The sequence below is a fragment of the Dyella sp. 05T440 genome (assembly GCF_056395965.1).
Genome location: NZ_JBFTKN010000016.1, coordinates 1 through 57,671, shown reverse-complemented (window position 1 = coordinate 57,671; position 57,671 = coordinate 1). Strand labels below are relative to the sequence as shown.

The window sequence follows — 57,671 nt, the reverse complement described above, 5'->3', positions numbered from 1 at the left end:
GTCGTAACCCCTGGGGTCACCAGCACTCGGGCGAGCATATCGAAGGCTTGTTGCGCGCCGGCGGTCACCAGCACATCGTCGGGCTCGCAGACAACCGCACGCGACACGCCGATATGCGTCGAAACGGCTACCCGCAACGGGTAGTGCCCCTGATTGCCCTGCGGGCTCTTGAAGGCGGGAGGCTTCAATTCCATTCGCCGGAGTTGCTTGGCGCTGACCCGGCGGAATATGTCGAATGGAAACAGGCGCGGATCAACCAGCGCGGGACGAAAATCCAGAAACCTCGCGGTGCTTGTCGAGGTTCCCGGTTGACTGTCGTTCCAGAAATTCAGCGCCTGGGCCAGCTCAGGCCGCGACCACAGCGCATTCAGGCGTGGATCGGGCGCTTGCCGTGTCGAGGGCCGCTCGCGCGGCGGGCGTTTTTGCTTGGGCAGTACGTAGGTTCCCGAGCCTTGCCGGGACTGTACCCATCCTTCGAGCGCCAGTCGCGCATAAGCCCGGGCAACCGTGTTTCTTGAGACACCGAAAAAGGTCGCCGACTGACGTTCCACCGGGAGTTTGGCACCAGGGACCAAGCGACCATCCAGGATGGCGGCACGCAATTGCGTGTAGACGGCTGCCGCCGAACGGCGGCTCCCCTTGGGCGGGAGTTCGAAAGCAATTTCGAACAGGCTATTCGTATCCAGCACATCACTTGCCACGAACTGCCTCCGAACTGGCTCAAGCGCACGGGGAGGTGAACAAGCTACCTGCAGTGGAGCGGGTCCTGCGCTTCCGGCGGCTGCCAATCAACGCGGAGCAAGCGGGACCATCCTGCATCGAGGTACGACCGAGCGCCATGTTCAGGCGCTCGGTGTTGTAAGTCCATAGCCCACACGTGATCGAATCCCGCGCGCCATCACCCTTGGAACAGGCTTGGAGGCTGCGCGCTGACGGGCGATCACCTCCATGCCGAACTTCAGGAGCGTTGCGGCAAGTAGATGGGCCGCGCTGCTGCCAAGCCTTGCTTTACCTGCACGCTGCGCTCATCGGCCAGCACTTCATCCTCGCCCGCTTCGAGCCCGTCGAGCGCGCGCTTGACGATGTCCTCCGACGTCGACTTCGGGGCATCGAAGTCACGGGCAAGATCGGTATCGACAAAGCCCATATGCAGCGCCGTCACCTGCGTGTTCTGTCCTGCCAGTTCGAGGCGCAGCGCATTGGTGAGGGACCACGCGGCGGATTTGCTGGCCGAATAGGCGGCCATCGCGCCGCTCACCCACGAGACGACCGAGAGCACATTGAGCAAGGCACCGCCGCCGTTGGCCTTGAGCACCGGCGCGAAAGCCTTGCTCATGCTCAGCATGCCGTAGAAGTTGGTCTCGAAGATGCGTCGCGTGACGGCTTCGCTGTCCTCGGCAAGAAAGCCGCCGGCCTGGGCGATGCCGGCATTGTTGATCACCAGCGTCACATCCGAGGCGAGCTTGGCGGCAGCCGCCACGTCGTCCGGGTTGGTGACGTCCAGCCGCAGAGGTTGCACGCCGGCCTCGGTGATCGTGGCGGGGTCGCGTGCTGCGGCGTAGACCTTGCGGGCGCCGCGGGCGAGCAGCTCGCGGGTGAAGACCAGGCCGAGTCCGCGATTGGCACCGGTGACAAGAACAGTGGCGTCTTTGATGTTCATAGGAAACTCCAGGAGATGGGGGAAAGGGAGTGATGCCGCCTCAGGCGGTCCCGGCCGTGATGAGTTTCGTGACGAATTCCAGAGGTCCCCCGGTTGGCCGGTCGCCGTAAGGGGAGCATGTGTTTCAAGGGCTCATCGCATGGACGCAAAGGCTAGATCCTTTCAAATCCGGGCACTAGACGGTAAATTCGGAAGGCACCCTTTCATCTGGTGAGAGGCCGTGGACCGACTCGAAGCCATGACCGTGCTGCTGACGGCGGTAGACGCGGGCAGCCTTTCCGCCGCCAGCCGGCAGCTGCATATGCCGCTGGCCACCGTCAGCCGACGCGTGTCGGAATTGGAAGCGCACCTCAATGTCCGGCTGGTGTTGCGCGGTGGGCGGAAACTCGTGCTGACCGATGCAGGGCGCGATTACGTCGCCTCCTGCCGGCAGATTCTGGAAGACATCGAGCAGGTCGAACGCACCGCCGCCGGTGAATACCGCGCGCCGCAGGGTGAATTGATCATCAGCGCGCCGGTAGTGATCGGACGCAATCACGTGGTCCCGGTGCTTGTCGCGTTCCTGCGCAGCGCTCCGCAGATTCGCGCGCACATCCAGTTGAGCGATCAGGTCAGCCATCTGTTGGAGGATCATGTCGATCTTGCCGTACGACTTGGCGCCTTGCCCGACAGCACCCTGGTAGCCACGCGCATCGCACTGCTCGACCGTGTGCTGTGCGCCAGTCCTGCGTATCTGCAGGCACGTGGCGTTCCGCAGAAACCCGAAGATCTTGCTGCGCACGATTGCATCACTTACGTGGGCTACTCGGCGGCGGACATGTGGGAGTTCGGCGAGGGTCAGGCCTCGCGGGTGGTCAAGGTGTCATCGCGCCTGAGCGTCAATTCGGCCGAAGCCGCCGTGGTCGCCGCCACCGAAGATGGCGGCATCGTGCGTGTCCTGGCCGATCAAGTGGATCATCTGCTGAAAGCCGGCATGCTGGTGCGCTTGCTGCAAGACTATGAACCCGCTCCCATGCCGCTCAGCCTGGTGTATCCGGGCCAGCGGCAGATGCCCTTGAAACTGCGTGCCTTCATCGATTTCGCCACACCGCGACTGCGCGAGCGCTTCGGCTATCAACATCCCTGATACGGATGGCAACCCGCTGATCTTCGACCAGGCCGCTGGCACGCCGTGATCGAAGTGACTGCGCAACGGACGCGAATCAAATTAGACTTGCGCGCTTCGTCCCTGGTGCTGTCCCTGATTGCAATGAAACGTCGCTCGATCGTGTGGTGGGTGTTGCTTGGATGTGTGGTGAGTTCGTCGGCCGTCGCTGCGGGTGCGCCGGTGCGGCATGTGCGGCTGGGTGCTTATCGCGTCGAACGCGACGTGAAGCCGGGGCACAATAAAGTCGTGGGCACGCTGACCAACGTGGGTCGCGTGCCGGTGCATTCGGCTCGGGTGAGCTTCCGCTTGTTCGACGCCAAGGGTCATGCCATCGGGCGTGCGACGGATCAGGTGCATAACCTCGCGCCCGGGCAGACGTGGAAGTTCCATGCGGTCGCCCGGGGCAATGTGAGCCGGGTGCGCGTGCTGCGTGTCGAGGAGCGGTAACGTCCACGCCGCGGGTTGACTCGGGGGATTTGGAAAGTCCGCGCTCGCGGACGGCTCGATAATGACCGCTCCCCCTTCGAGAACAGCAAAGCATGGAAACGCGCTTTACCGCCTCCGGCGTCCGCATGCGTCTTCATTCGTTGCGGGACGGCACGCTCAATTGGTTATTGCTGCCCGGCGGTCCCGGCATTGGTTCGGAAAGCCTGCAAGAGTTGGCCGATGCCATGGTCGTACCCGGCCATATCTGGCTGATTGATCTTCCGGGCGACGGTTCGAATACGGAGCACGCAAGCGACGACCCGTTCGCGCACTGGCCGCAGGTGCTGATCGAGGCCGCGCAGGCCGTTGGCGACGCTGTTTTCGTGGGGCATTCCACCGGCGGCATGTATCTGCTGGCCACGCCGGCATTGCGCGGCGTGGTTCGCGGCCTGGCCTTGCTGGATACCGCACCTGATTGCGCCTGGCATGCCCAATACGTGGCGATGACCAGGCGCGATCCACTGCCGGCTTTCGAGCAGGCCGTCGTCGCGTACACGAAGGACCCCTCTGTCGAGAATCTCACCACCTTGGCGGTCACCTCCGCCGAGTGGAACTTCACGCCCGCAGCGCTGGAAGCGGGGCGCGCCCTCCTGGCGCGCATGCCCTATAACAGCGCGGCGGTGGAATGGTCGGACGCCCACTTCGATCACACCTATGCGGCCAGCTGGTGGCCGCTCGACATACCGGTGCTGCGCCTGTGGGGCGAATGCGACCGGATCGTGAGCCAGCGCGGATGGTCGGCCGCGCGCTACAACACGCCCAACGTGATGACGGCGGCGATCCCGGATGCCGGTCATTTTCCGTGGATCGATCAACCGGCGGCCGTCACCGCTGCCTTCAAGGCGTATGCCGAGCGAGTGCTCGCAGGCTGAGCCGGGCGCGGCGAACACATTACGATCACTCGACGAATGGACCATGAGGAAGGGCGCCGCTGTGTTGGCGCTGCCCTCGATCACTCCAGGAGTCGCCCATGAAAGTCGTCACCTCGCTGGCCCTTCTTGCCGCTTCCCTGTGCCCAGCTGTACTGCTCGCCCAGTCGGGCGGTTGCGATGCCAAGCGCCAATCGATCGAGCAGGAAATCACTTATGCCCAGGCCCACGGCAACGCCTCGCGCGTGCAAGGACTGCAGACCGCCTTGGCGCAAGTGAAAGCGCATTGCTCGGATGAATCGTTGCGCACTGATGCCGAACAAAAGGTGGCCAAGGCGCAGCAGAAGGTGGTCGCGCGGGATCAGGAGTTGCAGGAAGCCAGGGAGCAGGGCAAGAGCGCCGACAAGATGGCGGACCGCCAGCGCAAGGCGGACGAAGCCCATGCCCAACTCCAGCAGGCCATGATGGATGCCGAGGCCTTGCACTGATCCCGCGGGATCTTGCCAGCACCGGAGTGGACGCCGCTCCCGCCGAGGCGCAGTCGCATGAAGCGCGGCGCCTCATGCCTGCAAGCGAACCTTTCGTGTCACGTGGCCATTGAATGTCGGGGTTAGAATCCTCATGGTTGAGCTGCGTTCGAACCAAGGAACCCCATGAACGACTCGTCCCACCTGACCCAGCAAGCCGTTTCCATACGAGGCATCAGCAAGACCTATAAGGGCGGCTTCCAGGCGCTGAAGGCGATCGATCTGGACATACGGCGTGGCGAGATCTTTGCCTTGCTCGGTCCCAATGGTGCAGGCAAGACCACCCTGATCAGCATTATCTGCGGCATCGTCAAACCCAGCGGCGGCAACGTGACGGTGGATGGTCACGATGTGCTGCGCGACTATCGCGCGACGCGCTCGAAGATCGGCCTGGTGCCGCAGGAACTGTCCACCGATGCCTTTGAAACGGTCTGGGCGTCGGTGCGATTCAGCCGCGGCCTGTTCGGGCGCGAGCGCAACGACGCGCATATCGAGAAAGTGCTGCGTGCGCTGTCACTGTGGGAAAAGAAAGACGCCAAGATCATGACCCTGTCCGGGGGCATGAAGCGCCGCGTGCTGATCGCCAAGGCGCTGGCGCACGAACCCAGCATCCTGTTCCTGGACGAACCCACCGCCGGCGTCGACGTAGAGCTGCGCCACGACATGTGGCAGATGGTGCGCGGGCTGCGCGAAACCGGCGTCACCGTGATCCTCACCACGCACTACATCGAGGAGGCCGAGGAAATGGCCGACCGCGTGGGTGTGATCACGCGCGGTGAGCTGATCCTGGTGGAAGAAAAAGATGTACTGATGCGCAAGCTGGGCAAGAAGCAGCTTTCCATCACGCTGCAGACGCCGATGCAGGCGCTGCCCGAGGGCCTGGATGCCACCGGCCTGGAACTGGCCGACGACGGCGCCACGTTGATTTACACCTTCGACGCCCAGAGCGAAGACACCGGCATTGCCGAACTGCTGCGCAAGCTGGCCGAGCGCGGCGTGGACTTCAAGGACCTGCATACATTGGAAAGTTCGCTCGAAGATATTTTCGTCAGCCTCGTGCGGGGTGCGCCATGAATCTCCCCGCGATCCGCGCCATCTACCGTTTCGAGATGGCCCGCACCTTCCGCACCCTGACCCAGAGCATCGTGTCGCCGGTGTTGTCGACCTCGCTTTACTTCATCGTGTTCGGCACCGCGATCGGTTCGCGCATGGGCGAGATCGGGGGCACCAGCTATGGCGCCTTCATCATTCCCGGCCTGATCATGTTGTCGCTGCTCAACGAGAGCATCTCCAACGCCTCGTTCGGCATTTATCTGCCCAAGTGGTCGGGCACCATCTATGAACTGCTTTCCGCCCCGGTGTCAGCGCTGGAGGCGATCCTTGGCTATGTGGGCGCGGCCGCTTCCAAGTCGGTGATGCTCGGGCTGCTGATCCTTGTGACGGCGCGTTTCTTCGTGCCGTACAGCATCCTGCATCCGGGCTGGATGATCGTGTTCCTGCTGCTGACGGCGGTGACCTTCAGCCTGTTCGGTTTCATCATCGGCCTGTGGGCGGATGACTTCCAGAAACTGCAGGTGATCCCGTTGATGGTGGTGACGCCGCTCACCTTCCTTGGCGGCGCGTTCTATTCCATCGGCATGCTGCCGCCGTTCTGGCAGAAGGTCGCGCTGTTCAACCCGGTGGTTTATCTGATCAGCGGCTTCCGCTGGAGCTTCTACGGACACTCCGACGTCAACGTGGTGTTGAGCGCAGGCATGACCCTGGGCTTCCTGCTGCTGTGCGCCGTGGCGGTAGCCTGGATCTTCCGCACCGGATACAAGCTGCGCTCCTGAGCCCGGGGCGGGCCGCCGCCCCGAAACGCTGAACGTTCCAGCCGCCCGGGTCGTGACGTCTGGGCCATTGCCTCGTCCCGTCCGTCATGTATACAGTGTATACATGAGCCGCCTCACCACCGCCGAAAAGATCCTCAAGGCCGCGCATCGGCTATTCGATCGCGAAGGCGCCGACGCAGTAACCATGCGCCGCGTCGCCGAGGCGGTGGGTATCACCCCGATGGCGATTTATCGGCACTTCCCGACCCGCGATGCATTGCTGAAGCAGCTGTCCGATGACAGCTTCAAGGCCGTCGCGCATGAGTGGGAGGCGCATCGCGGGAAGAGCCGCGACGTGATGAAGCGGCTGATGGCGCTGGCTGGCCCTTATCTCGATTACGCGTTGGCGCACCCACACCTGTTCGATCACGCCTTCTCGGTGCGCCGCGACGACGCACGCCGTTATCCCGAGGATTTCCGCGCCGGGCTGTCGCCCACCTTCAATGTCGTGGTCGACACTGTGGCCGAAGGGATGGCCAAGGGCGTGCTCAAGCAAGACGACCCGCACGATGTCGCCATGGCCCTCTGGGCCCAGCAGCACGGTCTGGTCGCCCTTTATCGCGCCGGTCGTTTCAGTTTCGACGAGGCGGCGTTTCGCGCTTTCTATCTGCAATCGATGGAGAGGTTGATCCATGGCATCAAGGCTTGATGGTTCCGCTCTTCTGACCTGGCTGGGCGCGACAGCGCTGGCTGCCCTGTGCTGGTGGTATGGCAGCGGCGTGCAACCGCTGTGGTGGCTTACCTGGCTGGCGCCGCTGCCGGTGCTGTGGCTCGCGCCGAGGGTGCGTGCGCCCGTGGCTGCACTCGCTGCCTTCGCTGCGTTCGCGACCGGTGGCTTCAACCAGTGGGACTACCTGCACCACTACATCGGTTTGCCGCTGCCGTTCATTGCGTATGCCATCGGCATGCCGGGCGTGGCGCTCGCTTTGTGCGTGCTGCTGTTTCGTCGATTGCTGCTGCGTGGCAGCAGCTTGCTGGCGACGCTGGCGGTGCCGACCGCCTGGCTTGCCATCGAATACATCAGCAGCCTGCTTTCGCCACACGGCACCTTCGGCAGCATCGGCTACACCCAGATGGATGCCCTGCCCATCCTCCAGGTGGCCGCAGTCGCCGGACTCTGGGGTATCAGTTTCCTGGTGTTGCTGGTGCCCACCGCGATCGCCGTGCTGCTCGCACCGCGGGCTGCAAAACGAGACCGCTTGATCGTGGCGGTGTCGACCGCCGTCGTGATCGCCGTGTCGCTTGCCTATGGCGGCTGGCGGTTGCAGGCGCCAGCCGTGTCTACGATGCGCGTCGGCCTGGTGTCGCTGGAAAAGCCGATCCGTCCCGCCCTGGCGGATGCCGATGGCCAGGCCTTGCAAGCGCGCTATGTCGATGCCGTGGGTCGTCTCGCGGACCAGGGCGCGCATCTGGTGCTGATACCCGAAACCTCGTTCGCCACGCCCGATGCCAACCTTCCTGCGCTGGCGCAGCTGGCGACGCGGCGTGGCATCACCGTGGCGGCCGGCATCGACTTCAAGGGTGATCCCCGCGCCGAACGCAACATGCTGGCGGTGTTCCAACCGGCAGCCGCGTCGCCGGCAACCTACAGCAAGCAGCACCTGATACCGGGCTTCGAGCGTCAGTACACGCCGGGCAGCGGCTACACCATGCTTGGCGGCGGGCCGCGGATCGGTCTGGCGGTATGCAAGGACATGGACTTCCACGACATTGGCCGCGCCTACGCCGCGCGCCATGCGCAATTGCTGCTGGTGCCGGCATGGGATTTCAGCATCGACGGCTGGCTGCACGGACGCATGGCCATCATGCGCGGCGTGGAAAGCGGCTTTGCCGTGGCGCGTGCACCTCGTTCCGGCCGGCTCACCCTGAGCGATGATCGCGGCCGCGTGGTCGCCGAAGCGTCCAGCGAACAACACGACGCGGAACTGGTCGGTGAGCTGCCGTTGCGTGAAACACGCACGCTCTACGGCCGCTGGGGCGACTGGTTTGCCTGGCTCGATATGTTGGGCCTGGCCGCATGCCTTGCATTCGCGCTGCGGCCGTCCGTGTCGCAGCGATGAAACACTTAGCGCCGCTTCCGCACCGGAATTGATGGCACGCGGCAGACCGTCATCCGGTCCGCGCCAAATGACGTAGTCTCGAGCTGGCGCGGATCTCCCCGCCGGCGTGCATTCGCCCGTTGCCCTCGCGGCGGATATCAGCTTCGCCCCGATCAGCAGGAAATTACGTTTTAGCGCGGGAGCTGGCCTCTGCTTTCTGGCCTATGGCGGAGGTTGGCCACCCCGCGGCGCAGCTAATCCGCGACGGCGTACGCGCTCTTGTGAAGCAGAGAAGGGCAGGCGGGTGGATGCCCACCCGGGCCGCGACACACCACGATGGCTGACGCCGCGGCGTATGCCGCCCGATCAAACACGTGGTTCCTGCCATAGTCCGGCGGCGTCATGCCGAGCCGGAAGAGCATCTCGCGCATCACATGCACCTTGGCGTTCCTGCGCGTGGCGTCGGTGTTGTAGGTGAAGCTGATGGTGGTGGACGACTCGTCGCTGGTCTCCACCATGTGCGGACTGGTCAGCGGCATGTATACCCCCGTGCCGGGCCCCAGTTTGAACACGTGTGCGCGCTGGCGGAACTCCTCGCTCCACAGCGTGCGGCTCAAATCGTGGCGCATGTGAAAGCAATCGCGAGCACGGTCGCTGCATACGGCGGTGTCGTCGGCGTCCCAGACGTAGACGGTCTTGGTGCCGCGCACCTGCAACAGCAGCACGTGGCTGCGATCGATGTGGAAAGGCGTGGCTGTATTGGGCGAGGCGGAAAAGATCCAGCCCGCGCGGTAGTAAAGCCCGGGATCCTTGCGCTCGATCTGGGGCTTGATCGGATTGATCACCGCATCGACCAGCTCGCGATAGAGCGGGTCCGCCTGGATGTGCCGCAGCAGCACCCACGCCTTCGCCGCGCTGATATCGCGTAGCGAATCGACCGCCGACTTGGCGGTGGGAAACAAGCTGGCAGCGTCGTCGAAGTCGGTGCCGGCGGTGACATTGCTGTTGAACGCGTACCAGAGCTTGGTGCCGCGACAGCGCTTGCCAAGTTCCACCAGCTGTTCGGTCTGCAACAGCGGGTGGTCAGTCAGACAGTGCTTCAGCGGCTGGATGCGCCATGGATCAAACGCGTCCCAATCCATCTCGATAAACGGTTTTGTGCTTTCACTCATAGCGGACCCCCAACCCTTGCGAGCGCATGCGTCGCGTGTGATGTGTGGCCCCTGTGATCAATATTTATACGCTGAGGCATCGCCAGCGAGCAGGCGTCTAAACGCAATACGCCGTGAAAGAAACTACGTTCCGGGATGGCTGTACGTGCATCGTCGCAAGAGATTGCACTCGATCGTCTGGCGTCAGGAAAGGCGAAAATAGTTTCGCCGCGCAACGATGGCGACGCGCATGGTGCGTGCTGAAAATCGCGGTTCAACGCCTTAAAAAAGCTAGCTTGCGCGTATCTGTCGATAAGCGTTGCTGATACAACCGTGCGTCACTTGTGGCTACGCTGGTGACTGGCAATCAGCTTGCGCGCGGCTTCGCCTTGGCGCGTTTGCGGGTGCTTGGCGCACGCGCGGCATCACTCGTCGTCGGTGCGTTTGCGTTGATCTGTTCGATCCACGACAAGCTGTCCGCGTAGGAGAGGAATTGTTCGAGATAACCCGGCGACAGTTCGCGCATGAGTGCGATGGAACGATGCACCAGTGCGCCGGAGTTCAAGGGGCCCGCATTCTCCGGCACCTGTTCCAGCGACTGCCGCATCTGGCTGCTGGTACGCAGCGTGGACCAGAGCCTCTTGAACTGATCGAGCATCTCCAGCGTGGGATAGCTGGCGCCTGGCAGTGCTTCACGAGTGGCGGCGTGCTCAAGGCGCGCCGCTATGCCCGTTTCGATATGGGCGAGCAGATCATTCAGCGCACTTGGCGCACCTGTCGTCGCCTGATCGGTGTTCGCGCCGGGCGCCGCATTGCCCAGTTCGTGCGCGTACGCCTCGATCAGTTCGGCCAGGCGAGCATCGAGGATGTGCCGCGTCTTGCCTTCGTGCCTGGACGCGCGCGTTGCCAGCGCTTCCATCACGTGAAAGCGCATGGGATCGAGACGGTCGGCGCCTTGTTCACGCCACGCGGCTAACTTCGCGCGAGCGGTCGCCGCATCAGGGCTCATGGGCAGCCACGTTGGCATTCGACGGTCGCGGCATTGGCGCCATTTCCACGCGGCGATTCTTGGCGCGGCCTTCGTCGTTTGTATTCGTGCTTACCGGTTGCTCCGCGCCAAAGGCGGCGGCGAATACCGATGACGCGGGCACGCCTTCGGCGATCAAGGCGCGGGTGACGGTGAGCGCGCGCTCGGCCGACAGTTCCCAGTTGTCGGCGAACTGCTTATTGCCGTCGCGCACCTGGCGGTCGTCGGTGAAGCCGCTGACCATCAGGATTTCGTCGCGCGACTTCAAATAGCCGGCCAGTGGACCGGCAAGACTCTTCAACAGGTCGCGTCCTTCCGGCTGCAACTGATCGGAGTTCAAGGCAAACAACACGCTGCCGCGAATACCGATGCGCCCATTGACCAGCGTGACGCGTCCGGCGGCGAGCGGTCCGGCTAGGGCCTGCTCCAGCGTCTGGCGACGCTGCGCTTCGGCCTGGCGCTGTTTGACCTCTTCATCCAGTCGGCTCGACAGCTGCAACTGCATGCCGATCACGCCGACCAGGATCAGCACGAACGCGCCCAGCAACACCGACATCAGGTCGCCGAAGGCGGCCCAGATCGTGGCGCTCGATTCGGCTTCGCCTTCCAGGTCGTCGATCATGCCGTTTCGGCCTCGATCGCGGCGCGCTGGCTGGCGAGCTGCTGCATGTCTTCGATGATCTGCTTCTGCGACAGCATGCTCAGGTCGATCACTTCCCGCGCTTGGGCCACGTAGTAAGCAAGCTGCTCGTCGCTGCGCGCGACCGATTTATCCAGCGCGCCGGCGATCAGCTCCAGGCGTTCCATCAGCGCCTCGTTGGATTGACCAAACGACTGCACCGCCGCGCCGAACGCATCGCCCAGGCTCGCCACTTCGACGGCACTGCTGGTGACTTGCGCGGCCACGGCGTTGAGCTTGCCGGTCTCCGCTTCGATATGGTCGGTGAAGCGCGTGCTGACGCGCTCCAGCAGGTCGGCCGAGGTGACCACCAGTGCGTCCACGGCGGTGCGCTGCTCGGTGGAGGCGTGGTTTACCGCATCGAGCAGGGTTTCCAGCGTGGCCAGCAGGCGGCTGCGTTCTTCCAGCATGGCGGTGTCGCGCACCATGCTTTCGGACAGCTTCTGGCGCAGCTCGGCAACCACTTCGGCGGCGGCCTTGGGTGCTTCGGAGGCGGCCTCGACCAGGCGGGAGATCTCGGCGATGGTGGCGCTGGCGTGCGACTGCGTTTGTGCCGAGATGTCGGCGGCGGTGCGCGCCAGCGCATCGCAGACCGTCTGCTGCTGGCCCGCGGCGTGTTCGCTCGCCTGCGCCCACTGCGTTTCCAGCGTGGCGGTCATCGCGCCAAGGGCCTGCGACCAGGCAGCGAGTCGTTCGTGGTCGCGCGATTCCAGCGTGGCTTGCAGCTGCGCATGCGATTGCTGCATCAGCTCGACCAGCGATGCGGCGCGTTGTTCGAAACTTGCCGCGGCCGTATCCCAGGCCTGCTGATTGCGCACAGCGAGTTCGCCGTTGGCGTCCTGCTGCTGCGACAGCGCCTGCTTCCAGGCATCGGCAACGCCGTGGGTGGTGGCGTCCAGGCGTGCGGAGACGTTTTCCAGCAGGCCGGTCGTGCGCTGCTCGAATGTATCGGTGAACTGCTGCAGCGTGCCGCGCAGGTCCTGGGTCAAGGCTTCATGGGTGCCGCGATGCTCCGCCAGGGCGGTGTTCCAAAGCTCGGCGACCGTCGTGGTGGTCCTCTCCATGCCGCGGGTCAACGCCTGCAGCTGCTGCTGCACGGCCTGATTCACCTTGTCGTGCAGCGATGTCGTTTCGCGCGCGATGCCATCCATGGTGGCCGTCATGATGGGCTGCAGTGCCGATGAAGCGGCGCGGGCGCTCTCGCTCACGCTGTCCTTCAGCGAGGTTTCCACCGAAGCGGCGAGGCGGATGTAGCTCGCTTCGGTGCGCGCGTGAAACGCTTCCTGGTTCACCAGCTGGCGCTCGTTCGCAGCGACGCTCTGTTGCTCGATGGTCACCATCATCGTCTGCAGACGATCGACCAGGGACGGCATCCATTCGGTCTGTTGTTGCAGCAGCTTGAAAGCCTGCTCACGCTGATGGCTCTGCGAGTACACGCGCAGCGTGCTCGCGATCTTCGCGTCCAGCAGCTGCACGGCCTGCAGGCGCTCGCGGCGGCACAAGGCGGAGAGCAGGCCGAGCATGGCCGAGCTGGCGACGCCGGCAATCGACGTGCCGAATGCAAAGCCCAGGCCCTTGACCGGCGCTGCGAGTGAGCTGCGGATGGCCTGCAGATCGGTCGCGCTTTCCAGCGCGATGCCGGTGCCGCGCAGCGTGGCCATCATGCCCAGCAGGGTACCGAGCATGCCCAGCAGCACCAGCAAGCCGACCAGATACGGCGTGAGCGACGGCACGGGCATGGCCGCGCGCTCGCCTTCGACGCGCAGGCGCGTCGCGTTGCGCACGCTCGGATGCAGGCTGTCGAGCCAGTCAGCAAGGCTGGCCGGCGCGGCGGACAGCGCCGTCACCGCCTGCGTCAGTGTGGAGGTGGCTTGCCGATAGCGATGCAGCTCCAGCGCACCGGCGAGGTAGCACACGCCAATCAAACCCGCGACGGCGGCGCCCAGCGGATTGGAGCCGATGTAACCGGCGCCGATCCAGCACACCGCGACAAGGCCGGCAACGAACACGGCGAGATGAAGAAGATTTCTGAACATGACTACCCAATTAGCTGGTGCGAAGCGCTGCAAGCAAGCCTTCGACCGGTTGAAAACGAACGTCCAGTTCGGCGAGCAACACGCTCTGCATATCCCTGCGAAACACGTCCAGCCAGGCGCCGCGGGTGACCGCGGTGGTGTTCTCAGTGGCCTGCGCATCCTCGAGCGATTTGCCCTCGGCCTCGCGCAGGCGATCAAAATGTTTTCCCAGTACCGCAGGCACGGCGGCCAACAGCATTTGTTCGCGCGGACTCAGCGCCTGCTCCATCACCGCATCCACCGCGGCGAGTCGCGCCATGTCGTGGTTCTTCTGCGCGAGCATGTCGCGCAGCCGGCCGCGCAGATGGCCGGTGGTGGCCTGCATCTTCCGCTGCAGGGCGAAGTAGCGTTGGCGGAAGACGGCGTAATCGATCGCCTCGTCCGCCGGCTGTCGTTCGGTGAACGCCTTGTCGCCGGCAATCGTCTGCGCCAGCGACACGCGCGCACGCGCGCACTCCTCATCGTCCGCACTGCCGAAGGAGGGGGCATCGCCGCCGTCGACGGAGGGCTGGCCGTCCAGCACCGTGGACAAGGCCAGCGCATGCGTCCAGTCGAGCCAATGGCTCAGCCGGTCCGAAAGCGACTGTTTGGATTGGGCGACGTCAACGTCCGTCAGGCGTGCAAGCAAGCGAATGAACGTTGGGCCACGGACTGTCGTCCAGGGAGAGGCAGACACCATCAACTACTGGCAATAAAACCGTCATTTTACACGGTAAGCCGACCCGGGCGCCTGCCGGCATTCGCCGCCGCCCGGTTCGGACTGATCTCACTATATGCAAGCTGTAGTAGGCTTTACACATAGGTTGATTGCGTATCTCGAGGGCTGGCCCAGGATGAGCGTAGTCGCATCCGGCGACATCCATGGGGAAAACCAATGAACGCTCGACTTATCTTCGCCTCCGCGCTGCTCCTGACCGGTACGGGTTTGTCCTTCGCCCAGCCAGCACCCGCTGCCCCGATGGATGGCATGGCCATGGCACAAACCGCCGCGCCCGTGGCCACCCCCAAGCTGCAGGCCGCCATGCGCTCCCTGTGGCACGACCATGTGGTGCACACCCGCGAATACGCCCTGGCCGTGCATGCGCACGACGCCGCCAAGGCCAAGGCGGCGGAAGACGCCGTGGTGACCAATGCCAAGGCAGTCGCCAATGCCGTGGGCAGCTTCTATGGGAAGGCCGCGGGCGAGCAGATGTTCACCTTGCTGGCGGGACATTGGGCTGGCGTGAAGGCGCTCACCCAGGCCGACAGCACGCACGACAAGACCGCCGAAACGGCGGCGATGAACGCGCTGGCGACCAATGGCGGCGAGATCGCCAGGTTCCTCGCCGGCGCCAACCCGAATCTGCCGGAATCGGCAGTGTCCAGCCTGCTGGCCGGGCACGTGGCGCATCATTCGGCACAGATCGAGGAAATCATGGCGGGCGACATGACGGCCGAAGCCACTACCTGGACAGCCATGCAGCAGCATATGAACGTGATTGCCGATGCGCTGGCCGGCGCCATCGCCAAGCAGTTCCCGGCCAAGGCAGCCTGATCGTGAGCGGTCTGGACCAGCTCGGCGATACGCAGCAGCGCCTGATGCGGGCCCTGCTGGCGGAACACGCCGGGAGCACGGTCGAGACCCTCTGCGGCAAGCTGCGCATCACCCATAACGCCGTGCGCCAGCACCTGAGCGCGCTGATCGCGCACGGCTACGTGGAACGGGCCCGCTCGCGTCCCAGCGGTGGGCGACCGTTGGCGATCTTTCGCATCACCGAGACGGGCAGCGCGCTGTTCCCCCGCAACTACGCGGTGATTGCCTCGGAAATGTTCGTCGCCCTGCGCAGCCAGCTGGGCGACGAACAACTCGAAGCCTTCATGCAGCAGATGGGCCGCTCGCTGGGCCAGCGCGAGCTGCCCCTGCCGGCTACGGCCAGCCATGAAGAAGTGGTGCGCGCGCTGGCGGCCCAGCTGGATCGCCTTGGCTACGAAGCGCTGCCGGTGAAATATCGCGACGAATGGCAGATCGAAGCCTTCAATTGCGTCTTCCACGAGGTAGCCCGGCAACACAAGGAAGTGTGCAAGTTCGACCTGGCCTATATGAAGGCGGCCAGCGGGCGCGAGGTGCACCACATGGAATGCATCGTGCGCGGCGGGCAGTGCTGCCGCTTCCGTCTCGGCGTGGCGGCGACGGAACCTGACCCGCACAACCTTCCGTAACCGGCCGGGCACTCACGCAGAGCCGAAGCGATGCACGCTGCGGGCAGCGAGAGGGCGGGCGAACCACACATGCATACGGGCGAGCAGTACCACCAAATCATGCTGAGCTCGCCGCGCGACCAGCAGGTGCGCGACCGCTTTCAGAAGCTGGCGCTGGAGCTGCTGCCCGCCGGCGCCGAGGTGCTCGATTTCGGCGCCGGCACCGGCATCGATGCCAAGACCTATGCGGCCAGCGGTCACCCGACGTTCGTGTTTGAGCCGTCCGAGGCCATGCGTGGTTACCTGGCCGTGCACTGCCGCGACGATATCGAGCGCAAGGCCATCATGCCGGTGACATCGCCGCAGGCCTGCCGGGTGGACGCGGTGACCGCCAACTTCGCGGTGCTCAACCATATTCCCGATCAGGCGGCACTGTTCGAGCAGCTTTCGGGCGTGGTCCGCCCCGGCGGCTTCGTGCTGGCGAGCATGCTCAACCCGTATTTCCTCGGCGACGCGCGTTATCGATGGTGGCGGGCCAACCTGCTCAATCTCGCGCTGCGCGGCCACTATGCCATTACCAGCGAGAGCAACATCCATCGCTTTGCGCCGCGCATCGTGGCGCGTGCGGCCGCGCCGCATTTTCGGCTGGAGCGCGTGCTTCCGCGCGGGCTGGGCATGTTCACCGATCTCTACCTGTTCCTGCTGTTGCGGCGGTGCTGACATGTGGAAGGACTGGCTAAGGCCGTTCGTTCGCCCGCTGCCGCAATGGGCGACGATTGCGCTGGCGCCGCCGCAACACGCGGTGGACGCCAGCTTGCGCTGGGACGGTGGCTCGGCCGATGTCACCAACGATCACACGGTGGCGTCGCTCAAGCCGTTGACCATCGCCACGAGCATCGACGCCGGCGAGCATGCGGTGATCCAATACAGCGATCGTGCCACGGGCGACACCGTCGGCACGTTGCACTTGGCCAAAGCCACCTCTATTGCTGTCGACGATAAGACGCTCACGCTTTACCACGTGGCCAAAGGCGAACATCGCTGCCTCGGCTGGCCGCGCCGCCCGTGGAATGCATGGCTGCAAAATCGCCTGATGCGCAAACATCCTTCGGCGCAGCATGCATTGATGACGCCCGCAGCGGTGCAGCAGTTGATGATCGCCTACCTGTGCCCGCGGCCGGTCGTGCTGGTGTCGGTGGGAGCCGGGGATCATCAGAATATATTTCCGATGGACTTGATCGGTCCGCTGGAACGCAGCGGTTTCTATTCGCTGGCGTTGCGCAGCACCAATGTCTCCGCGCCCTTCATGCGCGAGCTGCGCAAGGTGGCGCTGTCCAGCGTGCCGGCCACGATGAAGTCGGCCGTCTACAAACTCAGCGAGCACCACAAGCATCCGTTGCAGGATTGGCAAGCCTTGCCGTTTCCGGTTCGCCCCTCGCAGGACTTCGGGATACCCGCGGTGGCCGAGTCGCTGCGAATCCACGAGTTGAGCATCGTGCACAGCCAGGAGATCGGTTCGCACCTGTTCTTCGTGTGTCGTGTCGCCTCAGGCGAAGAGCTGTCCGACGGTACGCAGCTGCATCACACGCCGGCGTATTACCAGGCGTATCGGCGGCATCAGGCGGAGGCGTTTGCGGAGGTCTAGTTCGCCCGAACGCCACAGCTGTTTGTGTAGGAGCGCACTTGTGCGCGACAACCTACCGAGCGATTCCCCCACGCGCCGCGGTCGCGCACAAGTGCGCTCCTACAAGGGGCACGCACGGGTTGCGAGGTGCTCTTTGTGGGAGCGCACCCTGTGCGCGACAACCTACGGAGCGTTACACCAAAGCGTGGCTGTCGCGCACAGGGTGCGCTCCCACAGACAATCGTTCGATGCTCCCGCTTACCAGCGATACCGCGCCGACACTGTGATCTCCCGCGGATACCCGTAATAGCACCAGATCGCGCTGTTGCACGCGCTGACGTAATTGCGATTGAACAGGTTCGCGGCCGTCACCTGGAAGCGCCAGCGTTCCACGTCATAGTGCGCATTCGCATCGAACAACGTATAGCCGCCCGTGCGGAACTGATTGAACGCATCGCCGTAGTGCTCGCCGATGAAGCGCACGCCACCACCAAATCCGAGGCCCGCCAGCACACCTTCGTGCACGTTGTAATCGGCCGATAGCGAGGCCTGTTGCTTCGGCACCAGGGCGACTTCCTTGCCCAGCGTGGCATCGTTCGCATGGGTGACCTTGGCGTCGGTATAGGCATACGCGGCCGTCATGCTCAGATGATCGGTCACCGCGACATTCGCTTCCAGCTCCGCACCACGCGTACGCGTCTGGCCCTGCTGCAGCGAGAAGAACAGGTGGTTGGGATCGACGGTGAGCGCGTTCTTCTGCGTGAGCTGGTAGATGGCGCCGGTGATCAGCGTGCGGCCATCCGGCGTCTGGTACTTCAGGCCGCCTTCGTACTGGTCGCCGGTGATCGGCTTGAACGCGCTGCCATCAAAGGTGGTGCCAACGGTCGTCTTGAACGAGTGCGAGTAGGCCACGTACGGCACCAGACCGATATCGGTGGTGTAGTTCACGCCCAGGCGGCCGGAGAACGCGTTGTCGTTCTGCTTCTGCTGCGTGTTGGCGATCAAGTCCTTCACGTCGTTGCTGACCCAGTCTTCGCGGCCGCTGGCGACGATGCCCCACTTGCCGATGCTGATCTGGTCCTGCACGTACGCACCCAGCTGCTCGAGCAAGCTGTTGGTGTGGAAGGTATAAGGCGCCGGCGGAATCGGCTGGCCGTAGACGGGATTGAAAATATCGATGCTGGGCGCGGAGCCGAAGCCCGACTTGTAGTCGTTGTGGCTATGCAGATAGTCCACGCCCATCAGCACGTTGTGCTGCACCCTGCCCTGGTCGAATTTCGCCTCGACCTGGTTGTCCACCGCAAACACGTTGGCGTGATCCACCAGCGGATAGTTGTAGCGGTTGAGCGTGCGCAAGTCGTCCTGCAGGCCCAGGCTGCCGATCGAGCGATGGTCGACCTTTTCGTTCTGCAGGCGCAGATCCTGGCGGAACGACCACACGTCGTTGAAGCGATGGTTGAAGGCGTAGCCGATCGATTCGTCGGTCTTCCAGTAATGGTCGTAGCCCGGCTCCCCCGGATTCACGTCGCGCGGAATCTGGCCGTTGGGATTGGGATACAGCGTGCCCTGCGACGGCAGAAAACCGCCCACGCCATCGGACAGCGAGCGCTGATAGCGCGGGAGCAGGGTGAACGAGGTGTTGTCATCCGGCTGCCAGGTGAGGCTGGGCGCGAAGTAGTAACGGTCGTCCTTGGAATGCTTGATGTTGGAATCGCCCTGGCGCGCCAACGCCACGACGCGCCACAACCAATGGCCATCATTGTCGAGTTGACCGCCGGTATCGCCAGCCAGCTGCTTCTGGCCGAAGCTGCCCACGGTGGCTTCGATCTCGTGCGGTGCATCGAGGCTCGGGCGCTTGTTGGTCATGTCGATCATGCCGCCGGGCGGCAGCTGGCCGTACATCGCCGACGACGGCCCCTTGTTCACTTCGATGCGTTCCAGGCCGTACGGCTCGATGCGCGAATCGGCGGTCCATGAGCCGCTGGGCAGCGCCAGGCCGTCGAGGAATTTCGCCGGATCATAGCCGCGGATCAGGATCCAGTCGCTGCGCGGATCGGCGCCGTAGCTGCCGCCCACCGCGCCGGCCATGTAGCGCACCGCTTCATCCAGATTCTGCATGCCGTAAAGCGACATGCGATCGGGCGTGATGGTGCTCACCGATTGCGGGATCTCGACGGTCGGCGTTTCAGTCTTGGTGGTCGAGTAGACGACATTGACCGGCGCGAGCGACACGCTCTTCTTGTCGTCCGCGCTGGTGGTCTTGGTGGCAGTGTTGCTGCTGTCGGTCTGGTCGTCGGCGTGGGCCGGGCCGAGCAGGGCAAACGAGATCGCTACCAGAAGCGCGGTTCTGGAAAAGGACGCGGACATGTTGAGGAAACCCTAGAAGAATCGTGGCCGTGACCGCGGGTGGCGGCACGGCTCGCCCGAGGCGAGTTACACAATGATAATGATTCTTATTTGTAGATCAACTTATTACGTCAAATGGCCGCGGCGCCATGTCCGGCAGGGGCGTCCACAACCCGCCCAGGCGCAGCTGCAAGCGACTGATCTGCTTGTGTAATGGCGGCGCCCAGAGGGAGGGGCGTGCGACGCCGTCCGCTTAAAGGACGGCTCGTATGGCCGCCTCGGCCAGCGGCTCCATCGCCTTATAACCCTCGAGCGTGGGATGAACGCCGTCCTCGGCCATGCCGGCCTTCATGCGGCCCTCGGGCGTCGCCATGGCGCCGTAGTAGTCGGCATAGGTGAAACCGTTACGCGCGGCATAGGCCTTGATCCAGCCGTTCAACGCCTGGATGGTGGGGACGGTTTGCAGGCCCGGGCGCCAAGGGAAGCGGGCCGCGGGCGGAACGCTGGCCAGGATGACGCGGATGCCATGCGCCTTGGCGAGCTCCGCCATGGAGGCGAGGTTGCCTTCCACTTGTTCCAGCGTCGCCGGTCCCGTGTTGCCGGCCACGTCGTTGGTGCCGGCCATGATGTGCACGGCTTGCGGATGCAGGTCGATCACGTCCTGCCGAAAGCGCAACAGCATCTGCGACGTCGTCTGGCCGCTGATGCCGCGATCGACTTTGCCGTCAGTGAAGAACGCCGCGTCCTTCTGGCCCCAGAACTCGGTGATGGAATCACCCATGAAGACCACGCGCGGTGCCACGTTGCCGGCCTTCATCAGTTCGGCATTCTGCGCGCGGTACTGACACAGTTGTGCAAAGTCGCGTGCGAAGACGGTTCCATTCTCGGATGCCTTCTCCATCGTGCATGGATCGGCAACGATACCGGCCAGGTGTTCCTTCGCGCTGGACGGTGACGTGGCGAGGCACAGCAACGAAGCGAGCGTGGAAGCAATCATCCATCGAGCAGTCATGCGCGTGTCCGTGAGGAGGGGCGTAGTCAAACAGCGCGCATGCAAAAGCGCGCAGCCACCTTAATTCACGATGCAGGACGATGGAAGTTGATGCGCGGCATCACGCCCGCGCCACACCACGCCGTTCGCGCAACAAGCTCCACAGCGCGATCGCAGCCAGCAGGTCGAGGATGCCCAGGCAGGCAAACAGCGGGTGGTAGCCCAGGCTGTCGGCCAATGCACCCACGACCAGCGAGAAGGCCAGGCCACCGATCCATGCGGCCGAACCCGCCATGCCGGTGGCCGTCGCCACGATGCGACTGTCGAACACGTCAGCCGACAAGGTCATCAGGGCACCGGACAGCATCTGGTGCGCGAAGCCGCCCACGCAGAACAGCACGATGGCCAGGGTGGTGCTGTCGGCCAGGCCGATGCACGCGGGGCCGATCATCAGCGAGGTGCCCAACGTCATGACCAGCTTGCGCGACGTGAGCAGCGATGCACCGAAGCGACGCATCAGCCATGGGGCGAGATAGCCGCCGCAAAGCGAGCCGGCATCGGCGGCAAGGAACGGAAGCCACGCAAAGGCAGCGACATGCTTCAAGTCCATGTGACGCACTTCGGACAGATACAACGGGATGAAAAAGTTGAAGGTCTGCCACGCCGGCTCGGCGAGAAAGCGCGGAATGGCGATGCTCCAGAATTCCCGCGTCGCGAGCACGGTGTGCCACGCATCCACGCCTTTGGCTGGCGGGTCCATGGCACGACCGCTCAAGATGTAGGCGCGCTCCTCGGCGCCGAGGCGAACATCATCCTCGGGCTTGCGATAGCCCCAGTACCAGAGCGCAGCCCACAGCAAGCCCAGCCCGCCGGTGACGATAAACGCCATCTGCCAGCCCCAGTGCAGGATGCAGAAGATCACCAGCGGCGGCGCGATCATGGCGCCCAGCGAGGAGCCGATGTTGAACCAGCCGGTGGCGACCGTGCGCTCCTTCGGCGGAAACCATTCGGAGACGACCTTCAGGCCGCTTGGAATCGCCGCCGCTTCGGTGGCGCCGAGCAGGCCGCGAAAGAACGCGAGCCCCATCCAGCTGCCGGCCAGCGCGTGCGCGCAATTGGAAATCGACCAGCCGATGGCGAACAGCGCAAAGCCAAGCCGCAAGCCCAGTTTATCGAGCACCCAGCCAGCGATCGGCTGCATCACCGTGTATGCACCCTGGAACGTCGCCACCACCCAGCTGTATTCGCGCGTGGACATCGCGAATACCGTCTTGAGCGTGGGCGCCGCAACGGCGAGCGACGAGCGCGCCAGGTAATTGAGGATCGTGCCGAGTGTGACGAGGCAAATGATCCACCAGCGCCGGCCGTGCGTGAACATGAGTTGACCTCGCGCGCAGTGCGCACCGGTGGATCGTGAAGAAGGGCGTGCCGCTTAGCCCGGCGTGACGGTAATGGCAGACACGATGGCCGGGCCGCCTTCGGGAATGAAGTCGAGCACGAGCCTGCCGTTCTTCACTACCACGGGGAAGCGGCGCTCGACTGCCTTGAGGGCACCGCCTGCAGCCTTGGCTGGATTGAAGTGCGAGAGCACCGCCATGCCTTCTGCTTTGACCGTAAACGTGCGCGAGGCAGCCAATGCGGCATCGGGTTCGGCGACATGGACGGTGACTTCCCAGCGGCCGTTGGGCAACGGCACGTCGTACTGGAACGCACCTTCGCGATAGGCCTCATAGAGCGCCGCTTCTTTCGCGCCGGCGATGTGCTTCACCGGAACTTCCGTGCCGGCTTCGTTGGCGCCGCGACGGAACGGGTTGAGCGTCTTGCCTTCGCCGCCGACAAAGAAATTATCCGAGCCGAAGCGCTGCGCATCGCCGGTGGTCAAGCCGGTAAGGCTGCCGGACTTGATGCGCACGCCAGCGGCGGCATCCGGCGCGGTCCAGTTGACCGTATCGCTGAGCTGCTTGCCATGGATCGAAGCATTCACCTGCACGCTGTTGCTGCCGGGCTTCAGCGCCACGTCGTGCCAGACGCAGATGTGCTCAGGACAAGCCGCTGCGCCGCGATCCTGGCCGTTGACGCTGAGCGTCGCGCGCTCGGCATTGCTGTACACGCGCACCTCGGTCACCGGATAGGCGCGGTCGACATAGCGACGGCCCGTGATGTACAGCACCGGCTCGCCCGACCACTGCGCCTTGTAGAAATAGAACACGTCCTTCTTCACCTTGCGATCGAAGGTAACCAGGCCCTTGTCGTTGAGGTAGATCGCATCGCCTTCCTCGCGCAGATCGGAAGGGAAGTCGAACATGTTCCAGATCCACACGCCGGAAAGATAAGGGCGCGCGGCGAGCGCCTTCCACGATTGCTCGTGCACCCAGCTTTCGTATTCTTCCGGATGCGGACGTCCAAACACATTGACCGGACCTCCCAGCGGATTGTCCGTGTGCTGGGTGAGGCCGCCACCGGCGCCGTACTCGCTCACGCCGATGGGCATGGCGGGATAGCGTGCGTGCATCTTGTCCAGGAAGCTGCCGAGCTCTTCCGGCTTGCCGTAATACCAGCCGAAATAGCGGTTGTAGCCGGTCAGGTCGGCCACATTGCTCAGCACCGGTTGGCCGGCGATGGCGTCTTCGCAGCAATCGGCATAGCCGGTGGCGCGCGAGGGATCTTCCTGCTTGGCGACCTCGTTGAGGACCTTGAGCATCACCAGCGATTGCGCCGGCGTCTTCAACTTCAACTGCACGGGACGGATGTCCGTCTCGTTGCCGACCGACCAGACCACAATCGAGGGATGGTTGTAGTTCTGGCGGATCAGTTCGACCAGTTGTTCCTTGCCGTTGTCGATCAGCGCCTGCTTGGGTGCGCTGTTGGTGAAGGAGGACTGGTGCACGAAGGGCACTTCGGCCCACATGATCATGCCGGTCTTGTCGGCGTCGTCGTACCACTCCTGCGCATGCTGGTAGTGCGCGCCGCGGATGGTATTGACGCCCATCTCGGCCATGATCGCCATGTCTTCGGCGTGATCCTGCGGCGAGATCGCCCAGCCCTTGCCCAGCCTGTCCTGGTGACGCGAGGCGCCGCGCAGCGGCAACGTCTCGCCGTTGAGGCTGAAGCCCTGGTTGGCGTCGAACTTGAAACTGCGTACGCCCAGCGGTTGCTCGACACGGTCGATCACCTTGCCGTGGTCGCGCAGCTCCACCGTGACCGCGTAGAGATAGGGATCCTTGAGGCCGCGCCAGAGTCGCGGCTGCTTGAGCGACAACGAGCGGCGCGCATCGAGCGTGGCCGAGCCATCGAGCTTTACAGCGCTGCTGTCGTTGGCAACTACATGGTTGGCATCGTCGCGGATGGTGGTGACGAGGGTGAGATTGCGCGACGCCGCGGAGAAATTGCGCAGCTTCGCCAGCACCGCCACCTTGGCGGCGTCCTTGTCGACTTCGGGCGTGCTTACGTAGACACCGGGGCTGCCGTGATCGAGCAGATCGATCTGCGCGCTGTCCGTGTCGATCAAGGCCACCTGGCGATAGATGCCGCCATGAATGAAGAAGTCGCCACCGAGCGGTATGACGTTCTCGGTCGATGCACCGATATCCGGCTTGGTGTTGTCGGCTTTGACCACGATGACGTTGCTGGCGCCGGGTTTGATCGCCTGGGTGACGTCAAAGCGGAAACGCGAGAACGCACCCTCATGGCGGCCGACATGCACGCCGTTGACCCACACGTCGGCGATATTGCCGACCGCGTCGAACTGCAGGAACAGTCGACGGCCTGCCAGCTTCGACGGCACATCCAGGTGCAGGCGGTACCAACCCAGGCCATGGCTGTTGTTCATGGCGGGCGACGGCGTGAGGCCGTATTCGCCCACGCGGTTCCAGGTGTGCGGAAGGCTGACCGAGGTCCAGCCGTGGTCGTCGTAGTTGCTGTCGGTGACACCCGCCGGGTCGCCGCCGAAGCGGAACTGCCAGCCGGTGTTGAGTGCTTGGGTGTTGCGGCCGTCAGCTGCCGGCGAGGTTGCGCTCAGGGCGGGCAGGGGCAGGATCGCGGCGATCGCCATCAAACTTGCCAGGCACGCGGAAGCAAGGACTCGTCGAACGCTGGGTCGATGCATCACCGGTTATCCTGTTTGCGAAATATTGGTTTGACCAATACTCCGGCAAGGCCGCGGTGGTGTCAACGAGACCAGCGGCACGGAGAGGCAGCGATGGCCCATAAAAAAGCCGCCGTGCAGGACACGGCGGCGGAGGGAAATCGTGTCGCTTACCAGTTCCACATGGTGCCGTCTTCCAGGCGCGCGACCGGGAGATAGGCGGGTTGGTACGGGTACTTCGCCGCTTCCTTCTCGTCGATCTCCACGCCATGGCCGATCGCATCGCCGGGATACAGATAGCCCTGCTCGAAGGAATAGGCGTGAGGGAACACCGCATCGGTTTCGGGCGAGTGGCGCATGTATTCCTGGATGCCGAAGTTGGGCACCCAGCTATCGAAGTGCAGCGCGGCGCCCATGGTCACCGGCGACAGGTCGGTGGCGCCGTGGCTGCCGGTGCGCACCTGGTAGAGCGCGGCCAGATCGGCGATGCGGCGCAGGTGGGTGATGCCGCCCGCGCGCACCACCGTGGTGCGGATGTAGTCGATCAGCTGGTTCTGGATCAGGTCCTTGGCGTCCCAGATCGTGTTGAAGATCTCGCCCACCGCCAGCGGCGTGGTGGTGTGCTGGCGGATCAGGCGGAACGCTTCCTGGTTTTCCGCCGGGGTGGCGTCTTCCAGCCAGAACATCGAATAAGGCTCCAGCGCCTTGCCCAGCTGGGCCGCCTCGATGGGCGTCAGGCGGTGGTGGGCGTCATGCAGCAGATGCACGTCGAAGCCGAACTTGTCGCGCAGCTTGTCGAACAGCGTCGGCACAAAGCGCAGGTATTTGGCGGTGTTCCACACCGTCTCCTGCGGCAGGCCGACGCCGGCCGGCTCGTAGTACATCTTGCCGCGGCCCACGCCGTAGGCATCCTTGACGCCGGGCACGCCGGACTGGGCGCGGATGGCTTTGTAGCCCAGGTCGATATAGCGGGCGACTTCATCCACCGTCTCGGCCAGATCGCCGCCATTGGCATGACCATAGACCATCACGCCCTCACGGCTCTTGCCGCCCAGCAGGTCGTATAGCGGCATGCCGGCCATCTTGGCCTTGATGTCCCATAGCGCCGTGTCGACCGCGGCAATCGCGGACATGGTGACCGGCCCGCGCCGCCAGTAGGCGCCGCGATAAAGGTATTGCCAGATGTCCTCGATGCGGCGGGGGTCCTTGCCGATCAGACACGGGATGACATGCTCTTCGAGGTAGGCGACGACTGCCTTCTCGCGGCCATTGAGCGTAGCATCGCCGATACCGCTGACCCCTTGATCCGTCTCGATTTTCAGGGTCACAAAGTTGCGACCTGGAGAGGTGACGATCACGCGGGCTCGTTCAATCTTCATGGAGTATCCGGCTTCCATTTCAGCGGCTGGGGGCTATACTGCAGGCATACTATTCTGCCTTGCCAATTTAGACAATATTGGTCTTACTAATTTGGAAAACACAGCGCCATGACCCCTACCAAGAAGGCCAAGAAAGCCGTCGCCGGAGATTCGGCCGAGACGCAGGCCAGTAATGGCAGGCTCTATCAGCGCGTCGCGCACCGGTTGTTCCAGGAATTGGCCAACGGCAAGTACGCGGTTGGCGACCGGCTGCCGGCCGAACGCGAACTGGCTGTCGAGCACGACGTAAGTCGCCCGGCTGTCCGCGAGGCGATGATCGCGCTGGAAGTGCAGGGTTTGATCGATGTGCGGGTGGGTTCGGGCGCTTACGTGCGCCGGCTGCCGGGCATCGACGACAGGCCGGGTTTCAATGTCACGGCGTTCGAGCTTACCGAGGCCCGCCTGTTGTTTGAGGGTGAGAGCGCGGCACTGGCGGCCACCAATATCACCGACGCCGAGCTCGACGAGCTGGAAGCCCTGGTGCGGCAGATCTCCGATGAAAACCAGCGCCGCAGCGTGAGCGAGAACGCCGATCGCGACTTCCACATGCTGATCGCCCGCTCCACCCGCAACCTCGCCATCGTCAACGCCATCGAAGAGTTGTGGCGGCTGCGTTCCACCTCGCCCGAATGCGCCCTGCTGCACGCCAAGGCGCGTGCCGCCAAGGTGCGCCCTGTGGTGGAGGAGCACAGTGTCATCGTCGAGGCCTTGCGCACGCGCGATCCCGCCAAGGCGCGCGCCGCGATGCGCGCGCATCTGGCCGCCGTGATCGATCATCTGCTGTTCGCCACCGAAGAGCAGGCGCTCGCCAAGGCGCGCGAGGCGGTTGCTTCCACGCGTCGCCGTTTCGGCAACGTTGCTTCGATCTGATTGAGTTCACGCATGGCGCATCCCCTGGTGGTCCATCCGGATCGGTTCTTTCCTGCCGATCCCGCCTGTCGCGCAATCTGCCAGCAGCTGTATGCGCTGGTGGAAAAGCTGCCCATCGTCAGTCCGCATGGGCACACGGACCCGCAGTGGTTTGCCGACAACGAGCCGTTTGCTGACGCGACCAGCCTGCTGTTGACGCCGGATCACTATGTGCTGCGCATGCTCTATAGCCAGGGTGTGCCGCTCGAGGCCCTGGGTGTGCGGCCACGCGGCGATAAGTCGGCGCCGGTCGATTCGCGCGCTGCATGGCGCCTGTTGGCCGAGCACTACCACTTGTTTCGCGGCACGCCGTCGCGCACCTGGCTGGACTGGGTGTTCGCCGAAGTGTTCGGCATGCAGCAGCGCCTGGATGGCAGCACGGCCGATGTGTATTTCGACCGCATCGCCGAGCAGCTGGCCACGCCGGCGTTTCGGCCGCGCGCCTTGTTCGAGCGCTTCAACATCGACGTGCTGGCCACCACCGAATCACCGCTCGACTCGCTGCAGCATCACGCGGCCATCCGTGCCAGCGGTTGGCAGGGGCGCGTGATCACGGCCTTCCGTCCGGATCCGGTGATCGATCCGGAATTTGAAGGTTTTCTGCCGAATCTGGACCGGCTTTCCCAGCTGACCGGCGAAGACGCCCGCAGCTGGACGGGTTATCTCGCGGCGCTGCGGCAGCGGCGTGCGTTCTTTGCATCGATGGGCGCCACGTCCACCGATCACGGGCATCCCACCGCCGCGACGGCCGATCTTTCCGATGCCGAGGCCGCCGCGTTGTTTGCGCGGGTCACGCGCGGACAGCCGACGCCAGCCGACGCGGAGTTGTTCCGCGCGCAGATGCTCACCGTCATGGCGGGCATGAGCCTCGAGGATGGCCTAGTGATGCAGATTCATCCGGGCAGCTATCGCAACCACAATCCCTCGCTGTTTGCGCGCTTCGGCCGCGACAAGGGTGCCGATATTCCGCTGCGCACCGAGTACGTGCGTGCGCTGCAGCCGCTGCTGGCGCGCTACGGCAACGAGCCGTCGCTGACCATCATCGTGTTCACCCTGGATGAGTCGACCTATGCGCGCGAGCTGGCCCCGCTGGCGGGTCACTATCCGGCGCTGCGGCTGGGCCCTGCGTGGTGGTTCCACGATAGCCCCGAAGGCATGCGCCGCTTCCGCAGGGCGACCACCGAATCGGCGGGCTTCTACAACACCGTCGGTTTCAACGACGACACGCGAGCCTTCCTGTCGATTCCTGCGCGGCATGACCTGGCGCGCCGCATCGATTGCGGCTACCTCGCCGAACTTGTCGTCGAGCATCGCCTCGAAGACTGGGAAGCGGCCGAGCTCGCGGTGGAGCTGGCGGGCCCGCTCGCCAAGCGGGCTTATCGTCTGTGAGCACGCGGCTGTCGCGGGCGACCGAGGCCCTGTTGTCGTCGCGCGTCCGTCGCCCCGACTATGCGCGTGACGCGCAAGCCTGTGGCCTGGTGCATCTGGGCATCGGCGCATTCCATCGCGCCCACCAGGCGGTCTATACCGATGATGCGATGAATGCCGGTGATCGCGACTGGGCGATCACCGGGGTCTCGCTGCGCTCGCCCGACGTGAATGCGCTATTGGCGCCGCAGGACGGTTTGTACACGCTCTCAGAGCGCGGGCCTGCCGCCAACGCGCCGCGCTTGATCGGTGCGGTGCGGCGCGTGCTGGTGGCATCGCAAGACCCCGATGCCGTGGTCAGTGCACTGGCCTCGCCGGACGTGCACATCGTGACGCTCACGGTAACCGAGAAGGGCTACGTATCCCGTGGCGATGGTTCCATCTACGACCATCTCGGCAAGGCGCTGATGCAGCGCCGCGCTGCGGGTACCGGCGGCTTGAGCCTGATCAGTTGCGACAACTTGCCGGGCAACGGTGAGCGGCTTGCTGCCGCGCTCGGCGAATATCTCGATACCACTGACGTGGAAACCGCGCGCTGGTTTCGCCGCGAATGCGCCTGCCCGTCGAGCATGGTCGATCGCATCGTGCCGCTGGTGACCGATGCGGACAAGAACGCTGTCGCCGATGACATCGGCATGCGCGACGAAGGCGCGGTGGTCACCGAACATTTTCGCCAGTGGGTGATCGAGGATCGCTTCGCCGGTCCGCGGCCGCGCTGGGAAACCGGCGGCGTGCAGTTCGTCACCGATGTGCGTGCCTACGAGGCCGCCAAGCTCAGAATGCTCAATGGCGCGCATTCCGCGCTGGCTTATCTGGGGCTGGCACGCGGCCACGAATTCGTCCATCAGGCCATTGCTGACGCTGCCATCGCGCCGCTGATCGATCGCCTCATGCGGCAGGAGGCGGCGCCCACGCTGCCTTCGGTGGCGATGGATTTGATGCGCTACGCCGATGCCTTGATCGAGCGCTTCACCAATGCCGGGCTGCCGCATCGCCTGCGCCAGATCGCCATGGACGGTTCGCAGAAGATCCCCCAGCGCTGGCTGGACACCTTGAGCTGGCACAGCCGGCAGGGCCAGACCTGTCCGGCGCTGCTGGAGGCGCTGGCCGCCTGGGTCGACTTCGTGCGTGGTGTGGGTCATGCCGTCGACGATCCGATGGCGGAGCAGCTCGCGGCGCTGTGGATGAGCGAGGGCAGGGGCGGCATCGTGGCCGCTCTGTTCGGTGCGCAAGGTGTCTTTGCTGGCTCTTGGGTGTGCTCCGAAGAAGAGCGGCAGGCCATCACCCGGATGCTGAAAGCAGATTGACCAATTTATTTGCAATTGCTGCCGCGCAGCATTGCAAGTGGTTTGTCAGGCTCGCTCCCTTTGCTATCCGACGATAATCGCGGCAAAAGCGAAACATCTGTTTTGACTATGGTTTTGTCGCGACGCACAAGACTGCGCTGACATTTTAGAAGTTGCCGCTAAATAGCAAATCTGCATAACCGGATTGGTTGACGGTGTCTCCGTTGATAGGCAGTATTGGTCTGACCAATAAGGCCGTATGGGGAGAGGCCAATTTATGAAGCGCAAGGTTTTAAGCCAGTGGGTGGGAGCCGTACTAGCCGGTTATGTGCTCATGAACACCCCGGCGGTGGCCGCTGACAACGACGCGCCCGCTCAGGCGCAGTCGGGCGACACGACCGCCAAGAACAGCACAACGCCAGCGCCTACCAAGGACCTGCAGGCCGTGACGGTGACGGCGGAGAAGCGCACGGAGAACCTGCAGAAGGTTCCCGTGGCAGTGGCGGTGGTCAATGCCGATCAGCTCGAAGCGTTTGCCGTGCGCGACTTCAACGATCTCAATCGCGTCGCACCCTCGCTGGTCATCAAGCCGGCGGAGAATCCCGTCAACGCATCGCTGACCATCCGCGGCGTGGGCACCTTCGCGTTCTCCATCGGCGTCGAGCCCAGCGTGGCGGTCGTGGTGGACGATGTTCCGATCGCCTTCCAGCCGCGCGCCTTTACCGATCTGTCGGACATCGCACAGATCGAAGTGCTGCGCGGCCCGCAGAGCACGCTGTATGGCAAGTCGGCCTCGGCCGGCCTGATCAACATCACTACCTTGCCGCCCTCGGACACGCTCACTGCCGAAGTCAGCGCGCTGGCCACGGGTGACGGCGAGGCCGGCGGCACGGCGGTGTTCTCCGGTCCCATCACGTCCAACCTCGGTTTCCGCAGCAGCTGGAATTACGACAATTTCGGCGGCAACGTGACCAACCTGTACAACGGCAACGACGTCAATGGTCGTCGCACGCTGTCCACGCGCAACAAGCTGGTGTGGGATCCGACCGAGGCGTTGAACGTCACGTTTGGCTTCGATTACATCGATGGCCACACCACCACCGGACGCCCGTTCATTGCGCTGGGCCCCACCGCCTATCTGCGCGGCGTCTATGCGCCGCCGGTGTTTGCGCCGGGCGTCACCGCCTATCCGGACAACACCAATGTCGTGAACAACTACACGACGGGCACCGATTACACGGATACGGCCGGTTCGGTGAAGGTCTCCTACGACTTCGGTGGTCCGACGCTCATGTCGATCACCTCGCTGGACAGCTACAAGATGTTCGATCGCCTGGATCAGGACGAATCGGCGCTCAAGCAGCTCGACAACCGTCAGTTCGGCACGTTTGCCTCGCATCAGACCACGCAGGAATTCCGCCTGCTGTCGCCGGGCGATGATCGCTTCCGCTACACCCTGGGCCTGTTCTACGCGGATGTGAACTATAGCCGCAACTTCGGCCGCGGTCCGTATTACTCGCTGGCTTCCTGGTATGCGACCTCGTACTCCAAGCAGTACGCCGCCTTTGGCCAGGTCGAATATGACGTGCTGCCGGATACCACGTTGATCCTCGGTGGTCGCGAAAGCTACGAAAAGATCGGCTACACCTTCAACGACTACATCGCCAAGAAGGCCTTCAACGGCAGCAACGGCGACACCTTCGGCACCTACAAGGTCGGCGTGCAGCAGCAGATCAACGACGACATCATGCTGTACTTCACCACGGCCTCGGGCCACAAGGGTGAGACCTACGATCTGTCGACGGGCTTCAACGCGGTGCGTGCTGCCGGTGGTCCGGTGAAGCCGGAAACCTCGACTGATTACGAGCTCGGCTCGCGCATGCAGTTCCTCGATCGACACGTGACCTTGAACACCACGTTGTTCGATACCCACTACAAGAACTTCCAGGCACAGGGTATCGAGACGCTGTCCGACGGCACCACCAACTACCGTCTGGCCAACGTCGGCAAGCTGCATACGCGCGGTATCGAGCTGGAAAGCGGCTATCACGTGAACGAGGACCTGACCCTTGGCGCCTCGGTCACTTATCTCGACGCCAAGATCACCGAGTTCCCGTTCGCCCAGTGCTATCCCAACCAGACCCTGGCACAGGGCTGCACGGGTACGGCGGTGAAGAGCCAGAACCTGGCCGGCGCGCGCCCCCCGCTCGCGCCGAAGTGGAAGTTTGCCGCCAACTTCAACTACACCCATCCGCTGGGTTCGACCGGCCTGCTCGGTGTGATCGATGGCTCGTATACGTTCCAGAGCGCCGTCAATTACTCGCTCAGCCAGGATCCGCTGACCGTGCAAGGTGCTTATGGCGTGGCCAACTTCGACATCGGTGTGCGCCAGGAGGCCGATCGTTGGGAAGTGGTGGGCTTCGTCAACAACGCGTTCAACAAGCACTACTACTCGAACCTGACCAACTCCACCAGCAACTACAACAATATGCTGGCGGTGCAGTCCTATCTGCCGCGCGATTTCGAGCGTTACTTCGGCATCCGCGCTACCTACAAGTTCCAGTAATCGAGGCGGCCCGCGATGCGCTTCCCAGGTGAGGCGCATCGCGGGTAGCCGGAACAGCGGCACGGACGCCGTGGCTGAGCGATGGTTCGCGCTATCCTCCGGTCGGCGACAAAGATGGAGTGGAACCAGGCGATGAATCCCATCAGTGACGGCAACGTGGTGTGCTTCGGCGAACTGCTGATGCGCCTTTCGCCGGCTCATAACGAACTCTTGCTGCAGTCGCCGAATCTGCGCGTGCATTTTGGTGGCGCCGAAGCAAATGTGGCGGCATCGCTGGCCATCCTCGGCCATCGCAGCGTGATGGTCAGCACCCTGCCTGACAACGCTTTGGGCCGCGCCTGCGCCGGCGAGCTCAAACGCCTGGGCGTGCAACCGGCCATTCGGTATGCCGATGGTCGCATGGGGCTGTATTTCCTTACGCCGGGAGCGATGCATCGTCCCGCCGATGTCCTTTACGATCGCGCCGACTCTGCGTTTGCGTTGACCCGCGGCGATGCCTACGACTGGCCATCCCAGTTGGCGGGAGCGAAGTGGCTACATGTGTCCGGCATCAACCTGGCCTTGGGTGAGGCCACGACTTCAGCAGCATGGGCCGCGGTGAAGGCGGCACGCGATGGCGATATTTTCGTGTCGTTCGACTGCAATTACCGCAGCAAGCTCTGGGGCGACCGGGCAGGCGATGCGCCATCACTCACGAGCAAGATGGCTGCCGAGGCCGACGTGTTGATTGGCAACGATCGTGATATCGCACTGATGCTCGGCGCCACCTTCACCCAGGAAGATGCCAGCCAGCGTTTTGCGGCGGCTGCCGCGCTTGCCTTCGCGACGTGGCCGCGGCTGCGCTGGATGATCGCCACGGATCGCCTTCATCACAGTGCGGATCAACAGGACGTGCGTGGCCTTTGCGCGACGCGCGCTGGCGTCACGCACACGCGATGGTGCGCGCTGCCGGGCATCGTCGACCGCATTGGCACGGGTGACGCGTTTACGGCAGGTTTCCTGCACGGTCTGCTGTCTGGGGCTACCGAGCGCGACGCCCTGGAGTTCGCCTTCGCCGCTTTCTGCCTCAAGCACTCGGTGTCGGGCGACGTCAATCTGCTTGGCGAAAGCGATATCCGCCAGTTCATGGCCGGCGAGTCGTTCGACGTCCGCCGTTAGAGGCACTCGCCGGGACAGTCCGGCGAACTCCCATGCGTGTCAATTACAGATCCGCGTGCACGCTCACAAACGCACTGCGCGATTCGCCCACGAGTGCGCCGGCACCATTCGCCGCCACGAAATAGCGTCGGTTGGTGAGGTTGCGCAAGTTCACATCCACGCCCCATACCGATGCCTGATAGCCGAGCAACCCGTTCCACACGACGGAGGACGGGATGCTGTTGGTGTTGGTGATATCGCTATAACTCTTGTCCTGGTAGTTCACGCCACCACCGATGCGGAAGCCGGGCATGCCCGCGATGGGAAAGCGATAGGTGGTCCACAGGTTGCCAAGGACATTCGGCGCACCCTGCGGACGATGTCCCACCGAGGTGATGCCCTGCGGATTGTCCGTGATGGTAGCGTCCTGACTGGTGACATTGGCCAGTAGATGCCACTGGTCGGTGAGGGCGGTATCGATGGACGCTTCCGCGCCGCGCGTCTTCTGGCTGTCGAATACCACCGCTTCCACGCCATTGAGAGTCGTAGCGGCCGCCACGTGGTCGCGCTTCACGTCGAACGCGGCAGTGTTCAGCACGATGCGGTCATCGAGCCAGGCGAACTTGATGCCCGCCTCGTATTGCAGCGCGGATTCCGGCGCGCCCACGCCGTTCTGCGTGTTCTCCGAATTGAAGTTGGCCTGATGGCTGCGCGACACGCCGACATAGGGCGACATCCACGAGAACAGCTTGTACAGGGCGCCGATATTCCAGCTCAGTGGCGCATCGTTGCGGGAGTCTTCCACGCCGGCGAGCAGTGGCTTGCCATCGGTGCCGAACCGGCCGGGGACGGTGATGCGGGGCGTAAGCGAGGTGTCCCACCAGTCCTGGCGCACACCGGCGCGCAGCTTGAACGCATCGGTGACGTCGACCTGGTCGGTGGCGTAGACGCCGTAGTAGTTCGCACGCAGACGGTCGTCGTCGCAGGAATGCTTGGCATCGCACTTGAACGTCACGTCGGCGAGCGAGGTTTCCGGTGGTACCGGCGCGAATGCGTCGACGATGTTGGGCAGGTCGGCGGTGCTGCGTTCGGTGGACAGGCGCTGGTTCTGATATTCAAAGCCCGTGAGCAAGGTGTGGTGCACATCGCCGGTGGCGAATCGCCAGACGGGTTCAAACTGGTAGTCGACGCTGTCGTCGGCGTCATCCTGCTGGCGCAGCTGGCGATTCACCACCTCGCCGCTGGTCACCTTGGTGCTGGCGCTGTCGCCGTTCACTACGGCATCCAGCGTGCGGTGAAGGTAGGAGAGGCGATTGTTGATCGTCAGCACATCGCTCACCGCCCACTCGTCGGACAGCGTGGGCCGCACGAAATCCGAATGCGCGCTGGTGAAGGGCGAGGAATACAGCGCATTGATCGACACATGCCGCAGTGGCTGGCCGTCGAAGTAAATGATGCCGTACGAGTCGGGCGTTTCATGGATGTTGCGCGCATCCAGCGCAACGTCGGTGATGTGATTGCCCCACAGCCAGCGCAGGGAGGGGCGCACCTCGTAGTCGTGGCTGTGCAGGTCGCGAAAGCCGTCCACATGCGAGAACGTCGCGTCGACGCGATAATCCAGACCGTCCACGCCGGTAGGGCCGGTGACGTAATCGCTGTTGGTGATCGAGCCGAACGAGCCGTACTGCAGGCTGCCGCCGTAGTGGAACGTGGCGGCAGGTGCGTAATGCACGATATTGATGGTGCCTCCCGGCGGACCGCTGCCAAACAGCGCCGAGCCCGGCCCTTCGAGAATCTCCACCCGCTCCACGCCGTTGAGCGAGTGCGACAGCCCGCTGAGCTGATCGCCATCGGAGAAGCCATCGCTGTAGATCTGCGCGTTGAGGCCGCGGATCAGGAAGTGATCGAAGTAGCCCTTCGAATCCTGCCCACCGGCATTGACGCCGCTGGCGTTGGCAACCACGTCGCGCAACATGGTCGCGCCTTGCTCGGCCATCAGGGCGCGTGGAATCACCTGCACGCTGGCGGGCAGGTCCTCGATACGGGTGCCGGTCTTGCCCAGCGATGGCGCGAGACCGGGTTTATTGGTGCGGTCGCTCTGGTCGTAGACGCCATGCACCGAGACGGGCGTGAGAGTCACGGCATCCTGCGCCCATGCCGTGGAGGCAAACAGCGCGACGCCGGTGAGCAGGGCGAGATGGACGCCATGACTTGGGCGCGAGTGCCGCAGCGGACGCACGGCAGGGGAAAAGCGGCGATCCTGGATATGTGGCATGGGTTCCCTCGGCGGCGAGTGAGGCTCAGCAGGTAGTAACTGAGAATCACTTTCATTTGTTTTGCGCCGTGAGTGCCCGTTGTCGAGGCTATGGTTTAAACGCAAATAACTACGTTTTCCGCAGGATTTTTCAAAGGAATGCCGCGTACCCGGCAGCAATTTGTGGATGCCGGGTAGGCGGCACGCGACACGCGCATCGCACTGGATGCACGTGACCAGACATCAGCCGGTCGCGCGGGATTGGGCTTCGCGCAATTTCTCCGCGCACTCCTCGCAACACACTTCCACCACGCGATGGCCGACGGTCACCTTGATGGCGTTGTCGTCCAGCGGGTAATCGCACGCGGCGCAGGTCTTCTCACTCATGGCACGTCTCCGGATGTCACCCGAGATTGGGTTCACCCAGAAGACCACGCGCCCGTTCTCCTATGCTGTCGAATTCTTTAGCCGTTGGTGGTGACGCGTGATGCCGGGCGCGATTTTTTAGGATTCGTCCCATATTTCCCGGCGATGGGCATACCTAAGCTGCGCAGACTCACTCACGCGCAGTCTGTCCATGTCCCCGAACCCGTCTTCCACGTACCTTGCCCGCCCTGTGGACGCACGCAGCGAACGCGCATGTCGCGCCTGGGCACGGGCGGGCGGCATCGTCTGCGCCATCGTCACGCTGATTTCCATGGCGTTCTCCGCCGAGTGGAAGATCCACCTGCTGCTTTCCGATCCCCTCGTGTGGATGACCACCTTGGTCGCGATCGCGGCCGGACTCGTGGGCGGCTACGCGCTGGGCGTGCACCTGCACGTGCCCATCGACGACTGACGATCAGGCGGTACCGCGCGACGCCTGGCGAAACTCGTTAGGCGAGCGGCCATAAGCCTGGCGGAACGCGTTGGCGAAATGACTGTGACTTGAGAATCCCAGTTCCGCCGCAAGCGCCGAGAGATCATCCACCTTGCCCAGCCGATCGAGCGCGCGCGCCAACCGAAGTTGCAGCTGATAGCGATAGAGCGGCATGCCTTCGACCTGCTTGAACACTTGCGTCAGGTAAACCGGCGAGCCGCCGATTTCCTCGCCGATCTCGGCCAGCGTCCAGCGACGCGACAAGTCGCTGGCCAGCAGCATCTTCACGCGATCGGCGAGGCGACGACGGGCGTGCGTGGATGTCGGCGTGCGCGAGGTGCGCGGTCCCAGGCTGCGGCATACCAGGGTGAGCGCGAGCGCCTCGGCTTCCAGCGGCTCGATGCTGTCGTGTTCGAGGTTGTGACGCAGCAGCGCCACCAGCGCTTGCGCACGAGCATCGATGCGCTGCGACTGGGCGCGGAAGATCGTGTCTTCGCCGGTCTGCACCAGCGCCTTGGGCGCCAGCTCGGCAAGCAGCGCGTCCGACAGGCGCAGCGATAAACAAGCATCGCCGCCCTGCAGCGGATGACTCACCTGATAGCCCTGCTGCGCATTGAAGAACAACACGTGATTGGCGTCGGCCACAGTCTGGTCGGAGGCCACGTGGCGCAGGTACAACCCGCGATAGGGAAACACCAGCTGGGTCGAGGCGGCACATTCTTCCGCGCTGCGATGGCGGCAGGTGCCGCTGCAGTGCACGTCGCTCAGCGTCAACGTTTCCGTCGACAGCAGAACCTGGCTGGAGAAACTCGACATGATCGGGCCGGCTGCACTCGTCCGGAGGTGCTACGAGCATAACAAGGCCCCGCGCGCCCATCCTGTGCCAAGGGTCGGTAGCTAAAGATTCTGACAGCGGGCCCGCGCGGCGAATGGTCTCCTGGTCAGGCCCGATGGCGGGCGTCCCCAGGTCACCACCATGAACCACGATCAGACCACCCTGGCCCAGGCCTTCCACCAGCTCCACGCCGGCGCCGAACCACTGATATTGCCCAACGCCTGGGACGTCGCCAGTGCCCGCGTGATCGAGCACGCCGGTGCCAAGGCCGTCGCCACCAGCAGCGCCGCGATGGCGTGGGCGCTGGGTTACCCCGATGGCGAACAGATGCCGCTGGACGAGCTGCTCGCGGCCTGTCGCCGCATCGCCGAGGCAGTCTCGGTGCCCTTGAGCATCGATATCGAACGCGGTTATGGCGTTGATGCCGAGGAAACCGGCGGCCTAGTCGGTGCCTTGATGCAGCTGGGTGTCGTCGGCATCAATATCGAGGATGGCAAGGATCCGGCCACCGGCCAACTGGCCGATTCGCGTCTACTGGCACAGCGCATCGCCTGCATTCGCGCCGTGGCGGAGCATCGCGGCATCGCGCTGTTCATCAACGCACGCACCGATACCTATCTGAGCCCCGAGCTGTTTGGCGAGGCGCGCTTTGAGGAAACCCTCAAGCGGGCGCTGGCGTATGTCAGCGCTGGCGCGAACGGCATCTTCGTTCCCGGTCTCGCCGATGCCGATGAAATCCGACGCCTCGCCGAGCTGCTGCCGGTGCCCCTGAATGTTTATGTGGGTTATCCCGGTGCGCCGGACGCGGCGACTTTGCGTGAGCTGGGCGTGCGTCGCATCAGCCTGGGCTGCGGCACCATGCAGGCGGTGCTGTCGCATCTGGCCCGCATCGCGCGGGAAGCGCTGGTCGAAGGTCGCTACGACACCATGGGCGATCACATGCTTTCGGTGGGCGAGGCGAATGGCCTGTTCGAACCACGCGTAGCCAGCGAACAGCGTCGACGGGCCTGAACTCTCAGCAAGGCAAATCGCTCTCAGGCAAAGCGCCCGCCATGAAGGCGGGCGTTGTGCGTGGTGCAACGCATGGTCTTACCAGCGGTTGCGATTGGCGGCATCGGCGGCCAGACGCAGTTCTTCATCGGCCTGGGTCAGCAGCGCCTTGGCGCGGGCGGCATGACCACCGAGCCGATCGTCGTTGTCGATCTGTGCGTCGCTCACCAGCTGCCAGGCCTGCACGATATTCTGCTGGGCATTGCGCAGGTTGCCGTGGCGATAGCCGATGTCGACCACCGGGCCGCCTTCCTGCGCCATGCTGGCGAACGGCAGGGCCAGCGAGGTGGCCAAAACGATACCCGTGATCAGTGCCTTGGCGTTCATGTCGTGCCTCCGGAAAGGATGGGTGAATGTCTTCATGCAATGTGGATCAGTGCATGGATGAAATGCTCCTCCGATGTCGCCCGTGCCGCTTTCCGATCTGCATGGCCTTTTCCAAATGCCACGGTCGGCGCGTCCAAAGCGCTTGCTGGTATCGTTTGACGGCACGCCGGCCTCGCCCAAGCATGTGAAGGCCGCATGATCGATGGAACCTGGGAGACGGCCGCGCAAGCGCCGCATGGGACGTGACGATGCTTCAGAGAGCGGCCATGAAACGCGCCGGGCAGGGCGGTGTAGCGATGACACGTGCATCGATGGTGATTGCCGCGCTATCCACCATCGTGGAGTGGTACGACTTCACGCTCTATCTGTATTTTGCCACGGTGTTGTCGCGCGTGTTCTTCGGCGGTGGCGGCAACTCGTTGCTGGCGACGCTGGCGGGCTTCGCCATTGCCTATGCGATGCGACCGCTCGGTGCGCTGGTGTTCGGCATCATTGGCGACAAACTGGGGCGGCGCCATACGCTGCTGATGTCGATGGCATTGATGACGGTGGCGATGCTGGCGACGGCGCTGCTGCCGGACTTCCACCGCATCGGCATGGCAGCCGGTTATCTGTTGCTGCTGTTGCGCTGCCTGATGGCGTTCTCCGTGGGTGGTGAGTACACCGGCGTGGTCGCGTATCTGCTCGAGGGTGCGGATAAGCATCACCGGGGATTGATCACATCGCTGGCTTCCGCAGCCAGTGAAATTGGCGCCTTGCTCGCCGTGGGCGTATCCGCGCTTACCGTGGGTTTGATGAGTCGCGAGAATCTCAATGCATGGGGTTGGCGCATTCCGTTCTTCGTCGGCGCGGCGTTGGCGGCAAGCATCTGGGTCGCGCGTTCGGCCATGCAGGAGTCGCCGGATTTCGAGCGGCAGAAGGCGCGTGGCACCGTGCCTGTGTCGCCCGTGCGCGACACGCTGGCGCATCACCGAGCTGCCATTGCGAGGACGTTTGCGATTTCGGCGCTGGGCTCCATTACCTATTACGTGGGCATCACTTATGTGCCGACGTTCTTGAGTTCGACCGGGGCGATAGGCGAAGGCATGTCGCTCGCGTTGTCGACCGTTGCGGCGGTTGCCGTCATTCTCGTTACGCCCTGGGCGGGAGCGCTTTCCGATCGCCTTGGCCGAAAGCCGGTGCTGGTCGTGCTCGCCTTGCTGTGCGCGGCGCTGCCTTCGACGATGTTCGCGCTGATGGCGCAGGGTTCGTTGTGGCACGTGGTGATCGCTGCAGTGGTGCTGGCCTGTGTGGCTGGTGGCGTGAGTGCCGTGGCTGCGTCGGCGACGGCCGAGCAATTTCCGGGTGAGGGACGGCTAAGTGGATTGGCGCTTGGCGTCACGGTGGCCACCGCGATCTTTGGCGGCATCACGCCGTTTCTGGCTGAGCTGCTGGTCAAGATGACGGGGTGGGCGGCGGTGCCGGGGGTGATGATTGCGGTCATCGCGCTGGCGGTGTTGCCGGTGTTGATGACGATGCCGGAGACGCGGCCGCGGGCTTGAACGGGTTCGTTCGTCCATGCGGCCATTCCTTCATCCACACGCCGCGTCATACGGGGACCCCGAGGGCCTGGAGCCGCATCAAGAGCCGAATAGCGCGCGTCGTTGCCGGGCCGGGTAGTTCTTTTGTAGGAGCGCACTTGTGCGCGACCAGCCTACGGAGCGGCAGACCCCAGCCCTGCGGTCGCGCACAAGTGCGCTCCTACAAGGGTGCGCACGCCTTGGGTCGCAGATTGAGAGTGATAGCCGGCTTTTTTTGTGGGAGCGCACCCTGTGCGCGACAAACCTACGGAGCGGTACACCCCGGCGTGGCTGTCGCGCACAGGGTGCGCTCCCACAGACAAGCAGGCACGGCGGTGATTGATGGACGGAGCTGGGGGAGGCGCTGCTTCAAGGCCTCTTGTTCGGTGCCGCAGACACTTCCTGCACAAAAAAGGCCGGGGCCCTCTCGCAGAGCCCCGGCAACGACATACGGGAACCCCGAAGGTCTAGAGCCGCATCAAGAGCCGGACAACGCTCGTCGTTGCCGGACCGGGTGGTTCTTTTGTAGGAGCGCACTTGTGCGCGACCAGCCTACGAAGCGGTACATCCCAGCCCTGCGGTCGCGCACAAGTGCGCTCCTACAAGGGTGCGCACGCCTTGGGTCGCAGATTGAGAGTGATGGGCGGCCTTTTCTTTGTGGGAGCGCACCCTGTGCGCGACAAACCTACGGAGCGGTACACCCCGGGGTGACGGTCGCGCACAAGTGCGCTCCTACAAGGGTGCGCAGGCCTTGGGTCGCAGATTGAGAGTGATGGGCGGCCATTTTGTGGGAGCGCACCCTGTGCGCGACAAACCTACAGAGCGGTACACCCCGGCGTGGCTGTCGCGCACWGGGTGCGCTCCCACAGACAAGCAGGCGCGGCGGTGGTTGATGGACTGAGGCTGGGGGAGGCTCTGCTTCAAGGCCTCTTGTTCGGCACCGCACACACATCCCGCACAAAAAAAGGCCGGGGCCCCTTGCGGAGCCCCGGCAACGTGTTGCGGGGAGGTGTTACAGGTTTGCGTGTTGCTTAGAACGTCTGGTTGTACTGCAGGTAGATGTAGCGACCCAGGTCCAGCGTCGGATCGACCGAGCCCGACGAGTTGTAGCCCAGCACGTAGGCGTTGACGGTGTTCGGCGGGTGCTTGTCGAAGATGTCACGCATGCCGAACGCGATCGTGCCCTTCCACGGCAGGGTGTAACGGACCTGCGCGTCGTTGAACACGGTGGCGCCCATGCGGTTGGCACCGGTGCCGTAGCCCCAGTTCACGCTGGTGTAGTTGGGCATGTTGCAGTGGATGGTGTCGCTGAAGCACTGGTCCAGGAACGCGCCGTAGTAGCGGATGCCCCAGGTAGCGCCCCAGTTGCCCAGGTTCCAGTCCAGGCCCAGGTTCGCGCGCCAGTGGTTGTAACCGTACTGGCCGGCGTAGTTGACCACCGGAGCATTGGTGGCGCTGACCTGGTTCCAATCGTCGAGGTAATTCACGTTCATGTTGAACACGAACTTGCCGAACGAGAACGCGGGCAGTCGATAGTTCACGCCCATGTTGTAGCCGGTGGTCTCGATCCAGCCCAGGTTGGCGTTGCCGCGGTTGAGGTTGATCACCTGGCCGTTGGCATCACGCTGGAACGCCGAGCAGAACTCCTGCACCGAGTACTGATAGCACTGGTCCAACACGTAGTTGGCGTCGATCGGCGTGATGACGTTGGTGATCTTGATGTCGTAGTAGTCCAGCGTCATGTCCAGGCCGTCCACATAGTGCGGGCTGTACACGAGGCCGAGCGTGCGGGTGGTGCTGTGTTCCGGCTGCAGGTACTGGTTGCCGGCGCCGGCGACGAACGGCGTGGTGCCCTGCTGATTCGGGCCCTTCACCGCATTGCCGGCAGTATCCAACTGGTGGAAGTTGGTCGGCGACAGACCGGCGGCCGCACAGTTCTTGGCCACGGACGGGTTGCTGAGGCTGCCGAAGTTGACGTCGCAGGGATCGGTGTACTGATCGAAGGTCTGCGAACCGCCGCCGAACAAGTCGCCCAGCGTCGGCGCACGGAAGCCCTTGGCGAACGTGCCGCGCACCATCAGGTCATCGAACGGCGACCAGGTGAAGCTGTACTTGTTGTTGGTGGTGCTGCCGAAGTTGCTGTAGTGCGAATAGCGGCTGGCGACGTCCACGGCCAGCGACTTGGCGCCCGGGAGATCCTTCAACAGCGGCGCATTGAGCTCGAGGTAGGCTTCGTTGGTGGTGTACGAACCATTGGTCGGACCGGCGGCAAGGTCGGTGGTGTAACCGGCGCTGGCCATTTCATCGGGCTGGTCGTAACCGCTGACGCCGCGATGTTCGATACCGGCTGCAATGCTGAAGGTGCCGGCCGGCAGCTCGAACAAACCGCCCGTGATGTTGGCGGTGAAGTCCTTGTTGATGCTCTGATCCGTGGCGTGCTCGCGCGCCATGATGTAGTTGAGCACTTGCTTGTTCGACGCGCTCGGGCCGCCGAGGATGTTGAACGGCGTGCACTGGTTGAGCGCGATCGGGTTGGCGGCGGTACCGCACTGCACGACGCCGCTGGCGTTGAGGAACGACGGGCCCAGCGCCTGCTGCAGGTTGAGCAGGTTGATGTTGCCGGTGTTGGTGGTGTCGACGTCGTACTTGTTGTAGCCGAAGCCAGCATCCCAGTTCCACGCATGGCTGAGGAAGTCGAAGCTGCCTTCAAAGCCGGCATCGAAATGCAGCGACTTGGCGCTTTCGCTGCTCACGCGCGGCAGCTCGGTGATGCGGCGCGCGTACGACAGGTCGTTGCCCGGCAGCGGGTTGTAATAGCTCTCGCCGCTCAGGTACACCGGGAAGTTCGGCTGGCTGGTGCTGGTGAGCGGATAGCCGGCGACCTGAGTCGACGAATTGCGCTCGGCGTACATGCCGGTGGCCTTGAACGTCACGTTGTCCGAAAGGTTGTAGCTGCCTTCGGTGAAGATGGACTTCAGCTCGGTCGGCAGCTGCTCCATCATCTGGTTGGTGGCGTTGAAGTAATCGTTGTCCTGCACGCCATCATGGTAGTTGTTGATGTTGCGCGAGTCGGCGCCCACGCCGATGTGGTTCGGATCACCCGTGTGGTTCAGCACATAGGTGTCGCCGTCGTTGGGGTTGGTGAAGCGACCCCACGGGCCCGTACCGCTGTAACCGGCCGTGCGGTCGAAATCACCATAGGTGTACTTGGTGAAGTCGCGATCCTTCGCCCAGATGGCGCTGGTCTTGTTGTACGTCGCGGCAAACACGATCGACGACTTGTCCGTGGTGGTGCCCACGGTGAACGAGTAGGCCTGCTGCGTGCCGTCGTTGTTGCCGCCTTCGTTCTGGCCGACCGAACCGCTCACGGCGGCGCCGTTGAAGCGATCCTTGAGAATGATGTTGACCACGCCGGCGATAGCGTCGGAGCCGTAGATCGAAGAGGCACCATCCTTGAGGATTTCGATGCGTTCGATCAGTGCCACCGGAATGGTGGACACGTCGGTGTAGCCATTGAGGCTGGTCATCCAGCGCTTGCCGTTCACCAGCACCAGCGTGCGGTTCTCGCCGAGGTTGTACAGGTTGACGTACTGGCCGCCTTCCTCGGTGTTGCTGGTCAGCACGGCGGCCTTGGAGAAGGTCGGCTGGCCGGTGATGGTGAGGTTCTGCAGGATGTCGCCGACGCTGGTCAGGCCGGTCTTCTGGATGTCGGCCTGCGTCATGGTGATGACGGGCTGTGCGGTTTCCACGTCCACGCTGCGAATGCGCGAACCGGTGACGGTGATGGTTTCGAGCTTCTTGGCCGAATCCGGCGTGGCGTTGCTGCTGCCGGTGTCCTGAGCGAATACGCTGCCTGCGGCGGCCAGGGCACCCACGGCCAGGCCCAGCCGGATAGCGGTTGCCAGTTTGCTGTTTCCAAAATGCTTCACGTTTTGACTCCCCTAACGACGTGATCAAAGAAGGTGGCAAGCCAGGCGTCGTCCTGGCTTTGCTTAGGCGTGCAGGTCCCCGCGGCACTGTCCTGAAGACAGTTCCGTCAGCCTCTGAACCGAGCTCAAAACCGCAGGTCCCCCCTGCCGCCCTTCATCGAACTTAGACAACTGGATCACAAAAAGTCAACGATTTTTGTCAGCCATGTGTAAGTTTCAGAAAAAACAAATGCTTAGACAGCCGTCACAGCCACGCTTAGCTGAACAAGAACGATCAAATGCGCCTTTCCGGGCATTTGCTGTCTACTAACTTACAATAACGAACGCCGGCGTATGGCGTGGCGACAGGCAGGAGGGGGTGATGACTAACGCCAACCTTTCGCTCAATGAATTTTCTCTAACTCATTTGCTTATTTTTTAGACAGTCTCAGAGTCAATGGGTACGCAGCTTCACCGAGCTCTTTTGAGCCAAGTGCCGATCCCTGAGAGGGCGGAAAGCGCACCCGTGCACGCCCGCCCCTAAACCCTGCCGGCGAGCCCGATCGCCAGGCGTCCAGTCACCCGCCGTGCCGCAAGGGGCCGCTAGATCATCGCCACGACGAAGTCGAGCCAACGCTTGGCGCTGGCGGCGCGATGCGCGGGTGGTGCTAAGTTGCGCCATCTTCCATTCGCTCACCGGAGCACTTCATGTCTCGCGCCCCTTCCGCCGCGTCTGCGGCTGCTATGCGTCGCAGGTTTTCGCAGCTTGCTCTGGCCGTGGCCTGCGCGCTGGGCGCGAGTGTGGCGGTGGCAGAGCAGACGCGTACCGACGATGTGCCCGCCCCGCAGGACAGCAAGTATCCAGGCACGGTGACGCTGCATGTGGACGCGAGCGACACGACGCAGGGCATCTTCCGCGTGCACGAAAGCTTGCCGGTGAAAGCAGGCGCACTGACGTTGCTCTACCCGCAGTGGATCCCGGGCGACCACTCGCCGACTGGTCCGATCAACATGCTCGCCGGCCTCAAGCTCAGCGCCAACGGCAAGCCGATCATGTGGAAGCGCGACAAGTACAACGTCTACGCCTTCCATCTGGACGTGCCCGAGGGTGTGTCGTCGCTCGATGTGGATTTCCAGTACCTGTCCGGCCGCACCGACAGCGAAGGTTTCGAGATCACCGACCGCATGATGGACATGGAGTGGAGCAAGGTCTCGCTCTATCCGGCCGGCTACTACACGCGCGGCATCACGTATGCGCCCAGCGTGACGCTGCCGCACGACTGGCAGCTGGGCACGGCGCTGGAAACCGCATCGAAGTCCGGCGACACCGTCACTTTCAAGCCGGTGACCTTCAACAACCTGGTTGATTCGCCGATCTACGCGGGACGCTACTTCGAGCGCGTTGACCTGACCCAGGCCGGCGACGCGCCGGTGTATCTGGATGTGTTTGCCGATGCGCCGAAATACCTGGAGATGTCAAAGGAACAAGTACAGGTGCACCGCGCGCTGGTCACCCAGGCGCTGAAGCTGTTCGGTTCGCATCACTACGATCACTACGATTTCCTGTTCTCGCTGTCGGACACGCTGGGCGGCAATGGCACCGAGCATCACCAGTCCAGCGAAGACGGCCTCGGCGCCGACTACTTCACCGCCTGGAAGGATGCCGCGCCCGATCGCGACCTGCTCGCGCACGAATACGTGCATTCGTGGAACGGCAAGTTCCGCCGCCCCGAAGATTTGTGGACGCCGAACTTCAACGTGCCCATGGGCGATTCGCTGCTGTGGGTGTACGAGGGCCAGACCCAATACTGGGGCTACGTGCTGACCGCGCGTTCGGGCATATGGTCGGCGCAGCAATTCCGCGACGCACTGGCCATGACGGCCGCCAACTACGAACGCAACCGCGTCGGCTTCCAGTGGCGTACGCTGGAAGACACCACCAACGACCCCACTGCCGCGCGTCGCTCCGGCCTGCCGTTCCGCAGCTGGCAGATGAGCGAGGAGTACTACAGCGGCGGCCAGATGATGTGGCTGGAAGTGGACGCCAAGCTGCGCGCACTCACCCAGGACCACAAATCGCTGGACGACTTCGCCCGCGCGTTCTTCGGCGTCGACAACGGCAGCTACGTCACCAGGACCTATACCTTCGACGACGTGGTCGCCGCACTCAATGGCGTGGCGCCGTACGACTGGGCGACCTTCCTGCGCGCCCACGTGGACACACTCAATCCGCCGCTCCAGGACGGCCTGGCGGCCACCGGCTGGAAGCTCGTCTATACGGACAAGGAGAGCGACTACGAGGCGCAATACAACAGCCGCTCGCAACCCTCGCGCCACCTCTACAACTTCGCCTGGTCCATCGGCCTGACCATCAACGACAAAGGCGAAGTCAACGATGTGCGCTGGAACGGCCCCGCCTTCAAGGCCGGCATCAGCACCGGCGCCACCGTCGTTGCGGTGAACGGGCAGGACTATTCGAAAGACTTGCTGAAAGACGCCATCACCGCGGCCAAGGGCAGCAAGACGCCGATCCAGCTGCTGCTGAAATATCAGGGCGGTTACCGCACCGTCGCGCTCGATTACCACGACGGCCTGCAGTACCCGCATCTCGTACGCATCGAAGGCAAGCCCGATTACCTCAGCGAAATCATTGCGCCGCGCAAGTAAGCATTGACGGGGCGTCTGGAAGGCCAGACGCCCCGGGCCCGCATCGACACCCATGTCGGAGGTACTTCTTGGCCCGCATCAACCTGCCCTGCGAGCGCGGACGCTCGATCGAACTGGACACGGCGCGCACGGCGCTGGCCTGCATCGACTTCCAGGCTGATTTCGTCTTGCCTGAGGGCCGCGCGGGGGCCTTGGGATTGCCTGTCGAGGCACTGGTGGCGGCGATACCGGCTGCACAGCGCGCACTGTCGGCGGCGCGCGAAGCCGGCATGCTCGTGTTCTTTACCCGTGAGTGCTACGCGCCTGACCTGTCCGACCTCAATCAGTTTCGCCGCCAGAACGACCTGGTCATCGGTTCGCCCGGGCCCTTGGGCCGCTTCCTGGTGAAGGGAGAGAAAGGGACGGAGATCATTGCAGACCTGCGCCCGGCGGATCGGGAGCCCGTGATCGACAAGGCGGGCTTCAGCGCCTTCCACCAGACAACGCTCGATACCGTACTGCGCGTACGCGGCATCGATACGCTGCTGCTCATGGGCTATACAACCCAATGCTGCGTCGCCTCGACGCTGCGCCAGGCCGTCGACCTGGGCTATGCCTGTGTTCTTCTGCAGGACGCCTGTGCAGCCTATGACCCTGCCGATCACGAAGCCACCGTGCGCGTCATGTACAGCGAGGGCGACAACTTTGGTTGGGTAACTGATACACAGCGCCTGGCCACGGCGTTGCACTCGTCCAGGCATTGAGCCGGGCGTATCTGCTCGCCCGCCTCTCTGTATCCGTGCCACCGCATGGTTGTCGCATGCGATACATGGAGGTTCTCTCCAGAGGACTGACATCGAACAACGCTGGCGGCTATCGCTAGCTCTTGAAGACGATCATCTTCTCGGCCGTCATCTCGTGCATGGTGTAGGGAATGCCGCCGATGCCATGCCCCGATACATGGCGGCCCGCGAATGGCATCCAGTCGACGCGAAAGGCCGTGTGGTCGTTGATCATCACGGCTGATGCATCCAGACGCTCGGCAGCTTCGAACGCGGATGCCAGCTCCCGCGTGAAAATGCTCGACTGGAAAGCCACGGGAAGCGAGTTCGCGGCTGTAATGGCCTCGTCCAGCGTGCGAAACGGATAGACGCAGGTAAGCGGGCCGAAGACCTCCAGCGTGGACACCTTGGCGTCTTTGGGCGGATCAACCAGGATGGATGGCTTCAACGTCGTTTCGCTGATACGGCCACCTCCAATCAAACGACTGCCGGCCGCCACCGCTTCGTCGATCCAGCTCTGCACGCGATCCGATTCTGCCGGCAAGATGAGCGGCCCCACTTCTGTTTGCGGCAACACCGGATCACCGACGTTCAAAGACGCCACCCGGCGAGCGAACCGATCGAGAAATTCCTGCTGAATGTCCTCATGGACGTAGATGCGCTGGACGGATACGCAAACCTGGCCAGCATGGTAGTAACCGCCCTTGGCAATGGGCTCGATGATCTTGTCGAGGTCCGCGCTCCTGTCGACGATCACGGGGGCCGCGCCACCGTGCTCGAGCGCACAGCGGGCGCCGGGAGCGAGCTTCGAGCGAAGATACCAGCCGACGCGCGCGGACCCGATGAAGCTGAGAAATGCCACTCGGGAATCGGTTGCAAGCGCTTCGGCGAGCTCGCGTTCCTCGGGCAGGAAGGTTTGCACCCAACCCTCCGGCATGCCGGCCTCGTGCACCAGCTTGACCAGATCCAGACAGCTGAGGGGCGTGGTCGTCGCAGGCTTGACGATAACGGGGCAGCCCGTCGCAATCGCCGGCGCCACCTGGTGAACAATCAGATTCAGCGGATGGTTGAAGGCTGAAATGGCAGCGACTACCCCGATGGGTTCTTCAATCGTCCACGCCCGGCGATGGTCACTGGACTTGGTGATGCCCATGGGAATCTCGCGACCTGCACTGGTTCGGAGGATCTCTGCGGCATTTCGAACGCCATCGATGGCGCGATCAGTCTCCACCAGCGCATCCGCGTAAGGCTTGCCGCCCTCACGCGCGATCTGTTTGCCAAAGTACTCGCGCTTGCCCTCCATGAGCGTTGCGAGCTTTCGCAGAATCTCGATACGTTCATACGGTTTGAGCCAGCTGGACCGGTCCTTGAACAACCGGTACGCCGTGGCAAGCTTCGCCTCCAGAGCCTCGGCGTCATCGCTCGGCAGCTCAGTCATCAGTTGGCGATCAAACGCCTGCACGACCTTGATCATTTCATCCTCCTCGTCGTTCGATATGGCGAGCGCGTGGTAATGGCTTCACCGGAGCGCAGCTCTGTAACGTTACTAGTGCCTTGGCGAAGGCGAGGTGAGAAGCGACGGGCGAATTGCCAGCTTGCGGGTGGTCATGCCATCCCCATGAATTGCTGCAGCGTGGCCGGCAGGCGCGCAGGGGCCGTTGGCTCCTATCCGGCACGTTTGGCGAAGAGTTTTGACATCCGGTTGACAGCGCTCCCAGGTAGCGATCGAACCGGTGAGACTTACTTGGCCCTTTGGATTGAGCGTTGTCCAGGTGCGACAAACATCGCCGGGCCATTTCCGAAGAAGATCGCTCGCTGCGTTTTGGTGGGCGCTATCATCACCGCGCCCATAACCAGTGTCAGGCGCAAGCAACATGAAATTCAGTGATCTTGAAAAATCGGCGCTACAGCTAAACGAGCTCTACGAGCAGCTTGAGATCAAAAGGTATGGTCGCATCTGGACCACGGGAGAACTAGCGCTTGGTTTTGTAGGGGACGTCGGCGACCTGGCAAAACTGATCCAGGCAAACGCTGGTATCCGAGACATCGATGACTGTAAAGCTAAGCTTGGTCATGAATTGTCGGATTGTCTATGGTCGATTATTGTTCTTGCAAACAAGTGTGGCGTCGATTTAGAGGGGGAGTTTGTCAGAAACACCAGAGAGCTGATCGAGCACGTTTCTGGCGAGCTGGGCACACAAGTGTAGGTTCCACGGCGACGTACTCGGTGTCGCTTTGTGACACTAGGCGCGCGTGAAAGCGGGCGTTAGGTGCCATGCCAAAGACGGCGGCGGACTATCGAGGGTGCTTCCGACCCGAAACGAACGTGCCTGACAGGTGCCGCCTGACAGGGTCAGGCTGCGGCGTCCGGTGTTTTGTCATGGCCTCTGGTATACGGAAAGCAGGCGCACCCAGCGCGTCCTGAAACGATCGACGACCAGCCCGGCGTGTGTCCGGATTTGCAGCAGTTGTCGGCGCAACGCAGGCGGTGGAGTCAACGTATAGCCGAGTTTTCCCGCATCGTTGGCCAGGATCGCGCTCAATCGCTCGCGCTCGCGCCTGGTCAGCGAATTGAACTCGACATCACCCGGCCGGCGATCCAGTTTTCCGGCGACCTTGTTGCTGTCAAAAGAGCTGTTGCTCGGGGTGGGAATGCCGTTCGCGGTTGGCTGGGTCATGATGGGCAGCGGCTGGATCCCCAGGAACGAGGCCATCCGTTCAACGCCGCTTGCGGTGTCCTCGAGCAGGTCCTCATAGCGAACCAGCAGGTACGAGTCCGATGCAGGTTGAGCGGAGCGAGTGGCCGCCTCGCGGTACGACAAGCGCATTTGTCGCAGGACCAGCGTCTCTTCGCTCGAAGGGAGGCCCGAATCTCGCAGGGCCTTACAGCTCGACGCATAGACCGCGAAAGGATGGCGGACGACGTGGAGCATTCTCGCCTCGGGAAATTCCGCCATCAGACGCGCCAGGAAACGCTCGTTGGTAGGCGTTTTTTCAACCCACCGCTGCAAGGGTGAGTCAGCATCAAGCCCGGTCGTGCAATGCGTGTACGCAAGCGCGATCGCGACCAGCGGCCATGAGGTTGTGCGAGGCCCGAGCCGCGTTTTGACCAAGGGCCACCAAGCCCGCAAGGCGCGACCGAATTCAACATAAGGTGAGCCTTCTGCCGACGAGCGGCCCAGCAGCCAGTACGGCTGCTGGTTGATGGGATTGGCGAGTCTGCGCAACCACTCGCAGCCGAGGAATGGCAGCCAGCTATCGGGCTCCAGTCGCTTCAGATGCCACGCGAAATTCGTGAGCATGGTGCCTTCGGCGGGAAGCACCGAGAGGGCTGGGTGGTGGTCGAGCAAATCGCGTACCAGCGTGGTGCCGCTTCGGCGCGAGCCAAGAACGAACACGGGCCGACGCGCGATGGCGAGCCCTCGCTCGATCTCGCCCGTCGTGAGCATCCGGGGACCGGCCGACTCGCTGACGGACCACACGGCTTGGGACCAGGCCATGGCTGCCTGACGCACGGCACCCAGATTGGTGACGCGCGGCCTTTGCAGCCGCTGATCGAGCTGCGCCTCCAGATCGACAATATTCAAGAACTCGCGATTCATTTCACCCGCTCTGTGCGATGCGTACAGTCGAAACTTCGAAAGCGCTCTTTTGCGCCGAAGCCTTGCCGCAAGAGGACGCACGAATCAGCACAGCGCGTACCATGGTCGTATCCCGTTCGGGCGAATCGAGAACGCCGACCCCATAGTGCTGCGACGGCACGTGCGCCCGGTGCCGATACCCTGGCGGCGGCGTTCCACGTCCAATGATGATGGTGAGTGCGTCCGGGCGTCCCTTTGGTTGCCTTAGGTGCCAAAGCCGCCGCAACACCGGCTGCAGCCAGGCAGAAGGCCTCCAGCCTCGGCGAGCGCGGCCCGCAGCGCTTCCATGCTTGAGTGCTTCCAGATGCTTTCAAGGCCGGCGTCTCGCACATTGGCGATCGGAAACCGATAGCACCGCCCGTGTACAGGCACCGACTCGCCATCGGCATCGATCATCAGGATGCGAAAGGCGTCGTGGCAACGGCGGCCAATGAATTGCGAGGGGTGACGATAGTAGATGTCGAGGTCGGCCTCGCTCGTGCGATCGGGCTGGATCGTGACGGAGAACGGCCAAGTCGTGGCCTTGATGTCGGCCAGCTCGTCGGCCAGACGGGCGATGTCGATCGTCGTGGGATCGGATTCGAAGCTGTTGGAGGCCGTGGCAGGATAGGTCGCGCCATAGAGCGCATTGTGTTCATTGGCCAGTTCGGGCGTCACGAAGTTGTTGTGGATCAGCCCAACCTGTTTCAGTGGCAGATCACTGATGTCGGCAAGAAAGGTCTTGAGGTGACCGAAGTTGTATTCGCTGATCGTGCAGAAGACGGATATTTCGAGAACCACGTGTCTGGGCCGCGGTCCCGCCATGAGGGGTGCTTCGAGAACTGGCAGGCTGAGTGCGGACATGGCGCGTGGATTTCCCGTGGTGATCATGTTTGCCACTTTCGGCATAAGCTCGAGGCACAAACACGCCTCCCCGGGTGTATGGGCTGCATGGCGACGATTTGGTTTACCGCCGCCGTGGCGGGGCTCTGTCACATAGCCGACACAACGCTGATCAATCGATGGCAGGGCTAATGGGTGGCGGCGACGAATGACACGATTGAGGCGTGCGTCGATCCAGCCGCAATGCCGGCCGGACAAACAGCACAGTTCGCCCTGCCGGTCGGGCAGTACCTCCGGCGGCGCGCACTCCGAGGTACCTGTCGGCCCATTGCCCTCGCTACACCAGACGCTGGATCGAGATAGCATTTCAGCAAAGAGAGGCGAAATGGCCAGCGCAATTTTTGACCAACTTTTGAGTCCGTCCACCATGCTGGATGGCGAAAAAGCCCTTCTTGCCATGGGAGGAGAGGCAGTCCCGTTACTGCGTGATCTTCTGGACGGAACTGCCAGGAATGAGTTTGGCGTTCCTTACCGAAACCTTGGCTTGCCTCTTCGCTGTGCACTGGAAGTGGCCCTTCGACTAGGCCCTCGGGCTCGGGCATTGGAGCCTCTTCTGGCGATGGAACTTCGTGCTGGTAGCGCGACGGCTGCCAGGGCTCTGGCAGCCATGGGAGATGCCGGTACCGAGACGATTGAGGCTCTGGCCATCTGTCTGGATCCCCCCGCGCCTTCTGACTTCGATCTACCCATCGAGGCCGGCGTCGCTCTAATACGACTGGGCGCAACTGAGCACGCTCTCGTACTGCGCATGGTAGAAACGTCCCGGCGAGCGAGCTCTAGTTGGTCGCTCGCTCGTCAATGGGGCGCGAGATGGGAATCCGTATCTTCTGGTTAGGGTCTGCTTTCGACCCATGGCAGGCATTCGAAAGTGTCACTCCAGGTGAAATACCGGAGAAGAAAAGGGATCAGAGTGCTTTCATCGGGTGGCTGGAAGAAATGAGGGCACATGCGTGCCCCTGGCGGCCTTTACTGTTAGGACAAAACGGAGGGGAAGTTGAAAAGTCTGCTCGCGTGTATATGTGCCGTCGTTCTAGCCGCTTGTACGGCTCAGACAAGAACAAACGATCCTGCAAATTCCCCGCCATCGATCCAGCAGGCGGCGGTGCGCACCTACTCGCAGGACGAGCTGGTGTCCTTGGCATCAACGTCCACGGATAGCCCAGTCAAGAGCTGTGTGGACGTGGCGCTTCGCTACAACGAAGGCCTTATGGCGCTGCGCCTGGCCAAAACCCCGCCGGACAAGGTGCACGAATACATGATGCATGGGGCCGAGGGCGCACATCTGAAGGAACAGAAGGAGCGCGAATTTTCCCTGTGGGCATCGCACGCCGAACTGGGCTCGATTGACCAGAGTCACTTCGACTACTGCTTGTCCATCCAGCACGCCGCGACGCAATCGCAGGCGCTTGAGCGCACCTGTTTCAGCATGATGGGCCCGGCGGCATTGGCCCACCTTCACAGGAAGGCAGGCATTGCCACGACGGCAACCCTTCCGCGAGAGGTCGAGGCCTATGGCAGGCAACTCGACAAAGCGTACCTCGCCGGCATCGTGGACCAGGTTTATGCCTTCACCAGCGAGGACGACCAGTACAGGTTTCAGCAGGGCCTGTTTGCTGGCTGCCTTAAGCAGGTAGGTCGTGGTTCGTCGGGAAGCGGGGCCGCAGGCTCGTAGTTCCAGAGGCTTTGAGAAAGGGGCGCAGGTGGTTGAGCCAGGCCAACCACCTCCATCTGCGTTGCTCCGCTCTCTGCTTGTTACGTGAATGCTCGCATCAGGTGCTGCACACGCCGCTGGCAGGACGCAAAAATTGCAAACAAGGAGCTGCCATGAAGCTGTTTGGATACGAAGAAGGGAGTCACGATCACCGGGCACCGTTGAGGCTTTCAGAGGCGAGCATATTGGCTAGCCCGGCCGAACTGAGAGCTATTGCCAGAGTGCTCGCCGATCTGGCGGTCGAGATGGAGGCTGATGACTTTGACCATGTGCACTTGACCGATAGGCTTCCAAGCCTAGGCGATGGCCCCGAGCTGATCGTGGCTAAGGTCAGGTGAATATGTCCGCTTGCGACCCCAAGCGGACGCCCAAAGAACATTGGCCCGGTGTCTTGTGCCCACCAGGCCAATGAGTTGACTCAGAACGAATAGGCCACCGTTGCTCCAACGCCCCAGTCCGGACTGCCATCGGTGAAGCCCTTGGTCACATACGCTTGAGCTTTCCAGCCACCGGCGAACTTGTACGCGTAGTAGCCCGTGAGTTCGTTGCGCGAGAAACTCGTATCCGAGGCCTTTTCGCGATAGTCGTAGTACGCGCCAAAACTGCTATGGGTGTCGAGCTTGTAGCTCATGCCCGCGTTGGCACCGAACACATCGTTGAGCTGGATGTACTGCGAACTGCCCAACCACGTGTAGCTCACACCGCCGAACACCGTCCAGGCACCGAAGCCCTTGTACATGTCGGCACTGAAGGTGTAGTCGTTCTTGCCGGTGCCCAGGCCCTTGTTTGCGTCGGCCGTGCCGAACTTGATCTTGCCAGTGAGATCGATGCCGAACTGCGACTCACGATTGCTATACGCCTCATAGGTCGCCGCTGCGGTGATGTCGCCCAGCCCGGATGCGGAACCAGTTGTCTCAGGGATTGGCGTGGTGCCTCCCTGCGAATTGCCCTTGCCGTGGCCGCGACCCTTCGGGTTTGTGTTCTTCACCGGACCCACGCCGGGAATGACGTTGTCGGCACCCGACACGTGGATGTACGGCACTGCGACCTTGAAGGACCAGCGATCGATGTCGTAGCCGAAGGTCACCGGCACCTGCGTGATGTCGGTGGTCTCCGACGTACCGTATTTGCCCGTGGTGTAGTCGATGCCTGCACCCACCTTGATGGTGGAGCTGTCGTCAGCGTGCGCCGCCTGCGCCATCAGGCCCAGTACGCCAAGGGCGCAAAGGGTGCCGGTGTTCTTGAGATTCATGCGTTTTTCCTAGGGCGTAGCAAAAGAAGTGCGGGAGGCCTGTCAAGGCCTCCGCACGTATCGGAGTCATGTTGGTGTGATCAGCGACCGCCGCGTTCGGGCTTGTCGGGGCGCTCGGGCTTCTCGGGCTTCTCGGGCTTGTCCGGATGATCCGGCTTATCGGGGCGATCGGCCTTGTCGGGGCGGTCGACCTTGGCGACCTTGTCGGCGTGGTTAGCCTTGTCGATCTTTTCGCCGTGCGCGATATCCGCGCTATCGGGCACCGGCCCGTGCGCCTTGGTGGCGCTCATGATGTCGCCCAGCTTGAAGCCGAGCGTCTTGGAGATATTTCCCCAGCCCTGGCCTTCGGCGCGCAGCGCCAGCACGCCAGTGAGCTGCACGGGGCCCTTGGGGCCGGCAACTGTGCCACCGTTCAATGCCGCTTCGATCTGCGCTGCCGTGGGCTGCGTGATGCCGGAGGCGGAGAGTTCGGCCTGAGCCAGCGAGAGCGCGATGTTCACGTTGCCATAGCCCAGATGGCCAGTGCTCGGCGTAAAGCTTGTTTGCACGGCCGGGGTGGTCGCCGTCGCAGGCGTCACCAGCACGATCGTGGAGCCGCTACGCAAACCGTTGACCAGTGCCTGCGCATTGCCGTTGGAGCCGGCGAAGGTTGTATAGGTACCGGCGAGTTTGACGCTCTCCTGTCCGCTGGTCGGCGTGGGTTGAGCGGCCGGTGCAGTATCGGCCATGGCCCATGTACTGCCCATGGATACGCCAATTGCAATGCTCAACGCGGTAAGTACATGCACACGATTTTTCATGGACTGCCCCTTGAAGGTGATGATTCGTTTCCCTTCGAGGCGCCCTTCGGGCACCAGATGAACTCCGCATCTGCCATGCGGTGGTGCAGCAAGAATCAGCTCACCGGACGGCCTCGGCGGCAGATACTGGCGGAGTGATCAACGCAAGAAAAGGGCGCGGATCCGCAAGTTCAGCAAAGAAGAGGAAACGCTTCAGCTGGGAGTCAAACAGCCTTTTACTTCGTGCGCCAAGTCGCATAAAACAAGGGTTTTCTTGCATCAGGCTGTATTTGTTCGACTCGCCAGATGAACAAGAAAATTCGCTGCCCGCTTAATGGTGAAGTTCATCGCATGCGCCATCGCTCGCATTTTTATGCGATGTTGTCGTTGTGTCGTACCAGCGAAAGCTCGGGACATTCACCGAATACTTCCACGCCACCGATGGAGCTCACATGAAGCGCCTACTCTCGTTCGCGATTACCGCCGTTTTGCTTGTCGGTAACAGCATGGTCTTCGCCTCGCCACAGGATCACGGCCACGGCAAGGGCAACGATGATCACTGGGACGACGGCGATCATGGTCATGGCCACAACCCCAAGGACAAAGGGCGCCACGACAACGGCAAGCACAATGGCTGGTACAAGAAAGGGGCTCGACTGCCGGACCACTACTACAGCCGCGAGTACTACGTGACCGACTATGAGCGGTATCACCTGCGTCGCCCGGATCCGGGTTATCGTTGGGTACGCGCCGATGGCGGCCAGTTCTATTTGACGCTGATCTCAAGTGGTGTCGTGATTGATATCGCCGCGGGGTTCTGAGCTATCAATGCGACGCTCGCGGGTGTCGAACAAAGTTGTGGCGAGTAGCCCGGCCATACGGAAGAAGAAAAGGTCCCTGGTGGGACCTTTTCTCTTCAACGCCTATGGCATCGGAAACGCCAGTCAAGGTTTGATTATTTCGTAGGGACCGCTTTCGATCCGAAGCGGACATCGCGCTGCTGAACAGTCTGGAGAGTAGGTCATATGAGAAAAGGGTTCTGGTTGTCGCTCTCTTTTTGCCTGCCAGGGCTAATTTTGGCGGCAACCGGTACCAATGAGGCAGTCAGGACTTCGACCCACAAATTCGCCCCTGTCACGTTCTCCCTTGGTTGTGGCCAAGCCACTCGGAACGAAGATAAGCGTGATTTGACGCGCTCCCGTCTTGCCGTGGGCTACTTTCAGCAGACCGAGTGCGTCGACGCAGCTAGGCAGTTATCAGCTGCCAAACTAGTAGCGGTGGCTATTACTGAGAACGAGAAGCTTGGTCTCTTTGAGGTCGTCCTCAAACTTGATCCGGCTAGTGCACTGAGCCTTTCCAAGCTCACCGCACACGGTAATCCGCAACAATTGGTTCTCTCGGTTAAAGGTCAAGCCGTCGTAGCGGGCCTCAACGAGGCCCCTTTTCATGGCGACAAATTCTCAATTACGGCTGACACAATTGACGATGGACGCCGGACTGCGGGTTTATTCGACGAGTAGGGGGGCTCTAGGTCCGCTTTCGACCGATGGTGTTGAAAAAGTCGTCATTTCGCCAGTGGCTCGTCGGTCCGATGATGAGTTGGTCGGTTCCCAAGTGAAGAATCGACAGGCAAACGCTCTGGCTCTGTCATGCGGGGACCACATCGATCCCTTTGGTCACTTGGTCAC

General features: G+C 63.0%; 49 protein-coding genes (1 of these 49 running past the window's edge). 27 read left to right on the top strand and 22 right to left on the bottom strand.

All coding sequences use genetic code 11. The features are described 5' to 3' along the window. A protein-coding gene (gene pdxR, locus AC1DE1_RS18110; protein WP_477177421.1) for a MocR-like pyridoxine biosynthesis transcription factor PdxR crosses the window boundary here: on the bottom strand, positions 1-701 show its beginning. It extends 802 nt beyond the left edge of the window; 701 of the gene's 1,503 nt are visible here — the first part of the coding sequence; the start codon lies at positions 699-701; the stop codon falls past the left edge of the window. A gap of 257 nt (positions 702-958) precedes the next feature. Next, positions 959-1,660, bottom strand: a complete 702-nt coding sequence (locus AC1DE1_RS18105) for an SDR family oxidoreductase (protein ID WP_477179236.1) — start codon at positions 1,658-1,660, stop codon at positions 959-961. Positions 1,661-1,880: 220 nt separating this feature from the next. Here AC1DE1_RS18105 and AC1DE1_RS18100 point away from each other — a divergent pair, with 220 nt between their 5' ends. The 8 genes from AC1DE1_RS18100 to AC1DE1_RS18065 all read left to right on the top strand — a co-directional run bounded on the left by AC1DE1_RS18100 (position 1,881) and on the right by AC1DE1_RS18065 (position 8,620). Further along, positions 1,881-2,786 (top strand): LysR family transcriptional regulator, encoded by a 906-nt coding sequence (locus AC1DE1_RS18100; RefSeq protein ID WP_477177419.1) that lies wholly within the window; start codon positions 1,881-1,883, stop codon positions 2,784-2,786. Between the two features lie 123 nt (positions 2,787-2,909). Further along, a complete protein-coding gene (locus tag AC1DE1_RS18095) occupies positions 2,910-3,254 on the top strand; it encodes an FxLYD domain-containing protein (RefSeq protein ID WP_477177418.1) in 345 nt (114 codons plus the stop codon). A 92-nt stretch (positions 3,255-3,346) separates the two neighbouring features. Further along, a complete protein-coding gene (locus tag AC1DE1_RS18090; protein WP_477177417.1) occupies positions 3,347-4,165 on the top strand; it encodes an alpha/beta fold hydrolase in 819 nt (272 codons plus the stop codon). 98 nt (positions 4,166-4,263) lie between these two features. Then, positions 4,264-4,650: a DUF1090 domain-containing protein gene (locus tag AC1DE1_RS18085; RefSeq protein WP_441602087.1), complete on the top strand. Its 387-nt coding sequence runs from the start codon at positions 4,264-4,266 to the stop codon at positions 4,648-4,650. Positions 4,651-4,815: 165 nt separating this feature from the next. Further along, positions 4,816-5,763, top strand: coding sequence for an ABC transporter ATP-binding protein (locus AC1DE1_RS18080; RefSeq protein ID WP_441602088.1), 948 nt, complete (start codon positions 4,816-4,818; stop codon positions 5,761-5,763). Then, positions 5,760-6,521, top strand: coding sequence for an ABC transporter permease (locus tag AC1DE1_RS18075; RefSeq protein WP_441602089.1), 762 nt, complete (start codon positions 5,760-5,762; stop codon positions 6,519-6,521). Before AC1DE1_RS18080 ends, AC1DE1_RS18075 begins: the two co-directional genes overlap by 4 nt. Positions 6,522-6,624: 103 nt before the next feature. Then, a complete protein-coding gene (locus AC1DE1_RS18070; protein ID WP_441611351.1) occupies positions 6,625-7,209 on the top strand; it encodes a TetR/AcrR family transcriptional regulator in 585 nt (194 codons plus the stop codon). After that, positions 7,193-8,620: a nitrilase-related carbon-nitrogen hydrolase gene (locus AC1DE1_RS18065; protein ID WP_477177416.1), complete on the top strand. Its 1,428-nt coding sequence runs from the start codon at positions 7,193-7,195 to the stop codon at positions 8,618-8,620. Before AC1DE1_RS18070 ends, AC1DE1_RS18065 begins: the two co-directional genes overlap by 17 nt. Before the next feature lie 233 nt (positions 8,621-8,853). On the opposite strand, the gene AC1DE1_RS18060 is transcribed toward AC1DE1_RS18065, so the two are convergent. From AC1DE1_RS18060 to AC1DE1_RS18040, 5 genes are all read right to left on the bottom strand, one after another. Beyond that, on the bottom strand, positions 8,854-9,771 hold the full coding sequence (locus AC1DE1_RS18060) for a JmjC domain-containing protein (protein WP_477177415.1): 918 nt from the start codon (positions 9,769-9,771) through the stop codon (positions 8,854-8,856). 346 nt (positions 9,772-10,117) lie between these two features. Then, a complete protein-coding gene (locus AC1DE1_RS18055; RefSeq protein ID WP_477177414.1) occupies positions 10,118-10,759 on the bottom strand; it encodes a DUF2894 domain-containing protein in 642 nt (213 codons plus the stop codon). Next, positions 10,749-11,399 carry an OmpA family protein gene (locus tag AC1DE1_RS18050; protein ID WP_477177413.1) on the bottom strand — a complete coding sequence of 217 codons (651 nt, stop codon included), beginning with the start codon at positions 11,397-11,399 and terminating at the stop codon, positions 10,749-10,751. The genes AC1DE1_RS18055 and AC1DE1_RS18050 overlap by 11 nt, the downstream gene beginning before the upstream one ends. Next, entirely contained in the window at positions 11,396-13,492 is a 2,097-nt protein-coding gene (locus AC1DE1_RS18045; protein ID WP_477177412.1) for a DUF802 domain-containing protein, read from the bottom strand. The genes AC1DE1_RS18050 and AC1DE1_RS18045 overlap by 4 nt, the downstream gene beginning before the upstream one ends. 10 nt (positions 13,493-13,502) lie before the next feature. Next, entirely contained in the window at positions 13,503-14,210 is a 708-nt protein-coding gene (locus tag AC1DE1_RS18040) for a DUF3348 domain-containing protein (protein ID WP_477177411.1), read from the bottom strand. 195 nt (positions 14,211-14,405) lie between these two features. Here AC1DE1_RS18040 and AC1DE1_RS18035 point away from each other — a divergent pair, with 195 nt between their 5' ends. The 4 genes from AC1DE1_RS18035 (at position 14,406) to AC1DE1_RS18020 (ending at position 17,354) form a co-directional block, all read left to right on the top strand. Continuing rightward, the gene (locus AC1DE1_RS18035) at positions 14,406-15,065 is read left to right on the top strand and encodes a hypothetical protein (protein WP_477177410.1); all 660 of its coding nucleotides are present in this window, start codon (positions 14,406-14,408) and stop codon (positions 15,063-15,065) included. A 2-nt stretch (positions 15,066-15,067) separates the two neighbouring features. Beyond that, positions 15,068-15,730 (top strand): helix-turn-helix transcriptional regulator, encoded by a 663-nt coding sequence (locus AC1DE1_RS18030; protein WP_477177409.1) that lies wholly within the window; start codon positions 15,068-15,070, stop codon positions 15,728-15,730. Positions 15,731-15,799: 69 nt separating this feature from the next. Next, a complete protein-coding gene (locus AC1DE1_RS18025) occupies positions 15,800-16,429 on the top strand; it encodes a class I SAM-dependent methyltransferase (RefSeq protein ID WP_477177408.1) in 630 nt (209 codons plus the stop codon). A 1-nt stretch (position 16,430) separates the two neighbouring features. Continuing rightward, positions 16,431-17,354 (top strand): flavin reductase, encoded by a 924-nt coding sequence (locus tag AC1DE1_RS18020; RefSeq protein ID WP_477177407.1) that lies wholly within the window; start codon positions 16,431-16,433, stop codon positions 17,352-17,354. Between the two features lie 237 nt (positions 17,355-17,591). Here the strand turns inward: AC1DE1_RS18020 and AC1DE1_RS18015 are convergent, their stop codons facing one another. The 5 genes from AC1DE1_RS18015 to manD all read right to left on the bottom strand — a co-directional run bounded on the left by AC1DE1_RS18015 (position 17,592) and on the right by manD (position 26,151). Continuing rightward, positions 17,592-19,700 carry a TonB-dependent siderophore receptor gene (locus AC1DE1_RS18015; protein ID WP_477179235.1) on the bottom strand — a complete coding sequence of 703 codons (2,109 nt, stop codon included), beginning with the start codon at positions 19,698-19,700 and terminating at the stop codon, positions 17,592-17,594. A gap of 232 nt (positions 19,701-19,932) precedes the next feature. Beyond that, positions 19,933-20,691: an SGNH/GDSL hydrolase family protein gene (locus AC1DE1_RS18010; protein WP_477177405.1), complete on the bottom strand. Its 759-nt coding sequence runs from the start codon at positions 20,689-20,691 to the stop codon at positions 19,933-19,935. Between the two features lie 100 nt (positions 20,692-20,791). Next, complete coding sequence (locus AC1DE1_RS18005; protein WP_477177404.1) at positions 20,792-22,048, bottom strand: MFS transporter; 1,257 nt, start codon at positions 22,046-22,048, stop codon at positions 20,792-20,794. A gap of 54 nt (positions 22,049-22,102) precedes the next feature. Next, a complete protein-coding gene (locus AC1DE1_RS18000) occupies positions 22,103-24,721 on the bottom strand; it encodes a glycoside hydrolase family 2 TIM barrel-domain containing protein (RefSeq protein WP_477177403.1) in 2,619 nt (872 codons plus the stop codon). Positions 24,722-24,924: 203 nt separating this feature from the next. Beyond that, positions 24,925-26,151: a D-mannonate dehydratase ManD gene (gene manD / locus AC1DE1_RS17995; RefSeq protein WP_477177402.1), complete on the bottom strand. Its 1,227-nt coding sequence runs from the start codon at positions 26,149-26,151 to the stop codon at positions 24,925-24,927. A 90-nt stretch (positions 26,152-26,241) separates the two neighbouring features. Here manD and AC1DE1_RS17990 point away from each other — a divergent pair, with 90 nt between their 5' ends. The 5 genes from AC1DE1_RS17990 to AC1DE1_RS17970 all read left to right on the top strand — a co-directional run bounded on the left by AC1DE1_RS17990 (position 26,242) and on the right by AC1DE1_RS17970 (position 33,519). Continuing rightward, positions 26,242-27,042: a FadR/GntR family transcriptional regulator gene (locus AC1DE1_RS17990; RefSeq protein ID WP_441602106.1), complete on the top strand. Its 801-nt coding sequence runs from the start codon at positions 26,242-26,244 to the stop codon at positions 27,040-27,042. Between the two features lie 12 nt (positions 27,043-27,054). Then, positions 27,055-28,470 carry a glucuronate isomerase gene (uxaC, locus tag AC1DE1_RS17985; protein WP_477177401.1) on the top strand — a complete coding sequence of 472 codons (1,416 nt, stop codon included), beginning with the start codon at positions 27,055-27,057 and terminating at the stop codon, positions 28,468-28,470. Further along, entirely contained in the window at positions 28,467-29,816 is a 1,350-nt protein-coding gene (locus AC1DE1_RS17980) for a mannitol dehydrogenase family protein (RefSeq protein WP_477177400.1), read from the top strand. The genes uxaC and AC1DE1_RS17980 overlap by 4 nt, the downstream gene beginning before the upstream one ends. 256 nt (positions 29,817-30,072) lie before the next feature. Continuing rightward, entirely contained in the window at positions 30,073-32,361 is a 2,289-nt protein-coding gene (locus AC1DE1_RS17975; protein WP_477177399.1) for a TonB-dependent receptor, read from the top strand. Between the two features lie 141 nt (positions 32,362-32,502). Next, positions 32,503-33,519: a PfkB family carbohydrate kinase gene (locus tag AC1DE1_RS17970; RefSeq protein WP_477177431.1), complete on the top strand. Its 1,017-nt coding sequence runs from the start codon at positions 32,503-32,505 to the stop codon at positions 33,517-33,519. A 43-nt stretch (positions 33,520-33,562) separates the two neighbouring features. Here AC1DE1_RS17970 and AC1DE1_RS17965 read toward each other — a convergent pair whose 3' ends face one another. Together AC1DE1_RS17965 and AC1DE1_RS17960 are read right to left on the bottom strand one after the other, a co-directional pair. Beyond that, positions 33,563-35,773 carry a TonB-dependent receptor gene (locus tag AC1DE1_RS17965; RefSeq protein ID WP_477177398.1) on the bottom strand — a complete coding sequence of 737 codons (2,211 nt, stop codon included), beginning with the start codon at positions 35,771-35,773 and terminating at the stop codon, positions 33,563-33,565. A gap of 222 nt (positions 35,774-35,995) precedes the next feature. Next, on the bottom strand, positions 35,996-36,139 hold the full coding sequence (locus tag AC1DE1_RS17960; RefSeq protein WP_169748755.1) for a hypothetical protein: 144 nt from the start codon (positions 36,137-36,139) through the stop codon (positions 35,996-35,998). Between the two features lie 190 nt (positions 36,140-36,329). On the opposite strand from AC1DE1_RS17960, the gene AC1DE1_RS17955 reads away from it, so the two are divergent. Next, the gene (locus tag AC1DE1_RS17955; RefSeq protein ID WP_477177397.1) at positions 36,330-36,590 is read left to right on the top strand and encodes a hypothetical protein; all 261 of its coding nucleotides are present in this window, start codon (positions 36,330-36,332) and stop codon (positions 36,588-36,590) included. Positions 36,591-36,593: 3 nt separating this feature from the next. Here AC1DE1_RS17955 and AC1DE1_RS17950 read toward each other — a convergent pair whose 3' ends face one another. Next, a complete protein-coding gene (locus AC1DE1_RS17950; RefSeq protein ID WP_477179234.1) occupies positions 36,594-37,427 on the bottom strand; it encodes a helix-turn-helix transcriptional regulator in 834 nt (277 codons plus the stop codon). A gap of 160 nt (positions 37,428-37,587) precedes the next feature. Here AC1DE1_RS17950 and AC1DE1_RS17945 point away from each other — a divergent pair, with 160 nt between their 5' ends. Next, on the top strand, positions 37,588-38,457 hold the full coding sequence (locus AC1DE1_RS17945) for an isocitrate lyase/PEP mutase family protein (RefSeq protein ID WP_477177395.1): 870 nt from the start codon (positions 37,588-37,590) through the stop codon (positions 38,455-38,457). Between the two features lie 78 nt (positions 38,458-38,535). Here the strand turns inward: AC1DE1_RS17945 and AC1DE1_RS17940 are convergent, their stop codons facing one another. Then, complete coding sequence (locus tag AC1DE1_RS17940) at positions 38,536-38,823, bottom strand: hypothetical protein (protein WP_477177394.1); 288 nt, start codon at positions 38,821-38,823, stop codon at positions 38,536-38,538. Between the two features lie 266 nt (positions 38,824-39,089). Here AC1DE1_RS17940 and AC1DE1_RS17935 point away from each other — a divergent pair, with 266 nt between their 5' ends. Continuing rightward, positions 39,090-40,364, top strand: a complete 1,275-nt coding sequence (locus AC1DE1_RS17935; protein WP_477177393.1) for an MFS transporter — start codon at positions 39,090-39,092, stop codon at positions 40,362-40,364. Between the two features lie 1,049 nt (positions 40,365-41,413). Here the strand turns inward: AC1DE1_RS17935 and AC1DE1_RS17930 are convergent. Then, positions 41,414-44,311 carry a TonB-dependent receptor plug domain-containing protein gene (locus AC1DE1_RS17930; protein ID WP_441602118.1) on the bottom strand — a complete coding sequence of 966 codons (2,898 nt, stop codon included), beginning with the start codon at positions 44,309-44,311 and terminating at the stop codon, positions 41,414-41,416. 723 nt (positions 44,312-45,034) lie between these two features. Here AC1DE1_RS17930 and AC1DE1_RS17925 point away from each other — a divergent pair. Both AC1DE1_RS17925 and AC1DE1_RS17920 read left to right on the top strand, forming a co-directional pair. Next, positions 45,035-46,957, top strand: coding sequence for a M61 family metallopeptidase (locus AC1DE1_RS17925; RefSeq protein WP_477177392.1), 1,923 nt, complete (start codon positions 45,035-45,037; stop codon positions 46,955-46,957). A gap of 68 nt (positions 46,958-47,025) precedes the next feature. Further along, entirely contained in the window at positions 47,026-47,700 is a 675-nt protein-coding gene (locus tag AC1DE1_RS17920; RefSeq protein ID WP_477177391.1) for a cysteine hydrolase family protein, read from the top strand. Positions 47,701-47,815: 115 nt separating this feature from the next. Here the strand turns inward: AC1DE1_RS17920 and AC1DE1_RS17915 are convergent, their stop codons facing one another. Then, on the bottom strand, positions 47,816-49,192 hold the full coding sequence (locus tag AC1DE1_RS17915) for an aldehyde dehydrogenase family protein (RefSeq protein ID WP_477177390.1): 1,377 nt from the start codon (positions 49,190-49,192) through the stop codon (positions 47,816-47,818). 400 nt (positions 49,193-49,592) lie between these two features. On the opposite strand from AC1DE1_RS17915, the gene AC1DE1_RS17910 reads away from it, so the two are divergent. Then, positions 49,593-49,925: a nucleoside triphosphate pyrophosphohydrolase family protein gene (locus AC1DE1_RS17910; protein WP_477177389.1), complete on the top strand. Its 333-nt coding sequence runs from the start codon at positions 49,593-49,595 to the stop codon at positions 49,923-49,925. A 171-nt stretch (positions 49,926-50,096) separates the two neighbouring features. Here AC1DE1_RS17910 and AC1DE1_RS17905 read toward each other — a convergent pair whose 3' ends face one another. Beyond that, a complete protein-coding gene (locus AC1DE1_RS17905; RefSeq protein WP_477179233.1) occupies positions 50,097-51,320 on the bottom strand; it encodes a sulfotransferase family protein in 1,224 nt (407 codons plus the stop codon). A gap of 243 nt (positions 51,321-51,563) precedes the next feature. Beyond that, complete coding sequence (locus tag AC1DE1_RS17900) at positions 51,564-52,610, bottom strand: SPASM domain-containing protein (RefSeq protein ID WP_477179232.1); 1,047 nt, start codon at positions 52,608-52,610, stop codon at positions 51,564-51,566. 625 nt (positions 52,611-53,235) lie between these two features. Between AC1DE1_RS17900 and AC1DE1_RS17895 the strand changes: the two genes are divergently transcribed. Then, positions 53,236-53,913 carry a hypothetical protein gene (locus AC1DE1_RS17895; RefSeq protein ID WP_441602127.1) on the top strand — a complete coding sequence of 226 codons (678 nt, stop codon included), beginning with the start codon at positions 53,236-53,238 and terminating at the stop codon, positions 53,911-53,913. Positions 53,914-54,065: 152 nt separating this feature from the next. After that, positions 54,066-54,290, top strand: coding sequence for an Imm32 family immunity protein (locus tag AC1DE1_RS17890; protein ID WP_441602128.1), 225 nt, complete (start codon positions 54,066-54,068; stop codon positions 54,288-54,290). Positions 54,291-54,370: 80 nt separating this feature from the next. Here AC1DE1_RS17890 and AC1DE1_RS17885 read toward each other — a convergent pair whose 3' ends face one another. Next, positions 54,371-55,204, bottom strand: coding sequence for a transporter (locus AC1DE1_RS17885; protein WP_477177470.1), 834 nt, complete (start codon positions 55,202-55,204; stop codon positions 54,371-54,373). A gap of 80 nt (positions 55,205-55,284) precedes the next feature. Next, a complete protein-coding gene (locus tag AC1DE1_RS17880) occupies positions 55,285-56,004 on the bottom strand; it encodes a hypothetical protein (RefSeq protein WP_477177469.1) in 720 nt (239 codons plus the stop codon). 431 nt (positions 56,005-56,435) lie between these two features. On the opposite strand from AC1DE1_RS17880, the gene AC1DE1_RS17875 reads away from it, so the two are divergent. Both AC1DE1_RS17875 and AC1DE1_RS17870 read left to right on the top strand, forming a co-directional pair. Continuing rightward, positions 56,436-56,804 (top strand): RcnB family protein, encoded by a 369-nt coding sequence (locus AC1DE1_RS17875; protein WP_477177468.1) that lies wholly within the window; start codon positions 56,436-56,438, stop codon positions 56,802-56,804. Positions 56,805-57,008: 204 nt separating this feature from the next. Continuing rightward, the gene (locus AC1DE1_RS17870) at positions 57,009-57,503 is read left to right on the top strand and encodes a hypothetical protein (protein WP_477177467.1); all 495 of its coding nucleotides are present in this window, start codon (positions 57,009-57,011) and stop codon (positions 57,501-57,503) included. Positions 57,504-57,671: the final 168 nt, after the last annotated feature.

Coding starts and splice junctions, on each gene's coding strand:
- AC1DE1_RS18000 (WP_477177403.1), bottom strand. CDS start 24,721: ATGGCGATCGCCGCGATCCTGCCCCTGCCCGCCCTGAGCGCAACCTCG.
- AC1DE1_RS18015 (WP_477179235.1), bottom strand. CDS start 19,700: ATGTCCGCGTCCTTTTCCAGAACCGCGCTTCTGGTAGCGATCTCGTTT.
- AC1DE1_RS18060 (WP_477177415.1), bottom strand. CDS start 9,771: ATGAGTGAAAGCACAAAACCGTTTATCGAGATGGATTGGGACGCGTTT.
- AC1DE1_RS18065 (WP_477177416.1), top strand. CDS start 7,193: ATGGCATCAAGGCTTGATGGTTCCGCTCTTCTGACCTGGCTGGGCGCG.
- AC1DE1_RS18010 (WP_477177405.1), bottom strand. CDS start 20,691: ATGACTGCTCGATGGATGATTGCTTCCACGCTCGCTTCGTTGCTGTGC.
- AC1DE1_RS18080 (WP_441602088.1), top strand. CDS start 4,816: ATGAACGACTCGTCCCACCTGACCCAGCAAGCCGTTTCCATACGAGGC.
- AC1DE1_RS17910 (WP_477177389.1), top strand. CDS start 49,593: ATGAAATTCAGTGATCTTGAAAAATCGGCGCTACAGCTAAACGAGCTC.
- AC1DE1_RS17955 (WP_477177397.1), top strand. CDS start 36,330: ATGTCCCCGAACCCGTCTTCCACGTACCTTGCCCGCCCTGTGGACGCA.
- AC1DE1_RS17915 (WP_477177390.1), bottom strand. CDS start 49,192: ATGATCAAGGTCGTGCAGGCGTTTGATCGCCAACTGATGACTGAGCTG.
- AC1DE1_RS18005 (WP_477177404.1), bottom strand. CDS start 22,048: ATGTTCACGCACGGCCGGCGCTGGTGGATCATTTGCCTCGTCACACTC.
- AC1DE1_RS18070 (WP_441611351.1), top strand. CDS start 6,625: ATGAGCCGCCTCACCACCGCCGAAAAGATCCTCAAGGCCGCGCATCGG.
- AC1DE1_RS18035 (WP_477177410.1), top strand. CDS start 14,406: ATGAACGCTCGACTTATCTTCGCCTCCGCGCTGCTCCTGACCGGTACG.
- AC1DE1_RS17870 (WP_477177467.1), top strand. CDS start 57,009: ATGAGAAAAGGGTTCTGGTTGTCGCTCTCTTTTTGCCTGCCAGGGCTA.
- AC1DE1_RS17875 (WP_477177468.1), top strand. CDS start 56,436: ATGAAGCGCCTACTCTCGTTCGCGATTACCGCCGTTTTGCTTGTCGGT.
- AC1DE1_RS18020 (WP_477177407.1), top strand. CDS start 16,431: ATGTGGAAGGACTGGCTAAGGCCGTTCGTTCGCCCGCTGCCGCAATGG.
- AC1DE1_RS17880 (WP_477177469.1), bottom strand. CDS start 56,004: ATGAAAAATCGTGTGCATGTACTTACCGCGTTGAGCATTGCAATTGGC.
- AC1DE1_RS17965 (WP_477177398.1), bottom strand. CDS start 35,773: ATGCCACATATCCAGGATCGCCGCTTTTCCCCTGCCGTGCGTCCGCTG.
- AC1DE1_RS18090 (WP_477177417.1), top strand. CDS start 3,347: ATGGAAACGCGCTTTACCGCCTCCGGCGTCCGCATGCGTCTTCATTCG.
- AC1DE1_RS17990 (WP_441602106.1), top strand. CDS start 26,242: ATGACCCCTACCAAGAAGGCCAAGAAAGCCGTCGCCGGAGATTCGGCC.
- AC1DE1_RS18075 (WP_441602089.1), top strand. CDS start 5,760: ATGAATCTCCCCGCGATCCGCGCCATCTACCGTTTCGAGATGGCCCGC.
- AC1DE1_RS17885 (WP_477177470.1), bottom strand. CDS start 55,204: ATGAATCTCAAGAACACCGGCACCCTTTGCGCCCTTGGCGTACTGGGC.
- AC1DE1_RS18085 (WP_441602087.1), top strand. CDS start 4,264: ATGAAAGTCGTCACCTCGCTGGCCCTTCTTGCCGCTTCCCTGTGCCCA.
- AC1DE1_RS17975 (WP_477177399.1), top strand. CDS start 30,073: ATGAAGCGCAAGGTTTTAAGCCAGTGGGTGGGAGCCGTACTAGCCGGT.
- AC1DE1_RS18025 (WP_477177408.1), top strand. CDS start 15,800: ATGCATACGGGCGAGCAGTACCACCAAATCATGCTGAGCTCGCCGCGC.
- AC1DE1_RS18055 (WP_477177414.1), bottom strand. CDS start 10,759: ATGAGCCCTGATGCGGCGACCGCTCGCGCGAAGTTAGCCGCGTGGCGT.
- AC1DE1_RS17935 (WP_477177393.1), top strand. CDS start 39,090: ATGAAACGCGCCGGGCAGGGCGGTGTAGCGATGACACGTGCATCGATG.
- AC1DE1_RS17950 (WP_477179234.1), bottom strand. CDS start 37,427: ATGTCGAGTTTCTCCAGCCAGGTTCTGCTGTCGACGGAAACGTTGACG.
- AC1DE1_RS18095 (WP_477177418.1), top strand. CDS start 2,910: ATGAAACGTCGCTCGATCGTGTGGTGGGTGTTGCTTGGATGTGTGGTG.
- AC1DE1_RS18045 (WP_477177412.1), bottom strand. CDS start 13,492: ATGTTCAGAAATCTTCTTCATCTCGCCGTGTTCGTTGCCGGCCTTGTC.
- AC1DE1_RS17960 (WP_169748755.1), bottom strand. CDS start 36,139: ATGAGTGAGAAGACCTGCGCCGCGTGCGATTACCCGCTGGACGACAAC.
- AC1DE1_RS17890 (WP_441602128.1), top strand. CDS start 54,066: ATGAAGCTGTTTGGATACGAAGAAGGGAGTCACGATCACCGGGCACCG.
- manD (WP_477177402.1), bottom strand. CDS start 26,151: ATGGAAGCCGGATACTCCATGAAGATTGAACGAGCCCGCGTGATCGTC.
- AC1DE1_RS17905 (WP_477179233.1), bottom strand. CDS start 51,320: ATGAATCGCGAGTTCTTGAATATTGTCGATCTGGAGGCGCAGCTCGAT.
- AC1DE1_RS17900 (WP_477179232.1), bottom strand. CDS start 52,610: ATGGTGGACGGACTCAAAAGTTGGTCAAAAATTGCGCTGGCCATTTCG.
- AC1DE1_RS17945 (WP_477177395.1), top strand. CDS start 37,588: ATGAACCACGATCAGACCACCCTGGCCCAGGCCTTCCACCAGCTCCAC.
- AC1DE1_RS17925 (WP_477177392.1), top strand. CDS start 45,035: ATGCGTCGCAGGTTTTCGCAGCTTGCTCTGGCCGTGGCCTGCGCGCTG.
- AC1DE1_RS18105 (WP_477179236.1), bottom strand. CDS start 1,660: ATGAACATCAAAGACGCCACTGTTCTTGTCACCGGTGCCAATCGCGGA.
- AC1DE1_RS18040 (WP_477177411.1), bottom strand. CDS start 14,210: ATGGTGTCTGCCTCTCCCTGGACGACAGTCCGTGGCCCAACGTTCATT.
- uxaC (WP_477177401.1), top strand. CDS start 27,055: ATGGCGCATCCCCTGGTGGTCCATCCGGATCGGTTCTTTCCTGCCGAT.
- AC1DE1_RS18050 (WP_477177413.1), bottom strand. CDS start 11,399: ATGATCGACGACCTGGAAGGCGAAGCCGAATCGAGCGCCACGATCTGG.
- AC1DE1_RS17940 (WP_477177394.1), bottom strand. CDS start 38,823: ATGAACGCCAAGGCACTGATCACGGGTATCGTTTTGGCCACCTCGCTG.